At 71.1% G+C, this 43,781-nt stretch carries 38 protein-coding genes and 1 tRNA gene; 30 read left to right on the top strand and 9 right to left on the bottom strand.

Annotated features, from left to right (window positions below):
* Window positions 1-166: 166 nt before the first annotated feature.
* Window positions 167-568, top strand: a complete 402-nt coding sequence (locus G6045_RS12690; protein WP_165332007.1) for an Rv3654c family TadE-like protein — start codon at window positions 167-169, stop codon at window positions 566-568.
* 397 nt (window positions 569-965) lie between these two features.
* On the opposite strand, the gene G6045_RS12685 is transcribed toward G6045_RS12690, so the two are convergent.
* The gene (locus tag G6045_RS12685; RefSeq protein ID WP_165332006.1) at window positions 966-3,443 is read right to left on the bottom strand and encodes a DEAD/DEAH box helicase; all 2,478 of its coding nucleotides are present in this window, start codon (window positions 3,441-3,443) and stop codon (window positions 966-968) included.
* Window positions 3,444-3,522: 79 nt separating this feature from the next.
* Between G6045_RS12685 and bldG the strand changes: the two genes are divergently transcribed.
* The 5 genes from bldG (at window position 3,523) to G6045_RS12660 (ending at window position 9,531) form a co-directional block, all read left to right on the top strand.
* Window positions 3,523-3,864: an anti-sigma factor antagonist BldG gene (bldG, locus tag G6045_RS12680; protein WP_003975386.1), complete on the top strand. Its 342-nt coding sequence runs from the start codon at window positions 3,523-3,525 to the stop codon at window positions 3,862-3,864.
* A gap of 107 nt (window positions 3,865-3,971) precedes the next feature.
* On the top strand, window positions 3,972-4,409 hold the full coding sequence (locus tag G6045_RS12675) for an ATP-binding protein (RefSeq protein ID WP_165332005.1): 438 nt from the start codon (window positions 3,972-3,974) through the stop codon (window positions 4,407-4,409).
* Between the two features lie 304 nt (window positions 4,410-4,713).
* Window positions 4,714-7,116 carry a sodium-translocating pyrophosphatase gene (locus G6045_RS12670; RefSeq protein WP_165332004.1) on the top strand — a complete coding sequence of 801 codons (2,403 nt, stop codon included), beginning with the start codon at window positions 4,714-4,716 and terminating at the stop codon, window positions 7,114-7,116.
* A 197-nt stretch (window positions 7,117-7,313) separates the two neighbouring features.
* The gene (locus G6045_RS12665; RefSeq protein ID WP_328707744.1) at window positions 7,314-7,889 is read left to right on the top strand and encodes a small secreted protein; all 576 of its coding nucleotides are present in this window, start codon (window positions 7,314-7,316) and stop codon (window positions 7,887-7,889) included.
* Between the two features lie 136 nt (window positions 7,890-8,025).
* Window positions 8,026-9,531: a DUF7059 domain-containing protein gene (locus G6045_RS12660; protein ID WP_456243473.1), complete on the top strand. Its 1,506-nt coding sequence runs from the start codon at window positions 8,026-8,028 to the stop codon at window positions 9,529-9,531.
* A 43-nt stretch (window positions 9,532-9,574) separates the two neighbouring features.
* Here G6045_RS12660 and G6045_RS12655 read toward each other — a convergent pair whose 3' ends face one another.
* The gene (locus G6045_RS12655) at window positions 9,575-10,024 is read right to left on the bottom strand and encodes a MarR family winged helix-turn-helix transcriptional regulator (protein WP_165332001.1); all 450 of its coding nucleotides are present in this window, start codon (window positions 10,022-10,024) and stop codon (window positions 9,575-9,577) included.
* Between the two features lie 153 nt (window positions 10,025-10,177).
* Between G6045_RS12655 and G6045_RS12650 the strand changes: the two genes are divergently transcribed.
* From G6045_RS12650 to G6045_RS12605, 10 genes are all read left to right on the top strand, one after another.
* Window positions 10,178-11,629: an MFS transporter gene (locus G6045_RS12650; protein ID WP_165332000.1), complete on the top strand. Its 1,452-nt coding sequence runs from the start codon at window positions 10,178-10,180 to the stop codon at window positions 11,627-11,629.
* Window positions 11,630-11,739: 110 nt separating this feature from the next.
* Window positions 11,740-11,937: a hypothetical protein gene (locus G6045_RS12645; RefSeq protein ID WP_165331999.1), complete on the top strand. Its 198-nt coding sequence runs from the start codon at window positions 11,740-11,742 to the stop codon at window positions 11,935-11,937.
* A 317-nt stretch (window positions 11,938-12,254) separates the two neighbouring features.
* Complete coding sequence (gene topA / locus G6045_RS12640; protein WP_165331998.1) at window positions 12,255-15,095, top strand: type I DNA topoisomerase; 2,841 nt, start codon at window positions 12,255-12,257, stop codon at window positions 15,093-15,095.
* A 107-nt stretch (window positions 15,096-15,202) separates the two neighbouring features.
* On the top strand, window positions 15,203-18,388 hold the full coding sequence (gene tmk, locus G6045_RS12635; RefSeq protein ID WP_165331997.1) for a dTMP kinase: 3,186 nt from the start codon (window positions 15,203-15,205) through the stop codon (window positions 18,386-18,388).
* A gap of 95 nt (window positions 18,389-18,483) precedes the next feature.
* Window positions 18,484-19,689: a DNA polymerase III subunit delta' gene (locus G6045_RS12630; RefSeq protein ID WP_165331996.1), complete on the top strand. Its 1,206-nt coding sequence runs from the start codon at window positions 18,484-18,486 to the stop codon at window positions 19,687-19,689.
* Between the two features lie 61 nt (window positions 19,690-19,750).
* The gene (locus G6045_RS12625) at window positions 19,751-21,283 is read left to right on the top strand and encodes an alpha/beta hydrolase (protein WP_165331995.1); all 1,533 of its coding nucleotides are present in this window, start codon (window positions 19,751-19,753) and stop codon (window positions 21,281-21,283) included.
* Between the two features lie 104 nt (window positions 21,284-21,387).
* Complete coding sequence (locus G6045_RS12620; RefSeq protein WP_165331994.1) at window positions 21,388-22,566, top strand: NAD(P)/FAD-dependent oxidoreductase; 1,179 nt, start codon at window positions 21,388-21,390, stop codon at window positions 22,564-22,566.
* A 42-nt stretch (window positions 22,567-22,608) separates the two neighbouring features.
* Window positions 22,609-23,544 carry an RNA polymerase sigma-70 factor gene (locus G6045_RS12615; RefSeq protein WP_165331993.1) on the top strand — a complete coding sequence of 312 codons (936 nt, stop codon included), beginning with the start codon at window positions 22,609-22,611 and terminating at the stop codon, window positions 23,542-23,544.
* Window positions 23,545-23,682: 138 nt separating this feature from the next.
* Window positions 23,683-24,303 carry a LysE family transporter gene (locus G6045_RS12610; protein ID WP_165331992.1) on the top strand — a complete coding sequence of 207 codons (621 nt, stop codon included), beginning with the start codon at window positions 23,683-23,685 and terminating at the stop codon, window positions 24,301-24,303.
* Between the two features lie 116 nt (window positions 24,304-24,419).
* Window positions 24,420-25,853, top strand: coding sequence for an MFS transporter (locus tag G6045_RS12605; RefSeq protein WP_165331991.1), 1,434 nt, complete (start codon window positions 24,420-24,422; stop codon window positions 25,851-25,853).
* Window positions 25,854-25,859: 6 nt separating this feature from the next.
* Here G6045_RS12605 and G6045_RS12600 read toward each other — a convergent pair whose 3' ends face one another.
* Window positions 25,860-26,498 (bottom strand): TetR/AcrR family transcriptional regulator, encoded by a 639-nt coding sequence (locus G6045_RS12600; protein ID WP_165331990.1) that lies wholly within the window; start codon window positions 26,496-26,498, stop codon window positions 25,860-25,862.
* A gap of 170 nt (window positions 26,499-26,668) precedes the next feature.
* Between G6045_RS12600 and G6045_RS12595 the strand changes: the two genes are divergently transcribed.
* Window positions 26,669-28,108: an MFS transporter gene (locus G6045_RS12595; protein WP_165331989.1), complete on the top strand. Its 1,440-nt coding sequence runs from the start codon at window positions 26,669-26,671 to the stop codon at window positions 28,106-28,108.
* A gap of 33 nt (window positions 28,109-28,141) precedes the next feature.
* Here G6045_RS12595 and G6045_RS12590 read toward each other — a convergent pair whose 3' ends face one another.
* Together G6045_RS12590 and G6045_RS12585 are read right to left on the bottom strand one after the other, a co-directional pair.
* Window positions 28,142-28,696 (bottom strand): DUF6817 domain-containing protein, encoded by a 555-nt coding sequence (locus G6045_RS12590; RefSeq protein ID WP_328707743.1) that lies wholly within the window; start codon window positions 28,694-28,696, stop codon window positions 28,142-28,144.
* Window positions 28,693-29,043 carry a PRC-barrel domain-containing protein gene (locus tag G6045_RS12585; protein WP_165331988.1) on the bottom strand — a complete coding sequence of 117 codons (351 nt, stop codon included), beginning with the start codon at window positions 29,041-29,043 and terminating at the stop codon, window positions 28,693-28,695. The genes G6045_RS12590 and G6045_RS12585 overlap by 4 nt, the downstream gene beginning before the upstream one ends.
* Before the next feature lie 206 nt (window positions 29,044-29,249).
* Between G6045_RS12585 and G6045_RS12580 the strand changes: the two genes are divergently transcribed.
* From G6045_RS12580 to G6045_RS12545, 8 genes are all read left to right on the top strand, one after another.
* Window positions 29,250-29,594, top strand: a complete 345-nt coding sequence (locus tag G6045_RS12580) for a hypothetical protein (RefSeq protein WP_165331987.1) — start codon at window positions 29,250-29,252, stop codon at window positions 29,592-29,594.
* A 140-nt stretch (window positions 29,595-29,734) separates the two neighbouring features.
* Window positions 29,735-30,592: a SigB/SigF/SigG family RNA polymerase sigma factor gene (locus tag G6045_RS12575; protein WP_165331986.1), complete on the top strand. Its 858-nt coding sequence runs from the start codon at window positions 29,735-29,737 to the stop codon at window positions 30,590-30,592.
* Window positions 30,593-30,739: 147 nt separating this feature from the next.
* Window positions 30,740-31,102, top strand: coding sequence for an STAS domain-containing protein (locus G6045_RS12570; RefSeq protein WP_165331985.1), 363 nt, complete (start codon window positions 30,740-30,742; stop codon window positions 31,100-31,102).
* Window positions 31,099-31,512 (top strand): ATP-binding protein, encoded by a 414-nt coding sequence (locus tag G6045_RS12565; protein WP_165331984.1) that lies wholly within the window; start codon window positions 31,099-31,101, stop codon window positions 31,510-31,512. The genes G6045_RS12570 and G6045_RS12565 overlap by 4 nt, the downstream gene beginning before the upstream one ends.
* Before the next feature lie 216 nt (window positions 31,513-31,728).
* Window positions 31,729-33,459 carry a PP2C family protein-serine/threonine phosphatase gene (locus G6045_RS12560; RefSeq protein WP_165331983.1) on the top strand — a complete coding sequence of 577 codons (1,731 nt, stop codon included), beginning with the start codon at window positions 31,729-31,731 and terminating at the stop codon, window positions 33,457-33,459.
* A 31-nt stretch (window positions 33,460-33,490) separates the two neighbouring features.
* Complete coding sequence (locus G6045_RS12555; RefSeq protein WP_165331982.1) at window positions 33,491-34,582, top strand: cobalamin B12-binding domain-containing protein; 1,092 nt, start codon at window positions 33,491-33,493, stop codon at window positions 34,580-34,582.
* Window positions 34,579-34,992 carry an STAS domain-containing protein gene (locus G6045_RS12550; RefSeq protein ID WP_165331981.1) on the top strand — a complete coding sequence of 138 codons (414 nt, stop codon included), beginning with the start codon at window positions 34,579-34,581 and terminating at the stop codon, window positions 34,990-34,992. Before G6045_RS12555 ends, G6045_RS12550 begins: the two co-directional genes overlap by 4 nt.
* Entirely contained in the window at window positions 34,989-35,513 is a 525-nt protein-coding gene (locus G6045_RS12545; protein ID WP_165331980.1) for an ATP-binding protein, read from the top strand. The genes G6045_RS12550 and G6045_RS12545 overlap by 4 nt, the downstream gene beginning before the upstream one ends.
* Before the next feature lie 15 nt (window positions 35,514-35,528).
* Here G6045_RS12545 and G6045_RS12540 read toward each other — a convergent pair whose 3' ends face one another.
* Both G6045_RS12540 and G6045_RS12535 read right to left on the bottom strand, forming a co-directional pair.
* A complete protein-coding gene (locus G6045_RS12540) occupies window positions 35,529-36,047 on the bottom strand; it encodes a pyridoxamine 5'-phosphate oxidase family protein (protein WP_165331979.1) in 519 nt (172 codons plus the stop codon).
* 128 nt (window positions 36,048-36,175) lie between these two features.
* Window positions 36,176-36,249 (bottom strand) — tRNA-Thr (locus G6045_RS12535).
* A gap of 187 nt (window positions 36,250-36,436) precedes the next feature.
* On the opposite strand from G6045_RS12535, the gene G6045_RS12530 reads away from it, so the two are divergent.
* Complete coding sequence (locus G6045_RS12530; RefSeq protein ID WP_165331978.1) at window positions 36,437-36,952, top strand: SigE family RNA polymerase sigma factor; 516 nt, start codon at window positions 36,437-36,439, stop codon at window positions 36,950-36,952.
* A gap of 109 nt (window positions 36,953-37,061) precedes the next feature.
* Window positions 37,062-38,447, top strand: a complete 1,386-nt coding sequence (locus tag G6045_RS12525) for a hypothetical protein (protein ID WP_165331977.1) — start codon at window positions 37,062-37,064, stop codon at window positions 38,445-38,447.
* A gap of 68 nt (window positions 38,448-38,515) precedes the next feature.
* On the opposite strand, the gene G6045_RS12520 is transcribed toward G6045_RS12525, so the two are convergent.
* Window positions 38,516-40,210: a bifunctional 3'-5' exonuclease/DNA polymerase gene (locus tag G6045_RS12520; RefSeq protein WP_165331976.1), complete on the bottom strand. Its 1,695-nt coding sequence runs from the start codon at window positions 40,208-40,210 to the stop codon at window positions 38,516-38,518.
* A gap of 206 nt (window positions 40,211-40,416) precedes the next feature.
* Between G6045_RS12520 and G6045_RS12515 the strand changes: the two genes are divergently transcribed.
* Window positions 40,417-41,256, top strand: coding sequence for a nitrilase-related carbon-nitrogen hydrolase (locus tag G6045_RS12515; protein WP_165331975.1), 840 nt, complete (start codon window positions 40,417-40,419; stop codon window positions 41,254-41,256).
* Between the two features lie 95 nt (window positions 41,257-41,351).
* On the opposite strand, the gene G6045_RS12510 is transcribed toward G6045_RS12515, so the two are convergent.
* Window positions 41,352-42,170 (bottom strand): NAD(P)H-binding protein, encoded by an 819-nt coding sequence (locus G6045_RS12510; RefSeq protein WP_165331974.1) that lies wholly within the window; start codon window positions 42,168-42,170, stop codon window positions 41,352-41,354.
* Between the two features lie 47 nt (window positions 42,171-42,217).
* Here G6045_RS12510 and G6045_RS12505 point away from each other — a divergent pair, with 47 nt between their 5' ends.
* On the top strand, window positions 42,218-42,631 hold the full coding sequence (locus G6045_RS12505; protein ID WP_165331973.1) for a winged helix-turn-helix transcriptional regulator: 414 nt from the start codon (window positions 42,218-42,220) through the stop codon (window positions 42,629-42,631).
* Window positions 42,628-43,761 carry a DUF2786 domain-containing protein gene (locus G6045_RS12500; protein WP_328707742.1) on the top strand — a complete coding sequence of 378 codons (1,134 nt, stop codon included), beginning with the start codon at window positions 42,628-42,630 and terminating at the stop codon, window positions 43,759-43,761. Before G6045_RS12505 ends, G6045_RS12500 begins: the two co-directional genes overlap by 4 nt.
* The last annotated feature ends 20 nt before the right edge of the window (window positions 43,762-43,781 follow it).

Below are 43,781 nucleotides of genomic sequence, written 5' to 3'. Positions count from 1 at the left end.
GGGGCGGGGAGGTCGACTGCTTCGGCAGACGGGTGCTGGAGCGCCTGCGCAGACTGGAGGGCCTGCGCAGATACGGGAGTTGGGGCTGGGGGCGCGTGGTCAGAGGGTCGGCGTGGGTGCCCGCCGGTGCCAGACCGGGTTGGGTGCCCGTGGGCGCTCAACCGCGGTGGGTGCTCGCGGGCGGCTCGGGGCGCGTGCGCGGGACGATCAGGGTTCGGCGACCGTATGGGTGGTCGGGCTGATCGGCGCGCTGTGTCTCATCCTTGCCGGCCTGCTGCTCATGGCCCAGGCCATGGTCGCGCGCCATCGGGCGGGCGCGGCGGCGGACTTGGCGGCGCTCGCGGCCGCGGACCACGCCCTGCGGGGGCAGGAGGACGCGTGTGCGGGAGCAGGGCGGGTGGCACGGGCACAGGGCACGGACGTGGTGCGGTGCGCGGTGCGGGGCGAGATCGCGGACGTGACAGTACGAGCACGGTCGGGACCCATGTCGTCGGCGGTGCGCTCGCGGGCGGGGCCGCCGGCGCCTGAGGTGGGGGCGAGCGTCGGGAGTTCAGGGGCTGCGCCCTGAGGTGGGCGGAGTGCGTGAGCCAGGCTCTGAGGCGGACGGGGGCGAAGGCAGGCCCTGAGGTGGGTGCGGAAGCCAGGCGCTGAAGTGGGCAGCCGTACGAGGAGGTGGGCGGGTGCGGAACCCAGGCGCTGAGACGGTAGCCAGGCGCTGATCTGGGCGGGCACGGAACTTAGGCGCTGAGGCGGAACCCAGACGCTGGGTTGGTCCGGGGTGCGGAAGTCGGGCGCTGGGCTGGTCCGGGTGCGGAATCCGGGCGTTGAGGCCGCGGTCAGCGCCTGCGCGCGAGGCAGGAGTTTGCCCGTTGCTCCTGCGGGGCCTCGGGTGATCGCCTCGCGCGAGGCCAGGCCCGTTGCTCCCGCGGAGCCTCGGGTGACCTTTCCGGTAGCGGCAGGGGCCGCTACTCCTCCGGAGCCCCCCGTAGCAGCTCCGTGAGCAATCGCACCGCGCCCCGTTTGTGCAGCGGATCGTTGCCGTTGCCGCACTTGGGGGACTGGACGCACGACGGGCAGCCGGCCTCGCACTCGCAGGAGGCGATCGCGGCTCGCGTGGCCGTCAGCCAGGAGCGGGCGGTGTGGAAGGCGCGTTCCGCGAAGCCCGCGCCGCCCGGGTGACCGTCGTAGACGAAGACGGTCGGCAGGAGCGTGTCCGGGTGCAGCGGCACCGAGACACCGCCGATGTCCCACCGGTCGCAGGTGGCGAACAGCGGGAGCATCCCGATCGAGGCGTGCTCGGCGGCGTGCAGGGCGCCGCCGAGGATCTCGGGGTTGATCCGGGCGGCATCGAGCTGGTCCTCGGTGACCGTCCACCACACGGCACGCGTACGCAGGGTGCGCGGCGGAAGGTCCAGCTTCTGCTCACCGAGTACCTCGCCGGTGATGAGCCGGCGGCGCAGAAAGGAGACGACCTGGTTGGTGACTTCGACGGAGCCGTAGCAGAGGCGGCCGTCCCCCCAGGGCACCGAGACGTCGGTGTCCAGGACGGAGATGGCCGTGGTGTCCCGGGCGGTCGTGGAGTAGGACGGGTTGGCCTCCTGGACGAGGGCGACCGACTCGTCGAGGTCGAGCTCCTTCACCAGGTACGTACGGCCTTGGTGGAGGTGGACCGCGCCCTCGTGGACCGCAGTATGGGCGGCCGAGGCGTCCACGGTGCCGAGCAGCCGTCCGGTGCCCGCCTCGACGACCTGGACGGGGCTGCCGCCCTCGCCCCGGATGTCGGTGAGGTCGGCGGCGCGTTCGCGGCGGGTCCAGTGCCATGCCTTCGTACGGCGGCGAAGGAGGCCGGCCGACTCCAGCTGCGGCAGCAGCTCCGGCACGGTCGGCCCGAACAAGGCGAAATCCCCCTCCGTCAACGGCAGTTCGGAAGCTGCCGCGCACAAGTGAGGAGCGAGTACATACGGGTTGTCGGGGTCCAGGACCGTAGATTCGACCGGCTGATGGAAGAGCGCCTCGGGGTGGTGCACGAGAAAGGTGTCCAAGGGGTCGTCCCGGGCGACCAGGACGGCCAGCGCACCCTGCCCCGCGCGCCCGGCCCGCCCTGCCTGCTGCCACAGCGAGGCGCGGGTGCCCGGATAGCCGGCGATCACCACCGCGTCCAGGCCCGAGATGTCGACGCCGAGCTCCAGGGCGGTGGTCGCGGCGAGGCCGAGGAGTTCGCCGGAGTGCAGGGCGCGTTCCAGCGCGCGGCGTTCGTGCGGCAGGTAGCCGCCGCGGTACGCGGCGACGCGCCCGACGAGCGAGCGGTCGATCTCGGCCAGGCGTTCCTGGGCGATCACGGAGACCAGCTCGGCGCCGCGCCGGGACCGTACGAAGGCGATCGAGCGTCGGCCCTGGAGCGTCAGGTCGGTCAGCAGGTCGGCGGTCTCGGCCGTGGCCGTGCGGCGGACGGGTGCGCCCTTCTCGCCGTGGAGCTCGGTGAGCGGCGGCTCCCACAGGGCGAAGACCAGCTCGCCGCGGGGCGAGGCGTCGTCGGCGACCTCCTTGACCGGGAGGCCGGTGAGGCGCTCGGCCGCTATGGAGGGGTCGGCCGCGGTGGCGGAGGCGAGCAGGAAGACGGGGTCCGAGCCGTAGCGGGCGCACAAGCGGCGCAGGCGCCTAAGGACTTGGGCGACATGGGAGCCGAAGACGCCTCGGTAGGTGTGGCACTCGTCGATGACGACATAGCGCAGGGCGCGCAGGAAGGAGGACCAGCGGGGGTGGGAGGGGAGTATCCCGCGGTGCAGCATGTCCGGATTGGTCAGGGCGTAGTTGGCGTACTGACGTACCCATTCGCGTTCCTCGACGGGGGTGTCCCCGTCGTAGACCGCGGGCCGGACGGCGTGGCCGAGGGGCGCGGCCAGTTCCTTGACCGCGCGGCACTGGTCGGCCGCGAGGGCCTTCGTCGGGGCGAGGTACAGCGCCGTCGCGCCGCGGCCGTTGGGTGCCTCGGAGCCGTCGAGGAGGGCGGACAGGACCGGCATCAGATAGGCCAGGGACTTGCCCGAGGCCGTACCGGTGGCGACGACCACGGATTCGCCGTCCAGAGCGTGTTCGGCGGCGAGTGCCTGGTGGGCCCAGGGGTGATCGATTCCGGCCGAGTTCAGTGCGGCGATCACTTCCGGCCGGATACGGTCCGGCCAAAGAGCATGACGGCCCGCACGCGGGGGCAAGTGCTCCGTATGAGTGAGGCGCGCGGACCGGCTCTCCCCCGAGGCGAGCCGGTCGAGCACCGTGCGCGGAGAAGGCCGCCCGGAGGGCCCCGTAGCGGGCGGCTCCTGGCGGTCGTCGCTGCGCCGGTCGGGGCGGTGATTCGTGGCCATCGGCACCGAGTGTGTCACTGGCGTGACGGACAATGCTCCCAAGGCGTCGTGCTCGCCCGCCCGTAAGTGATTGAATGCCATCGCGGCTGGCGTTCCGCCCCAGTCCTGCAAGCCAGGAGACCAGGGGGCGACTGCCCGATAGCAAGGTGCTGGAGGATCCGTGGACCTGTCCCTGTCGACCCGTACCGTCGGCGATCGTACGGTCGTCGAGGTCGGTGGCGAAATCGATGTGTATACCGCGCCCAAGCTGCGCGAGCAGCTGGTCGAGCTGGTGAACGACGGCAGTTTCCACCTTGTCGTCGACATGGAGGGCGTGGACTTCCTCGACTCCACCGGACTCGGCGTGTTGGTGGGTGGTCTGAAGCGAGTGCGCGCCCATGAGGGTTCGCTGCGCCTGGTGTGCAACCAGGAGCGCATCCTGAAGATCTTCCGTATCACCGGTCTGACCAAGGTGTTCCCGATTCACACCTCGGTCGAGGAGGCGGTGGCGGCCACCGACTGACGGCTGCATCCCGGGCCGCCAAGGCCCGGTGCGGAGGGAGCCGGGGGCACCGGGCCGTCCAGGCCCGGCCCCCCGACAGCACGTAGGAACGTAACGGAGGGGGATTGATGGCCACCGTTGAACTCCGCTTCAGCGCGCTGCCCGAGCACGTCAGGACCGCCCGTCTGGTGGCGGCCGCGGTCGCGCGCAGGGCCGGGGTGGACGAGGCCGTGCTCGACGAGGTGCGCCTCGCGGTCGGCGAGGCCTGCACCCGTGCCGTAGGGCTGCATCAAAGTCATGAGGTCTCGGCGCCGGTGAAGGTGGTGCTCATCGAGGAGGAGAAGAGTTTCTCCATCGAGGTGGGCGACGAAGCGCCGCACACGGTGACGGTCGAGGACTCCTCGCCCGAAGCGGTCGCGGCGGATCCGGACGCCGATGCCGACGAGGACGAGATGGGTCTCGCGGTCATCAGCGGCCTCGTCGACGACGTCGAGGTGACCACCGGCGCGTCCGGCGGTCAGATCAGGATGAGCTGGCCGGTGAGCGTGGCCCCGGTGCTCGGCTGAGCCCGACCCGACCCGCCCCGACCCGTAAGAACCTACTGAAGGGCCCTGCTGAGCAGGGCCCTTCAGTTTTTTTCCGCACCAGAATTACCGAGCACTGTTGATCTTCAGTGATCGCATTTCCGCCCCGACGATCAAGAGTCAACGCTTTTGATCCATTACCTCTTTCGAGCTCAATCCTGTGACGCGATCATTTGCTGAGGAGCAAGTGAAGGCCAATTACGTTTGTCGCGCACTGTTTTGATCAGGATCGGCTCCCTACAATCCGTCCACATCTTGAGCTCAGCACAGGCGTCAAGGAGGACGAATGGCGGGGCTTTCTACCCCTCATCAGTTTGATCACCCCACAACCTTCGCAGCCGCAGTACTGACCGACGACAACCGACTGATCGTCATGGTCATCGGGATCGTCGCGCTTGCCGCGCTCGTCGTAGCCGGCGTACTCGTACGCCAAGTCCTCGCCGCCGGCGAGGGCACCGACAGCATGAAGAAGATCGCAAAGGCGATCCAGGAAGGTGCGAACGCGTATCTGGCACGGCAGTTGAGGACGCTCGGCCTTTTCGCCGTGATCGTTTTCTTTCTGCTCATGCTGCTGCCCGCGGACGACTGGAATCAGCGCGCCGGCCGTTCCGTCTTCTTCCTGATCGGTGCGCTCTTCTCCGCCGCCACGGGCTATATCGGCATGTGGCTGGCCGTACGCGCGAATGTGCGTGTGGCCGCGGCAGCCCGTGAGGCGGACCCCGCGGAAGGCGAACCGGCCGCGGATCTGACGGCCGTCAAGCACAAGGCCATGAAGATCGCTTTCCGTACGGGCGGCGTCGTCGGCATGTTCACTGTGGGGCTCGGTCTCCTCGGCGCAGCATGTGTGGTTCTCGTCTATGCGGCGGACGCGCCCAAGGTGCTCGAAGGCTTCGGCCTGGGTGCCGCGCTGATCGCGATGTTCATGCGTGTCGGCGGCGGCATCTTCACCAAGGCCGCCGACGTCGGTGCCGACCTGGTCGGCAAGGTCGAGCAGGGCATCCCCGAGGACGACCCCCGTAACGCCGCGACCATCGCGGACAACGTGGGCGACAACGTCGGCGACTGCGCCGGCATGGCGGCCGACCTCTTCGAGTCGTACGCCGTGACGCTGGTCGCCGCGCTGATCCTCGGCAAGGCGGCCTTCGGTGACGCGGGTCTGGCCTTCCCGCTGATCGTTCCGGCGATCGGTGTGGTCACGGCGATGATCGGCATCTTCGCGGTGGCGCCCCGGCGCTCCGACCGCAGCGGGATGTCGGCCATCAACCGCGGGTTCTTCATCTCCGCGGTGATCTCCCTCGCTCTGGTGGCGGCAGCCGTCTACGTCTATCTGCCCGCCACGTACGCGGAGTTGAAGGGTGTCACCGACGCGGCGATCAGCGCCAAGAGCGGCGATCCGCGGATTCTCGCGGTGGTCGCGGTCGCGATCGGCATCCTGCTGGCCGCACTCATCCAGCAGCTCACCGGGTACTTCACCGAGACCACCCGGCGTCCCGTCAAGGACATCGGCAAGACCTCGCTGACCGGTCCGGCCACCGTCATCCTGGCCGGTATCTCCATCGGGCTCGAATCCGCCGTATACACCGCGCTGTTGATCGGGCTCAGTGTGTACGGGGCGTTCCTGCTCGGCGGTGCGTCGATCATGCTCGCGCTGTTCGCGGTGGCTCTGGCCGGTACCGGTCTGCTCACCACGGTCGGCGTGATCGTGGCGATGGACACCTTCGGTCCGGTCTCCGACAACGCGCAGGGCATCGCCGAGATGTCCGGCGACGTCGAGGGCGCGGGCGCCCAGGTCCTCACCGACCTGGACGCGGTGGGCAACACCACCAAGGCCATCACCAAGGGCATCGCCATCGCCACCGCCGTACTGGCGGCGGCGGCGCTCTTCGGCTCGTATCGCGACGCCATCGCGACCGCGGCCGCGGACGTCGGCGAGAAACTCGGCGACGGCGCTCCGATGAACCTGGTCATGGACATCTCGCAGCCCAACAACCTGGTGGGCCTGATCCTCGGTGCCGCGGTCGTGTTCCTCTTCTCGGGGCTCGCGATCAACGCGGTGTCGCGGTCGGCCGGCGCGGTGGTCTACGAGGTGCGGCGGCAGTTCCGCGAGCACCCCGGGATCATGGACTACTCGGAGGAGCCCGAGTACGGCAAGGTCGTCGACATCTGCACCAAGGACGCCCTGCGCGAGCTCACCACTCCCGGTCTGCTCGCCGTGCTGACCCCGATCGCGGTCGGCTTCACGCTCGGGGTCGGCGCGCTCGGCTCGTTCCTCGCGGGTGCGATCGGCACCGGCACCCTGATGGCGGTCTTCCTCGCCAACTCCGGTGGTGCGTGGGACAACGCCAAGAAGCTCGTCGAGGACGGCCATCACGGCGGCAAGGGCTCCGAGGCCCATGCCGCGACCGTCATCGGCGACACCGTGGGCGACCCGTTCAAGGACACCGCGGGTCCGGCGATCAACCCCCTGCTGAAGGTGATGAACCTCGTCGCGCTGCTGATCGCGCCCGCGGTCGTCCAGTTCAGCTACGGGGACGACGCCAGCGCGGGCATCCGCGCGGGCATCGCGGTGGCCGCGATCCTGGTCATCGTCGGGGCGGTCTACATCTCCAAGCGGCGCGGTATCGCCGTGGGTGACGAAGACAACTCCGGCCGGGTCGCCAAGTCGGCCGACCCGGCGGTCGTTTCCTAGCTGCCGGGTCGTACCTGCTCAACAGGTGGGCGGGCGGCGCACTTTGATGCGCCGTCCGCCCCTTTTTTGTTTCCGTGACTCTCATCTCCCTTGGTGCAAATGGCTGCAATAGCGGATATACGGGACCCATGGCGCGGGTATACCGCCCGGTTGGCGTGTAAGTTCCGGGGCCGAGAGCCATGGAAGGGACCAATCCGGTGAACAAGAAGCTCGCAGCCGCGCTGTCCGGCGGTGCGGTACTCGTAATGGCGCTGTCGGGATGCAGCAGTGACGACGGCAACAAGGAGCTCGACAACTGGGCCAAGTCGCTGTGCGGCCAGATCAAGCCGCAGCTCGAGAAGAGCGTGAAGGCCCAGCAGGCCATCATCGCCACGGCCGCGGACGGCAACCGGGAAGAGATCAAGAAGGTCGACTCGGCCTCCTTCCAGGCCAGCGCGGACGCGTACACCGCGATCGCCGCGGCGCTCGCGAAGGCGGGCCCGCCGCCGGTCGACGACGGCAAGAAGATCCAGGCGGACACCGTCAAGGAGCTCGAGAAGGCCTCGAAGGCGTACGAGGACCTCAAGAAGCAGAGCGACAAGATGGACGCCAAGGACGATTCGCCGGAGGGCGTGAAGAAGTTCTCCGACGACCTCAAGACGATCGCGGACGAGCTCGGCAAGATCCAGGACGAGGGCGCGGACGCGCTGGAGTCCCTGACGGAGGGCGAGGTCGGCGAGGCCATCGCCAAGCAGCCCGACTGCAAGGTGGAGTCGGCCTCCCCGTCCAGCTGACGCGAAGGCTCCCCGTCAGCTGGCCGGCGCTCCCGTCCAGCTGAACGCATGCCGCATGCAAGCGGCCCGGTACGCGACGCGTGCCGGGCCGTTTCGCTGTGCGGCGCCACACCGCCGCGGCGGGGACAATGGACGGGTGAGTACGACGAAGCCCTTGCCCTCGACCGACCGCGCGGGCGCAGCCCGGCTGCGCGCAGCGCTCCTCGCCGCCGACTTCACGGCCGACGGACTGCTCGATCTGCTCGGCGCCCCCGCGTACGCCGCGCTGGCCCGCAGCGAGACCGTGCCCGCGGTACGCGCGACGCGCGGCGACGGCGCCCTGGAGACGCTCGTACGCCTCTTCCTGCTCCAGGACGCCCTGCCGCACGACCGGGTGGCGAAGGCGCTGCCGCTCGAACAGGCCGTCGCGCAGGGCTGGTTGACCGACGACGGCGAGCAGGTGCGGGCCACCGTCGACGTACGGCCCTACGGCGGACCCGGCGGCGAGGACTGGTTCATCGTGTCCGACCTCGGGTGCGCGGTCGGTGGGGCGGGCGGGATCGGCAGCAAGGACGAGGGTGTGGTGCTCGGCGTCGGCGGCGCCTCCACCACGCTCGCCGGCATCACCGTGCGCCGCCCGTTGGACAGCGCGCTCGACCTCGGCACCGGCTCCGGCATCCAGGCGCTGCACGCCGCTCAGCACGCCACCCGCGTCACCGCCACCGACCTCAACCCCCGTGCGCTGCGCATCACCGCGCTCACGCTCGCGCTCTCGGACGCCCCCGAGGCCGACCTGCGCGAGGGGTCGCTCTTCGAACCGGTCGCGGACGAGACGTACGACCTGATCGTCTCCAACCCGCCGTTCGTCATCTCGCCCGGTGCCCGCCTGACGTACCGCGACGGCGGGATGGGCGGGGACGATCTGTGCCGCACGCTCGTGCAGCAGGCGGGGGAGCGGCTGAACGAGGGCGGATACGCACAGTTCCTCGCCAACTGGCAGCACGTGGAGGGGGAGGACTGGACCGAGCGGCTGCGCTCCTGGGTGCCACGCGGCTGCGATGCGTGGATCGTGCAGCGCGAGGTGCAGGACATCACGCAGTACGCGGAGTTGTGGCTGCGCGACGCGGGAGACCACCGCAGCGATCCGGCCGCGTACGCGGCGCGCTATGACGCGTGGCTCGACGAGTTCGAGGCCCGTAAGACCAAGGCCGTCGGCTTCGGGTGGATCACGCTGCGCAAGAACGCGGAGGCCGCGCAGCCGTCGGTCACCGTCGAGGAGTGGCCGCACCCCGTCGAGCAGCCGCTCGGCGAGGTCGTCGAGGCGCACTTCACGCGGCTCGACCATCTGCGCGCGCATGACGACGCGGCGCTGCTCGCCGGGCACTTCCGGCTCGCCGAGGGTGTCGTACAGGAGCAGGTCGGGCTGCCGGGCGCCGAGGATCCCGAGCATGTCGTGCTTCGCCAGCACCGCGGGATGCGCCGGGCCACGAAGGTCGACACCATCGGCGCGGGCTTCGCAGGGGTCTGTGACGGCTCGATGAGCGCGGGCCGGATCCTGGACGCGATCGCCCAACTGGTGGGCGAGGACCCGGTGTTGCTGCGGGACCGTACGCCGGCGCAGATCCGGATGCTCGTGGAGCAGGGGTTCCTGGAGCCGGCGTAGGGGCGCGGGTTCGTGGAGCCGGCCTGACCCGGAGGGGAGCGGTTCAGCGCGGCCAGGGCTGGCCGCTGAGCCGCTCCACGCTCGTGTTGAACCGCTGCAAGTAGCGGGCGAAGGTCTCCACGTCGTTCGCCGACCAGTCCTCGAAGACCTGGTCGAGCTCCCCCACACGGGTGTCGCGCTCGCCGTCCACCTCGCGCTCGCCCTCGGGGGTGAGCCGGAACTTGCGCGCCATCCCGCCGTCGGGGTCCGGGATCCGCCGCAGCAGCCCGGCCCGTACGGCGTGCGCGGTCTGCCGGTTGACCGTGGAGGCGTCGAGCTGGAAGGCCTCGCTCAGCTCGCCGATCGACATCGGCCCCTGGATCCGGATCCGGCTGAGCATGACGTACGCACTGCGCTCGAGGCGGCCCTGCTCCTTGCGCAGCTTGGCGCTGCTCACCTGGTGCCGCCCGAGCACCATGTGCTCGAACTCGACCAGATGCGACGGCTTGTCCATGTACGTACGTCCTCCTGGGGGCGACCGTATCGCACACCGGGCGTCGATGTGCGTCATGCACATCGTGTGTACGATGCACATCGTTGCCCAAGGAACCCATCCGTGGGCCATCGAGGCCGCAGCGCCGCAGGAAGAACGCACCGAGGAGCGCCCATGGACACCCCCCAGCCCAGCGCACGGCCGGGCGGCATAGTCGCCACGCTCGCGCTCGCCGGAACCGTGGCGGCGGTCATGCAGACCCTGGTCACGCCGCTGATCGCGGAGATGCCCGAGCTCCTGGACACGACCCCGTCGAACGCGGCATGGGTGATCACGGTGACGCTGCTCGTGGCCGCCGTGTGCGTACCGATCTCGGGCCGGCTCGGCGACCTCGTGGGCAAGCGCCGGATGCTTCTCGTCTGCTCCGTACCGCTGATCGCGGGCTCGGTGGTGTGCGCGCTGTCGTCCTCGGTGCTGCCGATGATCGTCGGCCGTGGACTGCAGGGCATGGGAATGGGCATGGTGCCGCTCGGGATCGCGCTCCTGCGCGACGTCGTACCGGCGGAGAAGCTCAGCGGTTCCATCGCCCTGGTCAGCGCGTCCATGGGGATCGGCGGCGCGATCGGTCTGCCGATCGCCGCGGCCGTCGCCCAGTACGCCGACTGGCGTGCGCTGTTCTGGGGTTCGGCCGTGCTCGCCCTGCTCATCGGCGTACTGATCTACGTGGTGGTGCCGGACGCGCCGGCCGGTGCGCAGGGGCAGCGCTTCGACCTGCCCGGGGCGTTCGGTCTCGCCGTCGGCCTCGTCTCCCTGCTGCTCGCGGTCTCCAAGGGGGCCGACTGGGGCTGGAGTTCGGGCACCACGCTCGGTCTGTTCGCGCTCGCCGTCGTGGCGCTGCTCACCTGGGGCCTGTGGGAACTGCGCACCCGCGACCCGCTGATCGACCTGCGCACCACGGCCCGGCCCCGCGTCCTGCTCACCAACGTGGCCTCGATCCTGGTGGGCGTCGGCATGTACTCGTTCATGCTGATCGCGCCGCAGTTGCTGCAGTTCCCCGAGGCCACCGGCTACGGGCTCGGTCAGTCGATGCTGGCGGCCGGTCTGTATCTGGCGCCCGGCGGCGTGATGATGATGCTGATCTCACCGCTCGGCGGGAAGCTGATCAATGCCCGCGGGCCCAAGTCCGCGCTGATCTGCGGTGCGTTGGTGATCTTCGTGGGGTACGGTCTCGCGCTGCCGCTGATGGGTTCGGCCTGGGGTCTGATGGTCGTCGGCATCGTGGTCAGCAGCGGAGTGGCCCTCGCGTACGGGGCGATGCCCGCCCTGATCATGAGCGCCGTACCGCTCTCCGAGACCGCGGCCGCCAACGGGTTCAACGCGCTGATGCGCTCGCTCGGCACCACCATCGGCTCCGCCGTGACCGGCGTGGTCCTCGCGCAGATGACCATCACCGTCGGCGGCAGGACCCTCGCCTCGGAGGACGGCTTCCGCGTGGGCCTGCTGATCGGCTGCGCCGTGGCCCTGCTGTCCGCGCTCGTGGCACTCACGATCCCCGCGATCCGCCCCGCCGGCGAGGGCGCGCAGGACGAGCAGGGCCTGGCCGAGAAGTCCCCGGCCCGAGCCTGAACCGCGCCGCGCCGGGCGTTCACCCGGGGTTCGCGCGGACGATGCCCGTACGTGGCCGACGCCTGCCAGCCTGCCGCACCAAGGGGAATCGGTGGGGGAGGAGCGCAGCCATGGAGAGTGGACCGGCGATCTTCGCGGGCGCGGTGTTCGCGCTGTTCGGAGCGGGCCTGCTGACGTGGACCGTGGCCCGCGTCGCGCATGGCCGGCCCGTCGCCGAGGGCGCACGCCCGGTGATGTCGGCCACGCTCACCACCCTCGTCGCGGCCGGTGCGCTGGCGCTCGGTGCGTGGTGCTTCCTGCGTAGCTGAGCTACGCCCCCGGGATGCGCGGCCGGTCCTCGTACGGGAAGGAAACTGGCCAATCCGGGAGAGAAGGCTCCGGTACCCGGGAAAGGCCAGGTCGGGAGTCCGGGCGGCAGGAAGGGCGGGAGTCGGGTTACCGTTCGAGTGGCTGCTGCGGGCTTTCCCCGTTTGACACGGGGGCGGGCTGTACCGTCACACTCCGCAGCGTCACCGTATAAACGCATAGGGCGGCGCCGTGGGAATGTCAGCGGCAACGCCGTATGAAGGCATACGGAACGCAGCACGTGTCAGCCACCGAGCGTCGACCGGAGAGAAGAGCCACGTTGTCCCCGACCAGCGAAGCCGCACAGGGCGGCCGCCGACTCGTCATTGTCGAGTCCCCTGCCAAGGCGAAGACCATCAAGGGCTACCTCGGCCCGGGGTATGTCGTCGAGGCGAGCGTCGGGCACATCCGCGACCTGCCGAACGGCGCCGCCGAGGTGCCGGAGAAGTACACCGGCGAGGTGCGCCGCCTCGGTGTGGATGTGAACAACGACTTCCAGCCGATCTATGTCGTCAACGCCGACAAGAAGGCCCAGGTCAAGAAGCTCAAGGACCTCCTGAAGGATTCCGACGAACTCTTCCTGGCCACCGATGAGGACCGCGAGGGCGAAGCCATCGCGTGGCACCTCCTCGAGGTCCTTAAGCCCAAGGTCCCGGTCAAGCGCATGGTGTTCCACGAGATCACCAAGGCCGCGATCCAGGCGGCCGTCGCCAGCCCCCGCGAGCTCAACAAGCGGATGGTCGACGCCCAGGAGACCCGCCGTATCCTCGACCGCCTCTACGGCTACGAGGTCTCGCCGGTCCTGTGGAAGAAGGTCATGCCGCGGCTGTCGGCGGGCCGTGTGCAGTCCGTCGCGACCCGGCTCGTCGTCGAGCGTGAGCGTGAGCGCATCGCGTTCCGCTCCGCCGAGTACTGGGACCTGACGGGCACGTTCGGCACCGGCCGTACCGGTGACGCGTCCGACCCCTCGCAGCTGGTCGCCCGTCTGAACACGGTCGACGGCAAGCGCGTCGCGCAGGGCCGTGACTTCGACTCGCTCGGCCAGATCAAGGGCGCCAACACCCTTCACCTCGACGAGCAGAACGCCCGGGCGCTCGCCGCGGCCCTGGAGAACGCCCAGTTCTCGGTCCGCTCGGTCGAGTCCAAGCCGTACCGCCGCTCGCCGTACGCGCCGTTCCGCACCACAACCCTTCAGCAGGAGGCCTCGCGCAAGCTGGGCTTCGGTGCGAAGGCCACGATGCAGGTCGCGCAGAAGCTGTACGAGAACGGCTTCATCACCTATATGCGTACGGACTCCACGACGCTGTCCGACACGGCGGTCTCCGCCGCCCGCACCCAGGTCACGCAGCTGTACGGAGCCGACTACCTGCCGGACAAGCCGCGCACGTACGCCGGGAAGGTCAAGAACGCGCAGGAGGCGCACGAGGCGATCCGTCCCTCGGGCGACCGCTTCCGCACCCCGGCCGAGACCGGTCTGACCGGTGACCAGTTCCGTCTGTACGAACTGATCTGGAAGCGCACCGTCGCCTCCCAGATGAAGGACGCGGTCGGCAACTCCGTCACCGTCAAGATCGGTGGCACCGCATCCGACGGCCGCGACGCCGAGTTCAGCGCCTCCGGCAAGACGATCACCTTCCACGGCTTCATGAAGGCGTACGTGGAGGGCGCGGACGACCCGAACGCCGAGCTCGACGACCGTGAGCGCCGGCTCCCGCAGGTCACCCAGGGCGACCCGCTCACCGCCGACGACATGTCCGTGGACGGCCATGCGACCAAGCCGCCGGCCCGCTACACCGAGGCCTCGCTCGTCAAGGAGCTCGAAGAGCGCGAGATCGGCCGCCCGTCGACGTACGCGTCGATCATCGGCACGATCCTCGACCGCGGCTATGTGTTCAAGAAGGGCACGGCGCTCGTGCCGTCCTTCCTGAGCTTCGCCGTGGTCAACCTGCTCGAGAAGCACTTCGGGCGGCTCGTGGACTACAGCTTCACGGCCAAGATGGAGGACGACCTCGACCGGATCGCGCGCGGCGAGGCACAGGCCGTGCCGTGGCTGCGGCGCTTCTACTTCGGTGAGGGCGACGCGGCGGCGGGTGCGGCGTCGGACGCGGGCAACGGTGACGGCGACCACCTCGGTGGTCTGAAGGAGCTCGTGACCGACCTGGGTGCGATCGACGCCCGGGAGATCTCGTCCTTCTCCGTCGGCAACGACATCAAGCTGCGCGTCGGGCGCTACGGCCCGTACGTCGAGCGCGGCGAGAAGGACTCCGAGGGCCACCAGCGCGCGGACGTCCCCGACGACCTCGCGCCCGACGAGCTGACCGTCGAGCTCGCCGAGGAGCTGCTCGCCAAGCCGAGCGGTGACTTCGCGCTCGGTACGGACCCGGTGACCGGCCGCGAGATCATCGCGAGGGACGGGCGCTACGGCCCGTACGTCACCGAGATCCTGCCCGAGGGCACGCCCAAGACCGGCAAGAACGCGGTGAAGCCGCGGACGGCCTCGCTGTTCAAGACGATGTCCCTCGACACCGTGACGCTCGACGACGCGCTCGCGCTGATGTCGCTGCCGCGGGTGGTCGGTGCGGACGCCGAAGGTGTGGAGATCACCGCGCAGAACGGGCGCTACGGCCCGTATCTGAAGAAGGGCACGGACTCCAGGTCCCTGGAGAACGAGGAGCAGCTCTTCTCGATCACGCTCGACGAGGCGCTCGCGATCTACGCCCAGCCGAAGGCGCGGGGGCGCGCTGCCGCGAAGCCGCCGCTGAAGGAGCTGGGTGAGGACCCGGTCTCCGGGAAGCCGGTGGTCGTCAAGGACGGGCGCTTCGGTGCGTACGTGACGGACGGCGAGACGAACGCGACGCTGCGGGCGGCGGACTCCGTGGAGGAGATCACGCCGGAGCGCGGGTTCGAGCTGCTTGCCGAGAAGCGGGCGAAGGGGCCGGCGAAGAAGGTCGCCAAGAAGGCGGCGAAGAAGGCTCCGGCGAAGAAGGCTCCGGCGAAGAAGACGGCGGCCAAGAAGACCGCCGCCAAGAAGACCACGGCTTCGGCCGCGAAGAAGGCTCCGGCCAAGAAGACGGCCGCGGCCGTGAAGAAGGCTGCGGCGTCGGCTCCGGCCGAGGACTGAGTTCCGGTACGCGACAGCGGTCCGCCCCCTCCCGTACGACGGTGAGGGGGCGGACCTTTGTTCGGGAGGGGGCACGGGGAGTCAAGCCGTCCGGATAGGCTGGGCGGATGACCCGAGACGACTCCGATGCCGCCCTGGTCGCCGACTCCCGAGAGCGTGCCGTCCGTGCGCTGCTGCGTCATCCCCCGCTGAAGCGCCTGTGGAGCGCGCAGTTCGTGGGCGGGATCGGGGATGCGCTCGCGCTGCTCGTTCTCGTCCTGCTCGGGGTGCAGGCGGCTCTCGCCGAGCAGTCCTTCGGCGGTGGTTATCGCGGAGTCGCCTTCGCCGTCACCGCCGTTTTCGGCGCCCGGATCCTTGCGACGCTGATCTTCGGCGCCGTGCTGCTCGGCCCGCTGACCGCGCTCACCGCGGCGGGATCAAAGGGGAGCGCAGCGACTTCGAACAAGGGTGGTGGCGGGCGACGGGAGGGCGGGCCGCTCGACCGCCGCTGGACCATGATCGTGGCGGACGGTCTGCGGGCCGCGCTCCTGATCATCGCGCCGCTGTGGATCGACTGGACCCCGGACAGTGCGCTCGCCGTGCTGCTCGTGACCGGGTTCGTGATCGGGGTCGCCGAGCGGCTGTGGACCGTCGCCCGCGAGAGCGCCGCACCCGCGCTGCTGCCCGCGCCGCCCCTGGAGGGCGCGACGGTACGCCCGCTGCCGGATCACACCGAAGCGCTGCGGCGCCTGTCGCTGCGTACGGGCTTCATCGCGCTGCCCGTCGGCGCGCTGGTGCTGATCGCCGCCACGCTGATCGGGAATCTGCTCGGCGCCGGAGTCATCTGGTTCGAGCAGCACCAGGCCGCGCTCGCCTCGTATGTCGCGGCGGGTCTCTTCGCCGCCTCGCTGTCCGTCGTCTACTTCCTCGAACTGCCCGACAGCCAGACCCCGCGCGCCCGTTCCCCGCTCGAGGGGCTGCGCCGGCCGAAGACCGGCAGCGGCGTCGACAAGGGACGTACGGGTGCCATCCCGCTGCTCGTCCTCGCGTGCGCGTCCGTCGCCGCGGCGATCGCGGCCGCCGTTTCCGTGGTCGTGCTGCACGCGATCGACCTGGGCGGCGGGCCGGTGCTCTTCGGGATCTTCGCGTTCGCGCTGACCGCGGGCACCGTCCTCGGCATCCGGATCGCGCCCTCGGTGCTGCCCGCCCTGTCGCGGCGCCGGCTCCTTGCGCTCGCGATCGCGGTGGCCGGGATCGCGCTGCTCGCCGCCGGTCTCGTACCGGATCAGACCACCGTTCTGCTGCTGCTCGGCCTTGCGGGGACCGCGGCCGGGGTCGCGGCGAACACCGGGCACGCGCTGCTCGACCTGGAGGTCGAGGACTTCCGGCGGACCCGTACGACCGAGCATCTGCAGGCCGTCGTCCGGGTCTCGGTCGCGCTGGCCGCGATCGTCGCGCCCGTGCTCGCCGGGCTGATCGGGGAACACCGTCTGGAGAACGGCAAGTTCGTCTTCGCGCACGGTGGTGCCGCCTTCCTGCTGATGCTGGCGGGTGCTTTGCTGCTGCCCGTGGCCGCTCTTGTACTGGCGAAGACCGACGACCGTTCCGGCGTTCCGCTGCGCCGCGATCTCACCGATGCGCTGCGCGGCGCCGAGCCGGCCCAGGCGCCGGCCGCCACCGGGTTCTTCATCGCGCTCGAAGGCGGTGACGGCGCGGGCAAGTCCACGCAGGCCGACGCGCTCGCCGAGTGGATCCGCTCCAAGGGGCACGAGGTCGTGCTCACGCGTGAGCCGGGCGCGACGCCGGTCGGCAAGCGGCTGCGCTCGATCCTGCTCGACGTGTCATCGGCCGGGCTCTCGCATCGCGCGGAGGCCCTGCTCTACGCGGCCGACCGCGCCGAGCACGTGGATACGGTCGTCCGTCCCGCCCTCGAACGGGGCGCGGTGGTCATCAGCGACCGTTACATCGACTCGTCCGTGGCCTACCAGGGCGCCGGACGTGACCTGTCCCCGACGGAGATCGCCCGCATTTCGCGCTGGGCGACCGACGGGCTCGTACCGCATCTGACCGTGCTGCTCGACGTCTCGCCGGAGGCCGCGCGCGAGCGCTTCACCGAGGCGCCGGACCGGCTCGAATCGGAGCCGGCCGAGTTCCACGCGCGGGTACGGACCGGATTCCTGACGCTGGCCTCCGCCGACCCCGGGCGCTATCTCGTGGTCGACGCGGCCCAGGAGCCCGAGGCCGTCACCACCGTCGTACGCCACCGTCTCGACCAGCTGCTGCCGCTCTCCGACGCGGAGAAGAAGGCGCAGGAAGAGGCGCGCAAGGCGGCCGAGGAGGAGGCGCGGCGGCGCGCCGAGGAAGAGGCCGCGCGCAAGGCCGAGGAGGAGCGCCTGGAGCGCGAGCGCCAGGAGCAGCTGGCCCGCCTTCGCGCCGAGGAAGAGGAGCGCAAGCGCCGCGAGCTGGAGGAGGCGCGGCGCCGCGAGGAGGAGCGGCAGGCCGAGGAGGCGCGCGCACGCGCCGAGGAAGCCCGCCGGCTCGCCGAGGAGGAGCGCCGCAGGCGTGAGGCCGAGGAGCAGCTGCGGGCCGCGGAGGAGGAGCGCCGCCGGCGCCAGGCCGCCGAGGAGCAGCGGCTGCGGGACGAGGCCGAGGAGCGGCGCCTCGACAAGCAGCGCAAGGCGGAAGAGGCGCTGTTGAAGGCGGAGGAAGCACGGCGGGCCGCGGCCGCCGCCTCGTCAGCGGCGGCAGCGGCCGCCATGCCCGACGCGGAGACCACTGTGCCGACGCCGATCGTGAAGGGTACGGAGGAGACCACGGTCTCCACGCCGATCCCCGCGCCCGGGCAGTCACCGTCGCAGTCGCAGTCGCCGTCGACGCCGCCTGCCGATGAGACGGCCGTCCTTCCGCCCGTACGGGAGGACTCGGCCCCCGAGCAGCAGGCGAAGGCGCCCGCGGTGAGCCCGGCCGAGGAGACCGCCGTGCTGCCGAAGCCGGGTGCGGCCGATGAGACCGCGGTGATTCCTCCGGTACGTGAGGACGCGCCCGCGCCCCGCGACGCCCGGTCCCAGGGCGACGCCCGGTCCCAGGGCCCGGCCGACCGGGTCCCGCCGGGCCTGTTCCGCGACGAGCGGCCGGCCGGCGGCGGCGAGGACCGTACGCGGGAGCTTCCGCAGGTCGACGAGACGGGCACGCCACGGCGCCGCCCGCGCTCGGACTGGGCGGAGGAGACCCCGCTGGACGATCTGCCTTCGTTGGCGGACGAGTTGCTCGGCGATCACGATGAGGACGAAGGCGGGCGGGGTCGGCGGCGCTGACCTGACGGGACTGTCAGTGCCCTGCCCCACAATGGACGGGCAGGGCACAGGCACCGGAGCACTCGGGCCCGGCAAGAAATGAAGGGCGGCACCCCATGCCCGTATGGGACGACCTGGTGGGTCAGGACCGGGTCAGCGCGCAGCTGGAGGCTGCCGCGCGGGATGCCGACGCGTATGTGACGGCGGCGGCCGCAAGGACCGAGCTGCCGTCGAGTTCGAAGATGACGCACGCGTGGCTGTTCACCGGGCCGCCCGGCTCGGGACGCTCCACCGCGGCGCGCGCCTTCGGCGCGGCGCTGCAGTGCGTGAGCCCGGACCGCGCGCTCGGCGGCACACCGGGCTGCGGGTTCTGCGACGGCTGCCACACGGCCCTGGTCGGTACGCACGCGGATGTGGAGGTGGTCCGCACCGATCTGCTGAGCATCGGCGTCAAGGAGACCCGCGACCTCGTCCGCCGCGCCCAGATGTCCCCGGCCGGCGGCCGCTGGCAGGTCATCGTCCTCGAGGACGCCGACCGGCTCACCGAAGGCGCCGGCAATGTGCTGCTCAAGGCCGTCGAGGAGCCCGCTCCGCGCACGGTCTGGCTGCTGTGCGCGCCCTCGCTCGAAGATGTGCTGCCCACGATCCGCTCCCGCTGCCGCCACCTCACCCTGCGCACCCCGCCGGTGTCCGCGGTCGCCGACATCCTCGTCCGGCGTGACGGCATCGAACCGCCCGTCGCGGCCGCCGTCGCCCAGGCCACGCAGGGGCATATCGGCCGGGCGCGCCGGCTCGCGACCGATCCGCGGGCGCGTGAGCGGCGGGCCGCCGTGCTCAAGCTGCCGCTGCGGGTCGCCGACATCGGCGGCTGCCTCAAGGCCGCCCAGGAGCTGATCGATTCGGCCGGCGACGATGCCAAGCAGCTCGCCGAGGAAGTCGACACCAAGGAGACCGAGGACCTCAAGGCGGCGCTCGGCGGCGGCCAGGGCGGGCGGATGCCGCGCGGCACCGCGGGCGTGATGAAGGATCTGGAGGACCGGCAGAAGCGCCGGCGTACGCGGACGCAGCGCGACACCCTCGACCTCGCGCTCACCGACCTCACGGGCTTCTACCGGGATGTGCTCGCCCTGCAGTTGGGCTCCCAGGTGGCCCTCTCCAACGTCGATCAGCGCGACCATCTGGAGCGCCTGGCCCGCTCCTCCTCACCGGAGGCGACCCTGCGCCGGATCGAGGCGATCTCGGCCTGCCGCGAGGCCCTGGAGCGCAATGTGGCACCGCTGCTCGCGGTGGAGGCGATGACGATGGCGCTGCGGGCGGGCTGAGGGCTTCACTCGTACGAGGCGGACTTGCTGCACTCTGCGACCGCCCCATTACTCTCGGTGGATGCGCACCAACGCCCCCCTCGCCCGTACCGCCGCCGCGCTCCTCGCGGCGGGGCTGCTCATCTCCGGCTGTTCCGGGGGGAGTTCACCGGATCCCTCGGCCCAGTCCTCCCTCGACTCCTCGGCCCAGGACGCCCTCGAGGCGTACTCCGCACAGCAGTTGAAGTGGCGCGAGTGCGGCGTCCCCGGTTTCGAGTGCTCGACCCTGAAGGCGCCCCTCGACTACACGAAGCCGGACGACGGCGAGATCAAGCTTGCCGTCTCGCGCAAGAAGGCCACGGGCCCCGGCAAGCGCATCGGCTCGCTCCTGGTCAACCCGGGCGGCCCCGGCGGCTCCGCGATCGAGTACCTCCAGGCGTACGCCGCCCTCGCCTACCCGGCCCCGGTCCGCGCCCGCTACGACATGGTCGCCGTCGACCCGCGCGGCGTGGCCCGCAGCGCACCCGTCGAGTGCCTCGGCGACAAGGAGATGGACGCGTACACGCAGACGGACGTCACTCCGGACGACAGCCGTGAGCAGGATCAACTGGTCGCCGCGTACAAGGAGTTCTCGCAGAGCTGCGAGAAGCGCTCGGCGCGGATCCTGCCCCATGTCTCCACCGTCGACGCCGCCCGTGACATGGACCTCCTGCGCGAGGTCCTGGGCGACGGGAAGCTGCACTACGTCGGCGCCTCCTACGGCACCTTCCTGGGCTCGACCTACGCCGAGCTCTTCCCCGAGAAGACCGGCCGTCTGGTGCTCGACGGCGCGATGGACCCGTCCCTGCCCGCCGAGCAGATGAACCTCGACCAGACCGCCGGCTTCGAGACCGCCTTCCAGTCCTTCGCCAAGGACTGCGTCAAGGAGAGCGACTGCCCGCTCGGCACCACGAGCCCCGAGGACGCGAGCCGTCGACTCTCCGCGTTCTTCAAGGAGTTGGACGCGAAGCCGATCCCGGCCGGCGACCGCGAGCTGGGCGAGTCCCTCGCGACGACCGGCGTGATCGCCGCGATGTACGACGAGGGAGCCTGGCCCCAGCTGCGCGACGCCCTCACCTCCGCGATGAAGGACAAGGACGGCTCGGGTCTGCTGCTGCTCTCCGACAGCTACTACGAGCGGCAGCCCGACGGGAAGTACGGCAACATCATGTTCGCCAACGCGGCCGTCAACTGCCTCGACCTGCCTGCCGCGTTCACCTCCCCCGATCAGGTCGAGAAGGCGGCCCCCGACTTCCAGAAGGCCTCACCCGTCTTCGGTGAGGGCCTCGCCTGGGCCGGTCTGACCTGCGCGTACTGGCCGGAGAAGCCCACCGGTTCGGCCCACCGCATCGAGGCGAAGGGCGCCGCCCCGCTCCTTGTCGTCGGCACGACCCGCGACCCGGCCACCCCGTACAAGTGGGCCGAGTCCCTGGCGGACCAGCTGGCGACCGGCACGCTGCTCACGTACGACGGCGACGGGCACACGGCGTACGGGCGCGGCAGCGACTGCATCGACACGGCGATCAACCGCTACCTCCTCGAGGGCAAGGTCCCGGAGGACGGAAAGCGCTGCTGACCGCTGCGTGACGCAGGTCACATCCCGGCTCCTGTCACATCCGCGCGGTGTCGTCTGTCCCATGGGCGACACCGCAAGCGGAAGAGACCGCCAAGGAGCCCGCCATGAACACCACCGCGCACCGCATCGTCGTCCTCGGCGCCGGCTACACCGGCATGATGACCGCCTTCCGGCTCGCTCGCCGCACCCGCCGCACTCCGGGCGTACGGATCACTCTGGTCAACCCTTCGCCCCGCTTCACCGAGCGGCTGCGGATGCACCAGATCGCCGCGGGCCAGGAGCTGGCCGACGTCCGGATCACCGAGCTGCTCGACGGCACCGGCATCGAGTTCGTCGAGGGCTGGGCCACCGCGCTCGACGCCGAAGCCCGTGAGGTCCAGGTGTCCGGGACCGAGCAGCCCCTCGCGTACGACACCCTCGTCTACGCACTCGGCAGTTCGACCGACACGAGCCTGGTGCCGGGCGCCGCCGAGCACGCGTACACCCTCAACGACCCGCGCACCGCCCGCCGGATGTCCCAGAAGCTGACCCGGCTCGCGGAGCGGGGCGGCTCGGTCACGGTCAGCGGCGGCGGGCTCACGGGCGTCGAGGCCGCGGCCGAGATCGCCGAGGGGCACCCGGGGCTGAACGTCACGCTGCTCAGCCGTGAGGTGCCCGGTTCGATGATGGGCCCCAAGGCGCAGGCGTATCTGCTCGCGGCCCTCGGCCGGCTCGGCGTCACCGTCCGCTCCGGTGTGACCGTCGCGAAGGTGCTGCCCGCCGCGGTCGAGCTGGGCGACGGTGAACTCCTGGCCTCCGACGTGTCGTTGTGGACCGCGGGCGTCCGCGTGCCGCAGCTGGCCGCCGAGTCGGGGATCGCGGTCGACGCGGCCGGGCGGATCCTGGTCGACGGGGACCTGCGTTCCGTTTCGCACCCCGAGATCCACGCGATCGGGGACGCGGCCCGTGTCGAGCAGGCCTGGGGCACGCTGCACGGCACCTGCCAGTCGGGGATCCCGACGGCCGCGTACACCGCGGACGCGATCGCGCGGCGGCTGCGCGGCCGGACGGTGAAGCCGTTCCGCTTCGGCTACATCCACCAGCCCGTCAGCCTCGGCCGGCGCGACGCGGTCATCCAGTTCACCCGGCCCGACGAGACGCCGCGGCGGATGTATCTCAAGGGCCGCAGCGCCGTGTTCTACAAGGAGACGGTCAGTGCGAGCCCGGTGCAGACGTACAAGCTCACCAAGAAGCTCGCCGGCGCGGCCCTCTGGCCGCAGGGCGGCCGGGCGACGAAGGCGTGAACTGTCTTGAGGGAAAGCCCAGTTGGCTGCGAGGGTGGCGCGATGCCGGACGATCGCGCCACCGACGAACCGTTCCTGGAACACCGCCGTCTGCTCTTCGCCACCGCCTACCGGATGCTCGGCAGCGTCGCCGACGCCGAGGACGTCCTCCAGGACACCTGGCTGAGCTGGTCGAAGACGGACCGCTCCGATGTGGGCAACGCCCGCGCGTACCTCGTCCGCACGGTCACCAACCTCTGTCTGAACAGGCTGGCTTCGGCCCGCGCCACCCGCGAGACCTACGTGGGGCCCTGGCTGCCGGAGCCGCTCCTGACCACCCCCGATGTCGCCGAGGAGGCCGAGATGGCCGAGTCCGTCTCCATGGCGATGCTGGTGGTCCTCGAGACCCTCGGGCCCGTCGAGCGCGCGGTGTTCGTCCTGCGTGAGGTGTTCGGCTACTCGCACGCCGAGATCGCCGAAGTCCTCGGCAGGTCCGAGCAATCGGTACGCCAGACCGCCCACCGCGCCCGCTCCCACGTGCAGGCCCGCAGGCCGCGTTACGAGGCGGACGGCGCCGAGCGCGAACGGGCCACCCGGCTGTTCCTGGAAGCCGCTTCCGGCGGGGATCTGAACGGGATGATGGCGCTGCTCGCCCCCGACGTCACCTGCTGGTCGGACGGCGGCGGCAAGGTCACCGCGGCCCGGCGCCCGCTGCACGGCGCGGACGCGGTCGCGCGCTGGGTGCTCGGCGTCCTCGCGAAGCCGGACTACGCGGCGATGACCGTGACCCCGACCGTCATCAACGGCGACCTTGGGCTCCTGTTCGGCATGGACGGCGCCACCATCGGCACGCTGTCGTACGAGGTGTCGTCCGACGGGCTGCTCCATGATCTGCGGTTCCAGGTCAACCCGGACAAGCTCGGTGGCGTACAGCAGCCGGGGGCCCTCGGAAACCAGCCGGGGACCCTCGGAGATCAGCCGGGGGCCCTCGGAAATTGAGTTGCCCCGCGCGCCGGGCCGCGGCCACCATCCCCGCATGACAACCCTTCACGCCGCCCTGCCGCTGACCGCCGCCACCCGCCCGGTGCGCGCGCAGCAGCAGCCCGGCCGTCCCTGGAGGCCCGAACTGCCGCTCGCGTGACGGCGGCCCTGGTCGCCGGGCTGCTCGCCGGGTATGGCATCGCCATCCCGGTCGGCGCCGTCGCGACCTATCTCGTCGCCCTCACCGCCCGCACCTCCCTGCGCACCGGAGCCTCGGCCGCGCTGGGCGTCGCGAGCGCCGACGGCCTCTACGCCCTGATCGCCGCCCTCGGCGGCACCGCACTCGCCCCGCTGCTCGCCTCGGTCACGACTCCCTTGCGCTGGGCCTCGGCCTGCGTGCTGCTCGCTCTGGCGGTACGGGGGGCCGTCACCGCGGTCCGCCAGTACCGAGGTGGCGCCGCATCCGGCCGCGAGGTGCGCGAACTCACCTCACTCCGGGCCTACTTGAGCCTCCTCGGCATCACGCTCCTCAACCCGGTGACCGTCATCTACTTCACCGCGCTCGTCCTCGGCACGGGCCCCGGATCGCCTTCCGGGGCCGCCGAGCAGACCGTCTTCGTGCTCGCCGCGTTCCTCGCCTCCGCCAGCTGGCAACTGCTGCTCGCGGGCGGGGGAGCGCTGCTCGGCCGGCTGCTCACCGGACGGCGGGGGCGCCTGGTGACGGCGGTGGCGTCGAGTGTGCTGATCGCGGGGCTCGCGGTGGGGGTGGTGGCCTGAGCCCGTCGCGCACACCCTCACATAAAAGGGTCTGAGGTTCCATTAGTAGGTCACCCCCTGCTACGGTTCCGGCATCGCTTAACGGAGCGACTGAACCGTTTAGGGGGTTGCTCGCTATGTCCACCACCACCGAGTCCCCGGCCACCGCGCCGGGGACCCTGCCCCAACTCCGTATGACCGGACGGCAGAAGCTCGTCCTCACGCTCCTGCTCGGCGCCCAGTTCATGATCGCCGTGGACTTCTCGATCCTGAATGTCGCGCTGCCCGTCGTCGGCGAGGGGCTCGGCTTCTCGCTGGGGCACCTGCAGTGGATCGCCACCTCGTTCGCGCTCGCCGCCGCCGGATTCACCCTGCTCTTCGGGCGGATCGCGGATCTCTTCGGCCGCAAGCGCCTCTTCCTCGGCGGGATGGCCCTGCTCGGCGCCTCCTCCGCGCTCGGCGGCTTCGCCACCTCACCCGAGGTGCTCCTGATCGCCCGCGTCCTGCAAGGCCTCGCGACCGCCGCCGTCACCCCGGCCGGGCTCTCGCTGCTCACCACGGCCTTCAAGGAAGGTCCGCTCAGGGAAAGGGCGTTGGGGCTCAACGGCGCCCTGATGTCGGCCGGTTTCACCGCCGGCGCGATCCTCGGCGGGCTGCTCACCGACCTGCTCTCCTGGCGCTGGGCGTTCTTCGTCAACGTCCCCGTCGCCCTGCTCGTCCTGGTCCTCGCCCCCTCCGTGATCACCGAGTCCGGCCCGCGCGGCCGCGCGCGCCTGGACGTACGAGGCGCATTCGCCGTCACCGGTGGACTGCTCGCCCTCGTCTACGGATTGACGCAGGCCGGCGAGACCGGCTGGACCCGGCCCACCACCCTGCTCGCGCTCGGCGCGGGGCCGGCCCTGCTCGTCGGGTTCTGGTTCGTCGAGAAGCGGGCCGCGGCGCCCCTCGTCCCCGTGTCGATCCTCAAGCGCCGCTCCGTGATCTGGGGCAACACCGCGGGCCTGATCGCGTTCGTCACCGAGACCTCGCTGGTCTTCCTGCTCACGCTCTATCTGCAGGAAGTCCTCGGCTACTCCGCCCTGTCCACCGGTCTCGCCTTCGGCGTCCTCGGCGTCGGCACCGTAATCGGCGGCACGCTCGGCGGCCGGATCGTGGGCCGCCACGGCAACCGGCGCACCATCGTCGCCGGCGGCATCGTCCAGGCGGTCGCGACCGCGGCTCTTGTCGCTCTCGGCGCCTCGGGCGGCTGGATCTGGCTGCTGCTCGCGGCCACGTTCGTGGGCGGCGTCGGCAACATGCTGGTGATCGTCGGCTTCATGGTCACCGCCACCTCCGGCCTGCCGGACGAGGAGCAGGGCCTGGCCACCGGGCTCGCCACGATGACCCAGCAGGTCGGCATCGCGCTCGGCATCCCGGTGATGAGCGCGCTCGCCACCGCGCGGATGGGCGGGGCGAGCGGCTCCGATGCCGTGCTCGACGGGGTGACCTTCGCGATCCTCGTCAACTCGCTGCTTGTGCTGGCCGGTTCGGTGCTCGCCGCACTGTTCCTGCGCGAGCGCAGGGCACGCTGAAGACCGCTACACGTCGGGCCACCCGCGTCGCAGATGCTCGAAGACCGTTTCGAGCGCGCGGCGCGGGTGCGGTTCGAGTGAGGCCAGGTCGGGGATCTCCAGGACGAATCGGGCGAGCACGCGCAGGGAGAGATCGCCCTCGGGCCGTCCCGCCTCCTCGGCCATGACCTTCGCGAGCGGCTCCTCGCACGAGACCCACAACTGCCGTGCGTAGGCACGCAACTTGGGAGTGCTCGTCACGAACTCGACCTGCTTGCGATACGCGTGGTCCTGATCCTCCGAGAAGATGCCGCGTCCGGCGAAGAACTCCTCCAGCGCATCGAGCACCGACTCGCCCGCACCCCGCTCGCGGACCGCCGCCGCCAGTGAGGCCGCTCGTTCGCTGCCGTCGCCGAGGATCAGCGCCTCCTTCCCGCCGGGGAAGTGCGCGAACAGCGTGGTCACCGCGGTGTCGGCGCGCTCGGCGATCTGCGCGACGGTCACCTTGTCGAAGCCCCGCTCCAGAAACAGCTCGAGCGCGGCATCGGACAGCGCCTTGCGCGTCGCCGCCTTCTTGCGCTCGCGGCGCCCGGGCTCCTTCGGGCCTGTCGGCCCCGTCGCCTCCTTCGGCGCCGCCGGCTGCTTCTTCGCTGCTGTCTCTGCCATACGTCCAGCTTAGCGGAGCGACCACACTCTCGTATCCGATCCAAAACTGTAGCGATTGCGGTTTCGTAGCGACTGTGTTTTTCTGGATACGTGGCCACCGCGCCGCCCGACTCCGGGCCCCGCCCTTGCGCCGCACCATCCCGGTCCCACCCGCGCAAAGGAGCCCCGTCATGTCTGCCGTGACCGAAACCCCCTCCCTCGAGCCGCCCCGGACGGCGGCCTCCCTCTCCCGTACCGCCCTGTGGCTGATCCTCGGCCTGGTCCTGCTCGCCGATGCGCTCGACATGATCGACGCGACCGTCACCAACATCGCGGCGCCGACGATCGTCAACGACATCGGCGGCGGTGAATCCCTGATCAAGTGGCTCGGCTCCGCCTACGCCCTGGCGATGGGCGTGCTGCTCGTGGTCGGCGGCCGGCTCGGCGACAAGTACGGCCAGCGCCGGCTCTTCCTGATCGGCATGGCCGGCTTCACCGTGGCCTCCGCCGTCGCGGGCCTCTCGCCCGACCCCGCGGTGCTCGTCGTGGCCCGTGCGGTGCAGGGCGCGTTCGGCGCGCTGATGATTCCGCAGGGCATGGCGATCCTGACCAAGACCTTCCCGCGCGACATGCTGCGCAAGGCCTTCCAGCTCTTCGGCCCGCTGCTCGGCCTCGCCTCCGTGGGAGGCCCGGTCCTGGCCGGCTTCGTGATCGACGCCGACTTCGGCGGCCTGTCCTGGCGCCCGGTGTTCCTGATCAACCTGGTGCTCGGCGTCGTCGGCCTCTTCGCCGCCACCCGGCTGCTGCCGAAGGACGGCGGCGACCACAGCACGTCCGTCGACGGACGGGGCGCGGGACTGCTCGCCGTCACCATGTTCGGCTTGATGTTCGGCCTGATCGAGGGCTCCACGTACGGCTGGAGCGCGCTGTCGCTCGGCTCGCTCGCCGTCGGCGCGGTCTTCCTCGCGCTCTTCGCCCACCGTCAGCGCACCGCCGCCAACCCCCTGATCAAGCCCACGCTGCTCAAGAACAAGGGCTTCACCTCGGGCCTCTTCGTCGGTCTGCTCTACTTCGCGGTGACCAGCGGCCTCACGTACGTGATCTCGCTCTTCATGCAGCAGGCCCTGCACGCGGACCCGGGCGACACCGCGCTCGGGATGCTGCCCCTGACGCTCGGCATCATCGTCGCGGCCTTCGCGGGCATGGCCCTGGCCTCGAAGCTCGGCCGCACCCTGGTCCTCATCGGCATGCTCCTGACGATGGCGGGCGCGGGCTGGCTGCTCGCTCTGGTCCTGGCCTCGGGCCTGTCCGTCAGCCTGTGGGCCCTGGCCCCCGCGGTCTTCCTGACCGGTCTCGGCATGGGCGCCTGCTTCGGCACGATCTTCGACATCGCCCTCGGCGACATCGACCCGGACGAGGCCGGCAGCGCGTCCGGCTCGCTCACGGCGGTCCAGCAGCTCGCCAACGGCATCGGCTCCGCCACCGTCACCACCCTCTACTTCCACTTCCTCGGCGACGGCTCGGCCCACGCCATGACGGTCAGCCTGATCGTGGTCCTCGCGATCACGGCCGCCTGCCTGCCGGCCCTGCGTCTGCTGCCGCGCCGGGCCGCGGAGGGGGTGGGGCACTGAGGGGGCCCGTCGCGTACGAGGGGGGCCTGGCCGTCACGCCCTCCCCGTACGCTTTTCGCTCCCGAGCACGTCGACGCAGGACTGCCACGCGGCGGGGCTCAGGGCGGGGCGCATTCCGGTGAAGAGCTTCAGAAGGCCGTCCCCGTGACGGCGCCGGAAGTCCTCGTCGAGGGCGGCGAGGTCCAGCTCGTTCGCCGCGGTGAGCTCCGCGAAGTCCCGCTGCTCCTGGGGCGCCGGGGCGCGGGTCCCGCCCGTGAACCGGTCCCGGTAGGCGCCGAGTCCGCGATACGTGACCTTCCGGTCGCACGCCGCGTAGAAGTACACGAGCTCCTCGGCCTCGCCGCCGATCGCGGACGCCAGTTCCCGGCGCCGCTCCAGGGGCAGCAGCGCCGAGGCGAACCCGTCGGTCCCGTAGAACGCATGGCACAGACCGGCCCGTTGCAGCGCGGGCCGCGCACCCCACTCGGCGAGCTGCTGCCGTACGCGCAGCAGGTGGGCGAGCAGCGTCCCGCCGGGGTGTTCCAGGGTCTCGGCGCCGCACTGGCGCAGGAGGCGCAGCGCGGGCCGGAGTTCGGGATCCGCTGTCACGTCGTACCGCGCCCGTAGTGCGCGTCGATGCGGGCCCGATAGCCGGGGTCCGTGACGCGCAGGTCCCGGTCGAAGGGCGGAGCGTCTCTGATCAGGTCCCGGTCCTGGGGGACGTGCAGGACACCGGCGATCCGGTCGATGTCGGTCACGGCCCAACAGGGCAGCAGCACCTTCTTGTTGAACAGGGTCCCGCCCGTGTTGACGACCAGATGGTCCGGCGCGACCTCCTCGGAGTACGGGTCGACCTCGCCTGCGGACCCGTCACCGGCCTGCACATCGAAGCCGATCACGTCGGCGGGCGCGAAGGGCACGTTCCCAGGAGGGGGAAGGAGCGGGCTGTCCGTCATGGCACTTCCTCTCCGGCGCGTACGGCGGCGGTACGCACCGATGGCTCGGATGGCACATCTGATGTCCCGGAGGGCGCTGCCGAAACGTATACCTGAGAACCAAGTAGCCCTGGAGGCGCCGGAGTTGACGGCATGTATCCGTGCTGTCGGATGTGGCGTCGCGTGATGGATTGTTTGCGGATGCGCGAGGCGGCTATTCGAAGGCCATGGCGAACACACGGCAGAAGGACGAGACGACCGCAGGCACCGCAGCCAAGACCACCGCGGGTGCCGCCAAGACGACCGCAGGCACCGCCAAGACCACCGCAGGTGCCGCCAAGACGACCGCAGGCTCGGCCCTCGGCAGCGTCCAGGCGAAGGCGGCCCCGGTGGTGAGTCACGCGACCACCCTGGCAGCGACCGCGTGGACCGCCGTCCGCGCGCGCAAGCTGCTCACCACCGCAGGGACGGTGGGGGCCGCCACCGTGGCCGCGACGGCCTTCGCGGCCGGCCGCCGCTCGGAGCGCGCCGCCCACGGGCCGCTCACACGCCTCACCGGCGGCCGTATCTGATCCGTATCCGATCCGAGCAATTCGCGTCATCCATAAACACAGTTCCGCCAGAACATGTGTGAGAAGCATGGACAGGGGCAACTGGATCCGGCGGCAGCAGAACGCGAGCGGCAGTTGACCCACGAGCGGAGGGGAAGGACATGCCCACCCACACGGTTTCAGCACCCGTGCGAGAGATCGCGCCCCAGGAGCTGGCCGATCTTCCTGTCGTGGACCCGGCGTCCGTGGCACCGAAGGACGCGCGCGAGCTCTCCAAGGCGTTCTTCGACAGGCTGCACAGCCTCGAAGAGGGCACCCGGGAGCACCAGTACGTACGCAACGTGCTGATCGAGATGAACCTCTCCCTGGTCCAGTACGCCGCCTCGCGGTTCAAGCACCGCGGACCGCAGGAGATGGAGGACATCGTCCAGGTCGGGACGATCGGCCTGATCAAGGCCATCGACCGCTTCGACCTGACCCGCGAGGTGGAGTTCACCTCCTTCGCGGTGCCGTACATCACCGGCGAGATCAAGCGCTTCTTCCGCGATACGACGTGGGCGGTGCACGTGCCACGCCGGCTCCAGGAGGCGCGGATCGAGCTGTCGAAGGCCACCGAGGAGCTGCAGACCCGCCTGGGCCGCACGCCCTCCGTGCAGGAGCTGGCCGAGCTGATGCAGCTGGAGCCGGCCGAGGTGGCGCAGGTGCAGATGGCGGCCAACGGCTACAACGCGTCCTCGCTCGACGCCTCGCTGGCCGGTCAGAACGACGACACCGAGTCCCCGCTCTCCGCCTTCATCGGCGCCGAGGAGGACGCCTATGAACGCATCGAGGACTTCCACACGCTGGCCCCGCTGATCGTCGAACTCGACGAGCGCGATCGCACGATCATCCACCTCCGCTTCGTGGAGGAGCGCACCCAGCAGGAGATCGGCGAGGCTCTCGGCTGCTCCCAGATGCATGTCTCCCGTCTGCTCAACCGCATCATGAAGCGGCTCCGCAAGGAACTGCTCGCCACCTGAACCGTCCGGCCGAGGGGCCGCGGAGGCGCGTATGCGCTTCGCGGCCCCTCGCTTGTGCCCGCGCACTTTCCCGTGGGGGTGGGTGAACGAGGCATGAGACGTGCGCTGTTGGGAACCGGGTCGTGACGGTTATCGAAGGAGAGTGGAGTGGACCTCAGTGATCACTGGCTGGGTGTCGGGGCGTCCTGCGCCCGCGGCCCGCTGTGGGTGATCGAGCTCAAGGGAGACTTCGACCACGAGAACGTCAACGACGTCGCGGAGGCCACGGCCCATGCCGCGCGGGAACACGACGGCCCGATCGCCTTCGACATGGAGGCGTTGACGTTCTGCGACTCCTCCTTGCTCAACCATGTGCTGCTCGTGACGCGCCGCCGCAGGGTGCTGCTTGTCGCGGTGCCGCCGCCGGCCCTGCGGCTGTTCGAAGTCACCGGGACCGACGGGTACTTGGAGATGTTCGAGACGGTCGAGGACGCCGTGCGCGCGGTGGCCGGCGGAGAGGAACTGCCATGAACGACGGGTCCATCAAGGCGGTGGGGTGGGCACGGTCCTTTCCCATCGGCGCCGGGGTGAAGGCGGCACGCGACTGGACCCGCGAGCGCCTGGACGACCTCGGGTGGTCGCGTACCGACCCGGATACGGCCGACGACGTGCTCCTTGCCGTGTCCGAGCTCGTCACCAACGCGCATGTGCACGCGCACAGCGCCGCCCAACTCGTGCTGGCCTGGGACGCGGAGTGTCTGCACGTGACCGTGCACGACGCGTCCCCGCTCCCGCCCGAGGCCCGCGAGCCGGGCGCCGACGCGCTCGGCGGCCGGGGTCTGCTCCTGGTCGACGCGCTCGCCGACACCTGGTCCGCGTACCCGTGTCCCAAGGGCAAGGACGTCACGGCCTGCTTCTCGCCGTCCGCCTCTGCTGGGTGACGGGTGACGGGTCCGACGACCGTCGCGCGCCTTTGCGAAGGGTCCAACTCGCGGGTGAACGGGAGCGTCCGGGAGCCGCGTCCGCGCTGGTCGTGCGGTGGTGAAGCGAGCGAGCCCGAAGGAGGGCGGGTGCGCTTCCCGGCGGGCGCGTACGTTGGAAGGAACGATTCTCGTACGAGAAAGGGCGGTGGGTGTCGCGGTCGCGGCGCCCGGACCATGGTCTCCTTCCCGGAACCGACGTACGCAAGTGACGCCTCGCGGGCGCGCACGGCCGCACGCCATCCGTCGATCGCCGTCGACGCGGCGGGCCTTGTGGTGTCCGTCAGCGGCGAGGCGGGCGTGCTGCTGCCCGCCGCACACCCAGGGGCCCGGTTCGCCGACGTCGCACCGGACTGGCTCGTACGCGCCCACGAAGACCGCGCGACCCCGGGCGGCGACGCGTTCCCGCAGCCGGCGCGCGGGCGGATCGGCGACCGCGGTGTGGACGCCTTTCCCGGCCGTACGGCGCAGGGTGCGCTGCTCTGGTGGCTGGCCGACGACGCCGAAGTGTCCTCCTTGCGCGCGCAGTTGGACTCCGAACGTCAGCGGTCGCGGCTGCTCCAGGAGATCTCGGGCGAACTGCTCGCGTCCCTGAACGTGGACCGGTGCATGGAGGTCACCGCCCGTCTGGCGGCGCAGCACCTCGCCGACGCCGTCGCCATCGTGGGCGTCAGCGGCGGACGCAGCCGCGCGGTGACGTGGTGCGTCACCGGGGGAGGGGCCGTACAGGAACGGGTCGCGGTGAACCCGGAGGAGATGCCGGGACTGCCCGAGGCGCTGCTCGGTTTCCCGCCCGTGCCCTCCCGCTGGATCGACCCGCTCCAGGTTCCGGCCTGGGTCGTCCCCGAGGAGTTCGGCGCCGCCGACCGGATCGGCTCCGTGGTGGTGGTGCCGTTGCCCGGGCACGGTCTGCCGGCCGGGGCCGTGGTGCTGCTGCGGCGCTCCCGTGAGGCGGCGTTCACCGAGGCCGAGGAGGCGTTCGCCCGGCTGTTCGCGGCGCGGGCCGGGGCGGCCCTGTCGGCCGCGCGCGTCTACGCGGAGCAGACCCGCATCACCGGCGTGCTGATGCGGGACCTGCTGCCGCCCGAGATCGAACGGGTCCAGGGCATCGACTTCTCCGGCCGCTACCGCGCCGCGACGGCGAGCGAGCGGATCGGCGGGGACTTCTACGACGTCTATCCCGCGCAGGCAGCGCAGGCAGCGCAGGCAGCGCAGGCAGCGCAGGCAGCGCAGGCAGCGCACGAAGCGCAGGAAGGCGGCCCGCCGGACGAGACCGCGGAGACCTTCGCCGTCCTGGGCGACGTCGCGGGCAAGGGCCTGGAGGCTGCGGTCCTGACGGGCAAGATCCGTAACACCGTGGAGGCCCTGCTCCCGTTCGCGGCGGACCACGAGCGGCTCCTGACCCTGCTCAACAACGCCCTCCTGTCCTCCCACCACACCCGCTTCGCCACGCTCGCCCTGGTCTCCGCGCGGCGCGACGGCAGGCTGGTGCGGCTGCGCGTGACCAGCGCCGGCCACCCTCCGCCACTGATCGTCCGTATGGACGGCAGGGTCGAGGCCGCCGACACGAAGGGCACGCTGATCGGCGCCCTGCCGAGGATCAGCGTCAGGACGGCGTCGGTCGAACTGGCGCCGGGAGAGACGTGTCTGCTGTACACGGACGGCATCGCGGAAGCCCGTGGAGGCCCGCTCGGCGACACCATGTTCGGCGAACGGCGGCTGAGCCAGGTGCTCGCCGAATGCGCCGGCCTCCCGGCGGAAGCCGTCACGGAACGGGTGCAGATGCTCGCCTCCCAGTGGGTAGGCGACGGAAAGCATGACGACATGGCGCTGCTGGCCGTCGCGGCGCCGAGAAACGCCCACCTCACGGCGGTGGACGGGCATACCCGGGGCAGGTTCACGGCATGACCACGATGCGTATCAGGAGCAGGTTCACGGCATGACCACCATCAGCGGGGAGACGGTCGGCCTTGCCGAGTCGAGCGACCGGTTGTGGGACGCGCTGATCCACTGCGACGAGACGCACGCGGTGGCCACGGTGCGTACCGCGGTCTCCGCTGTCGACGGTGACGTATGCGCGGCGGTGGAGCACGTGCTGCTCGGACTGATCGCGCCGGCCCAGGCACGCGTCGGACGGGCCTGGGCCGCGAACGAACTCACGGTCGCCCAGGAGCACGCGGCCACCGCGATCAACGAGCGGTGCGTGGCCGCCCTCGTCGACGCCGCAGCGGACGCGCTGCCCGCACCGTCCCGCGGCCGGGCCGTCGTGGCGTGCGTGGACGGCGAGTGGCACGCGCTGCCCGCCCGGCTGGTCGCCGAGGTGCTGCGGTTGCGCGGGTGGCGCGTCGACTACCTGGGCGCACAGGTCCCCACCGACCACCTCGTGGCCCACCTCCACGCGAGTGGTGCCGAAACGGTGCTGCTGTCCTCCTCCCTGCCCAGCCGTCTGCCGACCGCCCACTCGGCGATCAGCGCCTGCCTGGCCATAGGAGTTCCGGTGGTCGCGGGCGGAGCGGCCTTCGGGCCCGGGGGCCGGTACGCGCGCCTGCTGAAGGCGCGGTGGGCCGGCGACGCCGCGGCAGCCGCCGATCTGCTCGCCCAGGGCCTGGAGCGGCCGCGCCCCGGAGCGGCCCGCCTGCCCGACCTGGACCTTCCGCATCTGACGGACCAGGAGTACACGATGGTGCGCCGGACGAGGACACAGCTCGTCAAGCAGGCGCTCGCGGATGTGGAGAACGGATTCGCCGCGATGCGCTCGTACGACGAGCGCCGGCGCGAGCGGACCGCGGAGGACCTCGACCACATCGTCGGCTTCCTGGCCACGGCGCTCTACGTCGACGACGCCGAACTGTTCACGACGTTCGTCACCTGGACCGCCGGCATCCTCTCGGCCCGCGGCGTACCGCCGCAGTGCCTGCTCCCCGCCCTGGACTCGCTGCGCCACCAGTTGGGCGACTTCCCTCGTGCGGTCGGCATCCTGACGGCCGCACGCCGCGCCCTGGTGGTGCCCCGGCCCGGGCGGGCGGCATGAGCGGCCGGGCCGGTCTCCAAGTGACCGTCGCCTGGCGCGAGCCGGTGCTGACCGTGCGCGCCGTCGGTGCGCTGGACTTCGACACCGGCGAGGACTTCAGCCGGTGGACGTCCGAGGCGCTGGCCGACCATCCCGGCGCCCGCACGCTGTGTGTGGACTGCGCCGGCCTCGACCACGTCGACTCGACGGGGCTCTCCGTACTCCTGATGCTCCGCCGCAGACTGCGGACGACGGACGTCGAACTGCGGCTCGCTCACCGCAACACTGCTCTGCAAAGACTCCTGGAGATCACCGGAACGCTCGACCACTTGACCGATGTGCCCGACGACGGCACCGCGGCCCCCACCCGGTCCGCGGACACGCCCGAGGCCTCGTACGCCGACAACTCCGGGCACGGACCGGCCTCTTGACCCCCGCCGACCACCGCGACCACGGGGAGACCTCCGACGAAACGGCATGGTCCGCGGCGGAATCGGTGGCGGAATCGGTGGCGGATTCGGACCTGGGGGAGGCTGCTGAGCCGGACCGGGACGACCTCCCCTCGGGTGCGCAGGCCCGTCACCTGGTGCGGACGGTGATGCTCGAGCACGCCGCCTCCTTGGGGATGGCCGAGGTGCCGCAGGAGCGCCTGACCGACGCCCAACTGGTGTGCTCGGAACTGCTGTCCAACGCGCGCCGGCACGGCGGCGGACTCACCTCGGTGCGGATCTGGGCCGAGGACGGCCACGTCGTGATCGCCGTGGCCGACGAGAACTGCACGCTCCCGCTCTCCCCCCATCGCACCGCGGCCGAGCCGGGCGGCTTCGGCTGGGCACTGGTCCGTCGCGTCACCACCCGCACGACCATCCACCTGCGACCCGACGGCCAGGGCAAGACCATCACCGCCCACGTACCGCTTTCGGCTTCAGGGCCGGCGCCCGGCCGGCCCTGAAGCCCCTGTCCGGCGTCACGTGCCGGTGAGCTTGTCGAGGTCGGGGGCGTAGACGGTCATCCAGTGCGGGTTCAGCCGGTAGTAGACGACCTCGCGGTTCCAGTCGAAGGTGTCGTCGCCGTAGAAGTCCTTCAAGTAGGCGAGGAGTTCCTGCCAGTCGGCCGTGGTCCCGGAGTCCTCGGGGTTCATCTCCTCCACCGTGCCGTGGGTGAACACACCGAGGTCCTCGCCGCGCAGGTGCGCGACGCTGGCGGCCGGACGGGCCGCGAGATGACGGGCCTTGGCGGCGTTGCGCGCCGTGCCGAAGTGCCACCGGCCGTGCAGGAAGTGCCCGTCGACGCCGCTGATCCGCGGTTCGCCCTTTGCGGTCACCGTGGAGAGGGCGAGCGTGCACATGCCGGTGAGGACCCCGGTGAGCTGCGCCGCCGCGATGGTGCGGCCCTCGACGATCGAGCGGAGGTGTGCGGTCGAGCCGGAGAGGGAGGAGTCGAGGAGGGACTGGAGCCTGTCGAGTTCTTCTGGGGTTTCGCGCATACGTCCATCGTCGGCCGTAAACCCGACATCCTCTGTCGCCATTGATGAAGCAGCGGTGAGGTTGTCGTCGCCCGCCCCGGACATGAAAAAGCCCCAGGTCACGGCGAGTGAGTCCTGGGGCTGATCCGAGCCGCCTTCGGGATTCGAACCCGAGACCTACGCATTACGAGTGCGTTGCTCTGGCCATCTGAGCTAAGGCGGCGCCGCGGGTGATGCGTGGAAGAACCTCTCCCCGTGGGAAGAGGTTCGCATCAGCAGCGACGCCAAGTCTACAGGGTTAATCCGAGTGCCCTCGACCAGCGTCGGAGAGCTGTGGCGGACGGCGTGAAACATTTCCGGGGCCCGCCGCATCACATAGGTAGAGGCACAGCGCGGCGGACGGGGAGGGCATGCGGCGGTCGGGGGAGTCGGAGCAGGCGTATCTGGAGTTCGCGGGGGCGAGATCGCGCCAGCTGTATCGGTCGGCGTGCCTGCTGACCGGTGGGGACACGCATCTCGCCGAGGATCTCGTGCAGGAGACCCTCGGGCGGATGTACCTGGTCTGGGGGCGGGTCGCGCGGATCGGGAATCCGGCGGGCTACGCCCAGACCGTTCTCGTACGCAGCTATCTGGCGCACGCCCGCCGGCGCAGCAGCGGCGAGCAGCCGGCGGCCGTGCTGCCGGACGGTCCGGGGCGGCCGGAGGCGGATGCCGTTCTGCGGCTGACGCTGCTCGACGCCCTGCAGCAGCTGTCCGCCAAGGACCGGGCCGTGGTGGTCCTGCGGTACTGGGAGGACCGGTCCATCGAGGAGACCGCGGATGTGATGCATGTCAGCTCGGCGGCGGTGCGCACCCGTTCCACGCGGGCGCTCACACGGCTGCGGGAACTGCTCGGCGGCGGCATCGGGGAGTACGCCGGGCGGTGAGGGAGTGGGCCGGCCGGTGAGAGAGGTCGGTCGGTGAGGGATCAGTGGGACGGTCACGCCACGCGGCTGCGCGGCGGCGCCATGTCGAGATGAGGGGATTTGGTCACGTATGTCGTACGAGGATGAGTTCGGCGAGGCGCTGCGGCGTACCGGCGAGGAGTTCAGCACGGATCCGCGGGCGCTGGTCGAGGCCGGGCACGCACGCGGCCGGCGCCTGGTGCGCAGGCGGCGTGCCACCGTGTTCGGCGGTGCGGCGGCGATCGCGGCCATCGCCGTGACGAGTGCCGTGGTCCTGCCGGGGCTCGGGGGGCAGGGCATGGAGTCCGCGGCTCCGGCGGGCAGCACGGAGAGTGCCCCCGCCGCGAAGGGCGGGGAGGACGCCGCGGCCGACGAGGGCGAGAAGGCCAAGGAGGGCACGAAGACCTCCGGTGGCCACGTCGGCGCCAAGGAGCTGATCGCCACGCTCACGTCCCTGCTGCCCAAGGGGGAGGTCAGCGCCGGGTACGGGCACGGGACCGACGACGAGCGGGCGAATCCGAATGCCGGGGTCACCTTCGACGACGGCAAGGGGGCGGCCGCGATCCGGATCGCGTTCACGCGGCTCGGCGAGGAGGAGCGGCAGGTGGCCGAGGACATGACCACCTGCCCGGACAAGGCCCTGGTCGCGTACGACACATGCGAGGTCGACAAGCTGCCGGACGGTTCGCGGCTGATGGTCTTCAAGGGGTACGACGTGCACGGGAGCCAGAAGGGCGGCACGAAGTACTGGCAGGCCGTGCTGGCCACTCCCGAGGGCCATGTCATCGACGCGGGTGAGAACAACTCCACCGCCGAAAAGGGCGCGCCTGTCAACCGCCCCCAACCGCCGCTGACCGCGGCGCAGTTGAAGGCGATCGTCACCTCCGACAAGTGGGACCCGGTCTTCGACGCCCCGGAGAAGCGGCAGCCGAAGAACTCCGACAGCTCGGGCAGTGATGACCCGGCCAAGAGCGATGCCGGCAAGGTCGACCCCGGCAAGGGCGGTGACACCGGCAAGGGCGACTCCGAGGGGAACGAGGCGCCTGCCTCGCCCGAGCAGCAGGCGATCCGCTCCACGCTCATCGGGCTCCTGCCCCAGGGCGTGAAGGTCACCGCGCAGGGCGGCGACGGCGAGTTCGCCTACGTCGTGGTCGACGACGGCAAGGGCGCGAGCATGGTGCAGATCAATGTGCAGCCGAACATGGACGACGTCCGTGGCGAGCTGTTCAACGGGGCCGAGGAGCTGCCCGACGGCACCGTCTTCAGCTGGCGTGAGAGCGGTGGCGACAAGGGTGTCGACGGTGCCGTGATGTGGACCGCGGACACGTTGCGTCCGGACGGCCTGCGCGTCGTCGTCAGCGCCTTCAACTCCGGTACGCAGCACGACGCCCCGTCCCGTGAGACCCCGGCCCTGAGCAAGGAGCAGCTCAAGTCCCTTGCCACCAGCGCCAAGTGGGCCGAGATCGCCGGCCAGTGATCACGTGGCATCCGTGTAGCAGGACACCAAGCGATAACCAGGCGTCCGCGTAACAGGGCACCAAGCGATCACTTGGCGTCCGCGTAACAGGACACCACCGCCGTACTGAACGGAAACCGCACCGGCGTCTCGCCGAACGTGATCCGGTTGGCCTCTTCCGCGGCCGACCGGATCGCCTCGGCGACCGCCGGTGCCTCCGCTTCGGGACAGTGCACGATCACCTCGTCGTGCTGGAAGAAGACCAGCTCGGCGGCGAGACCGTCCGCGTGCATCGACCGGCGCAGGGCCGCCATCACCAGGAGCGTCCAGTCGGCCGCGCTGCCCTGGACCACGAAGTTGCGCGTGAAGCGGCCGCGGGCACGGGAGTTGGTCGAGGCATAGCCAGGGACCCAGCCCTCGTCCTCCCCGGCCGCCGGTTCGGGGGCGTCCTGCGGGATGCCCGCCTCCTCGGCCTCTCCCGACCCGGCCGCCGGCGGGCAGGTGCGCCCCAGCCAGGTCCGTACGAGACGGCCTTCCTCGCCCGCGCGAGCGGCGTCGTCCACGTACGCGACCGCGCGGGGGAAGCGCCGCCGCAGCAGGGCCAGATTTTTGAGGCCGTCGCCCGAGGTCTGCCCGTAGACCGCGCCGAGCACCGCCAGCTTCGCCATCTCGCGGTCACCGGAGAACGCCTTGTCCGACACGGCCTGGTACAGATCGCCCGGCCGCCCCGCCACCTCCATCAGGCCCGGATCGCGGGAGATCGCGGCCAGGACCCGCGGCTCCATCTGGTCGGCGTCCGCGACGACCAGCTTCCAGCCGGGGTCCGCGACCACCGCGCGCCGGATGACCTTGGGGATCTGCAGGGCGCCGCCGCCGTTGGTCACCCAGCGCCCGGTCACCGTGCCGCCCGGCAGGTACTCGGGACGGAAACGGCCCTCGCGCACCCAGTCCTGCAACCAGGACCAGCCGTGCGCGACCCAGATCCGGTACAGCTTCTTGTACTCGATCAGCGGCTTCACGGCGGGGTGGTCGATCGACTCGATCTCCCAGCGCCGCGTCGACTTCACCCGCACCCCGGCCTGCGCGAAGGCCTTCACCACGTCGGCGGGCAGGTCAGGACGCACACGTCTGCCGAACGCCGCCGAGACCTCGTCCGCCAGCTCCGCGAGCCGGCGCGGCTCGCCGCCGCCCGCATAGCGCTCGCCGAGCAGCTCGGTGAGGACCTCGCGGTGGACGTCGGCGCTCCAGGGCAGGCCCGAGCGGTTCATCTCGCAGGCGATCAGCATCCCGGCCGACTCGGCCGCGGTGAGCAGCCGCATCCGCCCCGGATGCCCGGCCGCTTCATGGCGCTTCAGCTGCTCCGCGTACACCTCGAGGAGCTCTTCCAACGCCACGGGTACGGGGCGGGGCTCGAAGAGCGAGGACTGGGATCCGGGCTCGGCCGCGCGCTGGGGCGGGTCCGGCGGCACAGGTCCGCCGCGCAGGCGGGCGAGGGCCGCGGCGGCCGAGCGGGGTTCGCCGAGCCGGCCCTCGTGCGCGAGCAGCAGGGATTCGGCGTCCTCGATGTCGTAACAGCGCTCGACCCGCACGCCCGCCGCGAGCAGCCGTGGGTAGATCCCGAAGGTCGAGCGCCACACCCAGCGGGTCACCTCGGGCCGGCTGCGCACGGCCCCGGCGAGGTCCGGCTCCCGCAGGATCTCGCCGTCCGGGCGGCCGTCCTCGGTCAGCGGGACGAGACGGGCGCCCCCGTCGTCCTCGCTGATCGCCCACCTCCTCGCGTCCATGCCCGCGAGTCTGTCAGCGGCCACTGACAGCGGGCCCTCTCCGCGGCCGGAGTCGGCTCTCATCGATGCCGACAGCAACCTGCGGCCCAGATCTCTCGAACGCCGCACAGGCCGAGATCTGCGAGGATTTGTCCGTACGGAAAGCGGAGCAATCCATTCCGTACGCGAGACAGACGCACCAGCACCCCTCCCAAGGAGCCCCCGACATGCGCGTGGCCCTCGCCCAGACCGACTGCGAGCTCGGCGATGTCGAGAAGAATCTGGCCATCGCGCGCGAGCAGATCGAACAGGCCGTGGCGCAAGGGGCGAACCTGGTCGTCTTCCCCGAGCTCAGCCTGCACGGCTACCACCTGGGCGGCCTGAAGCGGGACGAGTCCATCGCGGCGCAGGACCCGCGCGTCCTGGAGCTGAGCACGCTCGGCGCGGACGTCATGGTCGGCATGCACGAGCACACCAGCCTGCGCGCGTACAACACCTCGGCGTACTACAGCGAGGGCGCCCTGGTGCACGCGCACCGCAAGCTCTACCTGCCGAACTACCTGGCCTGGGAGGAGCGCAAGCACGTCAGCCCCGGCCAGAACATGCGCGCCTACGACCTGCCCCGCGGTGTCGGCCGCGCGGCCACCCTGATCTGCAACGACGCCTGGCAGCCGGTGCTGCCGTGGCTCGCCGTGCAGGACGGCGCCGAGGTCATCATCGTGCCGACGAACAGCGCCGCGAGCCTTGACCCGGAAGCTATGGACACGGGCCTTTACTGGGACACCTTGCTTTCGTACACCGCCCGCATGCTCCAGTGCTGGGTGGTCTTCGTGAACCGCGTCGGCAACGAGAACGGCGCCACCTTCTGGGGCGGGTCGAGGGTGGTGGACCCCCGGGGCACGGTCGTCGCCCAGGCCCCCAAATGGGAGCCCGGCCTGGTCACGGTCGACATCGACGTGCACGAGGCCCGCCGCCAGCGCCGCGCCGTCCCGCTGGTCGCGGAGGCCCGCCTGGGCATGGTCGGCCGCGAGGTCCGCCGCCTGATCGACGAGGGCGGCGACAGCTGAGGCACCCCGCCCCCGATAGGGGGACCGATCGTCCACCGGAAACCCGGACGAACCGGATATCCGCTGGACAGCAGGTCCCCCTATCGCACGGCCTTCTATCGCACGGCCTTCGCGTACGCCTCCAGGGCCGGACGCGGGTCGCGGGTCAGGAGGCGGCGCAGGTCTCCGCCGGGGACTCCGGTTCCGTCCAGGAAGCCGGCCCGGATCGCCGAGTACGTGCTGAGCAGCATCGGCACCTGGAACGGCAAGGCCTGACCGGCCCCTGAGATCGCCGCCCGGGTCGCCTCCAGAGTCGCCGGTTCGTACGAGCCGTCGACGGCGGCCGCCAACTCGGCGCCCCCGAGCGCCTCCTCACCCACCAGCTCGTAGGTCCGCCCGGCGTGCGCCGACGCGTCCAGCGCCACCCGCACCGCCACCTCCGCGAGGTCCTCCCGCGCCACCGCCGCGAGCCGTCCGTCCCCGAGCGGCGCCGCGATCGTGCCGTCCACGCCAGGTGCGGCGACGGCCGCGAGGAACTCGGCGTACAGCCCGTTCCTCAGCACCGTCCACTCCAGCGAGGAGGCGCGAAGCCGGCGTTCGGTCCAGCGGTGGGCCAGTGCGTACGTGAGGTGGTCGCCGTCGCCGCTGAGGCTGGTGTAGACGAGGTGCCGCACGCCGGCCTGCTCGGCGGCGGAGATCACAGCCTCGTGCCGCGCGATGACCACATCGTCCTCGGCGGCGCCCGCGGAGATCATCAACAGGGTGTGGACACCGGCGAAGGAGGAGTCGAGCGAGGCCGGATCGTCGAAGTCGACCCGGCGCTGTCCGGGCCCCGGAGAGCGGGTGCCCACGACGACGTCGGAGCGGTCCGCGAGCAGCGGGGACGAGGTGACGAGACGGCCGAGAGCGCCCGTGGCGCCGGTGATCAGAAGCATGGACTTATCGTGGCGGGGGCCGTCCGGCCGCGTAAGGAGGCACTTTCATGTCACCAGGGCACACCGGTGTAACCACCTCGGGTGCGCAGGACCCGGTGATCGTCTGCGAGACCCCGCAGGACGAGTGCGGCGTACGCGATGTCCTGGACCGTCTCGGCGACAAGTGGTCGATGTACGTCATGGTCGAGCTGACCGCGGGCACGCTGCGGTTCAAGGAGCTGCAGCGGCGGATCCACGGGGACGTGTCGCAGCGGATGCTGACCTTGACCTTGCGGCGTCTGGAGCGGGACGGCCTGGTGACCCGGACGGTCTACGCGACGGTCCCGCCCCAGGTCGAGTACGCGCTCACCGACATGGGCCGCAGCATGAGCCACCTCCTCAAGTCCCTGGCCGACTGGTCGATCGCCCACCGCCCGGCCATCGCCGAAGCCCGCGGCGCGTACGACGAGAGCCACCCGTGACCGACTCAGTGACCGACTCGGTGACCCGCGCCTTCAAGGCCGCCCTTTACGCATCGGACGACACCTCGCTCGACACGGGCGCCGCGCTCCTCGCGGCCGATCTCGCCTCCGTACGGGAGGCACGCGCGCGGGGCGCGGAGTTCGTCACGCAGACGTGGCGGCGCGGATGGCAGCCCGCCGATGTCGTACGGATGGTGCGCCGCGAACTGTCCGAGGAGCACGCCCGGCTGGCCGCCGGCCTGATCCTGGACGAGACCCGGCGGTACCTGGACGGCCTTCCGGCCCGCTGGGACGACCAGCTCGCCGCACTGCCCGCGCGGGGCGAACCGTCGGACCGGTTCCTGCACGCCACGGCCCTGTTGGAGCTCTACCGGCTGCTGCTTCGCCTGCCCGGCATCGAACCGGTGGGCCCGGTCCCGGGCGCTCCCGCCCACCTGCCGCCGCCGTCCTCCCACGAGCCGCGCATGCTGACCCGTATCCGCGCGCTGCTCGCGAAGGCCGAAGGGACCGACTTCCCGGAGGAGGCCGAGGCGCTGACCGCCAAGGCCCAGGAGCTGATGGCCCGGCACAGCGTCGACGAGGCGCTGCTCGCCCACCGCGAGCACTCGGCCGAGACGCCGGCCGCGTGCCGGATCGGGGTGGACGCTCCGTACGAGACGGCGAAGGCGATCCTGCTCGACGCGGTGGCCACGGCGAACCGCTGCCGTGCGGTGTGGAACGAGTCCTTCGGCTTCTCCACCGTGGTCGGCTTCGCGCCCGATCTGGAGATGGCCGAGGTGCTCTACACCTCGCTCCTGGTGCAGGGCACGGCGGCGATGGCCAAGGCGGAGGCGGCCCAGCGCTCGGGCGGCCGCCGCCGTACGAAGACCTTCCGCCAGTCCTTCCTGATGGCGTACGCGCACCGGGTCGGCGAACGTCTCGCCTCGGCCTCGGACCAAGTCACCGCCGAGGACAGCTCGTTGCTGCCGGTGCTCGCGGCGCGGGAGGTCGCGGTGACGGGCGCGGTGGACGAGATGTTCCCGTCGACACAGCGGACGCGGGTACGGGGAGTGGACGACGCGGCGGGGTGGGAGCACGGACGGGCCGCGGCGGACCGGGCTCGTGTACAGGGCGGCTCCGGAGCGTCCTAGTCTCGCCCACAGCCCCACCC

The organism is Streptomyces mesophilus, assembly GCF_011044995.1.
Lineage (GTDB): Bacteria > Actinomycetota > Actinomycetes > Streptomycetales > Streptomycetaceae > Streptomyces > Streptomyces mesophilus.
This window is presented reverse-complemented; position numbering and strand designations above follow the sequence as displayed.

What these genes read in the sequence shown, in the direction of transcription:
- G6045_RS12685 (WP_165332006.1), bottom strand. Translation starts at nt 3,443, where the DNA reads ATGGCATTCAATCACTTACGGGCGGGCGAGCACGACGCCTTGGGAGCA.
- G6045_RS12675 (WP_165332005.1), top strand. Translation starts at nt 3,972, where the DNA reads ATGGCCACCGTTGAACTCCGCTTCAGCGCGCTGCCCGAGCACGTCAGG.
- G6045_RS12670 (WP_165332004.1), top strand. Translation starts at nt 4,714, where the DNA reads ATGGCGGGGCTTTCTACCCCTCATCAGTTTGATCACCCCACAACCTTC.
- G6045_RS12655 (WP_165332001.1), bottom strand. Translation starts at nt 10,024, where the DNA reads ATGGACAAGCCGTCGCATCTGGTCGAGTTCGAGCACATGGTGCTCGGG.
- G6045_RS12650 (WP_165332000.1), top strand. Translation starts at nt 10,178, where the DNA reads ATGGACACCCCCCAGCCCAGCGCACGGCCGGGCGGCATAGTCGCCACG.
- G6045_RS12645 (WP_165331999.1), top strand. Translation starts at nt 11,740, where the DNA reads ATGGAGAGTGGACCGGCGATCTTCGCGGGCGCGGTGTTCGCGCTGTTC.
- tmk (WP_165331997.1), top strand. Translation starts at nt 15,203, where the DNA reads ATGACCCGAGACGACTCCGATGCCGCCCTGGTCGCCGACTCCCGAGAG.
- G6045_RS12630 (WP_165331996.1), top strand. Translation starts at nt 18,484, where the DNA reads ATGCCCGTATGGGACGACCTGGTGGGTCAGGACCGGGTCAGCGCGCAG.
- G6045_RS12625 (WP_165331995.1), top strand. Translation starts at nt 19,751, where the DNA reads ATGCGCACCAACGCCCCCCTCGCCCGTACCGCCGCCGCGCTCCTCGCG.
- G6045_RS12620 (WP_165331994.1), top strand. Translation starts at nt 21,388, where the DNA reads ATGAACACCACCGCGCACCGCATCGTCGTCCTCGGCGCCGGCTACACC.
- G6045_RS12615 (WP_165331993.1), top strand. Translation starts at nt 22,609, where the DNA reads ATGCCGGACGATCGCGCCACCGACGAACCGTTCCTGGAACACCGCCGT.
- G6045_RS12605 (WP_165331991.1), top strand. Translation starts at nt 24,420, where the DNA reads ATGTCCACCACCACCGAGTCCCCGGCCACCGCGCCGGGGACCCTGCCC.
- G6045_RS12600 (WP_165331990.1), bottom strand. Translation starts at nt 26,498, where the DNA reads ATGGCAGAGACAGCAGCGAAGAAGCAGCCGGCGGCGCCGAAGGAGGCG.
- G6045_RS12595 (WP_165331989.1), top strand. Translation starts at nt 26,669, where the DNA reads ATGTCTGCCGTGACCGAAACCCCCTCCCTCGAGCCGCCCCGGACGGCG.
- G6045_RS12585 (WP_165331988.1), bottom strand. Translation starts at nt 29,043, where the DNA reads ATGACGGACAGCCCGCTCCTTCCCCCTCCTGGGAACGTGCCCTTCGCG.
- G6045_RS12580 (WP_165331987.1), top strand. Translation starts at nt 29,250, where the DNA reads ATGGCGAACACACGGCAGAAGGACGAGACGACCGCAGGCACCGCAGCC.
- G6045_RS12575 (WP_165331986.1), top strand. Translation starts at nt 29,735, where the DNA reads ATGCCCACCCACACGGTTTCAGCACCCGTGCGAGAGATCGCGCCCCAG.
- G6045_RS12565 (WP_165331984.1), top strand. Translation starts at nt 31,099, where the DNA reads ATGAACGACGGGTCCATCAAGGCGGTGGGGTGGGCACGGTCCTTTCCC.
- G6045_RS12560 (WP_165331983.1), top strand. Translation starts at nt 31,729, where the DNA reads ATGGTCTCCTTCCCGGAACCGACGTACGCAAGTGACGCCTCGCGGGCG.
- G6045_RS12555 (WP_165331982.1), top strand. Translation starts at nt 33,491, where the DNA reads ATGACCACCATCAGCGGGGAGACGGTCGGCCTTGCCGAGTCGAGCGAC.
- G6045_RS12550 (WP_165331981.1), top strand. Translation starts at nt 34,579, where the DNA reads ATGAGCGGCCGGGCCGGTCTCCAAGTGACCGTCGCCTGGCGCGAGCCG.
- G6045_RS12540 (WP_165331979.1), bottom strand. Translation starts at nt 36,047, where the DNA reads ATGCGCGAAACCCCAGAAGAACTCGACAGGCTCCAGTCCCTCCTCGAC.
- G6045_RS12530 (WP_165331978.1), top strand. Translation starts at nt 36,437, where the DNA reads ATGCGGCGGTCGGGGGAGTCGGAGCAGGCGTATCTGGAGTTCGCGGGG.
- G6045_RS12525 (WP_165331977.1), top strand. Translation starts at nt 37,062, where the DNA reads ATGTCGTACGAGGATGAGTTCGGCGAGGCGCTGCGGCGTACCGGCGAG.
- G6045_RS12520 (WP_165331976.1), bottom strand. Translation starts at nt 40,210, where the DNA reads ATGGACGCGAGGAGGTGGGCGATCAGCGAGGACGACGGGGGCGCCCGT.
- G6045_RS12515 (WP_165331975.1), top strand. Translation starts at nt 40,417, where the DNA reads ATGCGCGTGGCCCTCGCCCAGACCGACTGCGAGCTCGGCGATGTCGAG.
- G6045_RS12510 (WP_165331974.1), bottom strand. Translation starts at nt 42,170, where the DNA reads ATGCTTCTGATCACCGGCGCCACGGGCGCTCTCGGCCGTCTCGTCACC.
- G6045_RS12505 (WP_165331973.1), top strand. Translation starts at nt 42,218, where the DNA reads ATGTCACCAGGGCACACCGGTGTAACCACCTCGGGTGCGCAGGACCCG.